Raw genomic sequence first — 57,671 nt, forward strand, 5'->3', positions numbered from 1 at the left:
TTGCCGACAGAGGCATCGTTGACCGAGTAGATGTAGTCCTGCCCATCACCCTTGCCAAACACGAAGGTGTTGTTGCCAAGACCACCATTCAAATTGTCCGCACCAGCGCCACCATCCAGGGTGTCGTGGCCGCCCTCACCGTACAAGGTATCGTTGCCGTTGTCGCCAAAAAGCAAGTCATCACCCTCGCCAGCGCTGAAAGAATTACCCGCTGCATTGCCGACGTAGATGTCTTGTGCTCCTGAGCCAGTTGCATCTGTGCCAGCAAATACTCTCAATTCGGTGAGCGTGGTCCTCAGGGGTGAGTCGGTTGCCAGGGCATTGACCCATTGTCCCAATTTCCCCAAGCCATCAAATCCCACAGAACCGAGTGTGTTGAATCCGTACCGGCTCAACTCCACCAAATCAATCAACGCATTCTTAGCATCAGTGGTTTTGTAGGCATCAAGCTTGGTGTCCAAAGCCGAGAAATCAAACCGAATCCCCGCGTCATCCACTACCAGCTTGACCGCATCAAAATACGGTTGCAGCCGCGTTTGCACGACCAGCGCGCTGTAAACAGACTCTTTCAAAGCCCCGTAGGCGTTGTTGAGCAAGGCCACCACCGGCGCGGCGATGTTGACCGACGTGGCGTTGGCCCACTGGGTCAAGGACATGGCGCCATTGAACTGCTCAAGGGCGATGATTTTCTTGTAGAGATCGGGCTGGCTGCTGGCGAAGGCCGCGATGCTGGAGGCGTTGGTCGTGGCCGACGCACTGGTCTGCATGAGGGACGTGGCCCCCCATTTCTGGATGAGCTGGTCGATCAAGGCCATCTGCGCATCGCGCGTCGTGGCTTGCTTGAATTGCGTCACGATGGTCGCGAGCGCGGCGCCTTGAGGCGTGTCCAGGCTCATGGCCTCTCGCAGATCCCGCACTTTGCCGCTGCCCCTCATCTCGGGCAGGCCTTTGGCCGTGGCCGTCACAGTGACGTCGTGGGGGAATTCGCGGTAGAAAGGGTTGTCGACCAGGTTCAGGTTATTGGCGGAACTGTCGCCGGCAATGCTGACGCTGTCGATCACCGTGGATTGAAGTCCGCCCGTGCGCGTCACCACGGCTTGGCCGGTGACGCTGTTGCCTGTGCTGCCCAAAGGGGTGGACGTGGTCGTTGGCGTCAGGCTGATGCTGGCGATGTTCTTGGCGGCCAGGGTGCTCAATTCGCCCGCTTGGCTGATGCCGTCCTGGTTCAAATCCTGCCACACACGCACTTGGCTGAATGCAGTGTCGCTCGCGTCGAACACGGTGTCGCCATTGGTGTTGAGCGCACTGAGGGCTTCAAAGCCCGACGTGGCCTTGCGGGTGACGCCGCCCACCGTGATGTTGGTGTCCACACCGAACAGTTCCAAGCCACTGTCGATGGTGCCGTTGCCGTTCAGGTCGCGCACCAACCAGGCATCGGTGGCTTGGAGCCAGCCCGTGCCGGTTTTGATGCCATCGCCGTTGTGGTCGAACAAAATGGGTGAGGCCGGGTTGATGCCGACGGTTTCGATGCCGTTTCCGGTCAGGTCGATGGCCAATGGGTCGCGGGGGCGGTAGGTTGTGGCGTCGCGGTAATTATTATTTGCGCCTGGAGAGACGTTTCTATGATATGCGCTTTTTTGGTAATCATCTATTATTTTTGGAATAAATGTCCAAGGTTGGTCTCCATTTTTGACGCCATCAATAAAGGTATCGAAAGCATCCTGAATAGCCACATCATTTCGGTTATAAAAAACCCACGCCCCAGCAGCAGCGATAGCAACTGCAGTCAATGGAATACTTGCACCTATCCCCCCTGCTAACAAACCTGCCTCTACAAGAGTGACACCTGCACCGAAAATAGCCCCTTCTATTGCAGCAGTGACCGCAATAACATCTGCGGATGTCGCGGTTCCGTCAGCCAAATTGTTATATAAATTGATCGCCTCCGCCTCTGCCATTACTACACCTACAGCAGCACCTGCAACTGCTGAGCCAACGGCTCCTCCCACGTAATTTCCAACAGTGGTAGCAACCTGCTTTATGATGAAATCAGACATATTTAACTCCCATGTAAGCTATTATAAATAACGCGAAACTAGCAAACCATGTGCGCACCAAAACAAAAAACATAAATTTACTAGCGTCAACCTTGCGCCAATCTATTCTTCCAGCGTGATAAACCATCCACTCATTACGTTGAGAGAATTCATTATTTGAAAAAATATAGCCCACGAAAATTAAAAATGAGCTAGCAATTAACAACAACGTCGCAATAAATAATAAATTATTCATATTAATTTTACATCCAAGATCAACAAGCAAAGCAATTTCTTACTCATCATCGAATGAGACACCAAACCAGCTTGCAAAGCTACCCCCAAAAGAGGGGTAATGGCGTTATGATCAAACCCCACCGTAAAACAGAAATTTAGTTACTCTCGCAACAAAAATATAGATTAACCACGACACCAAAGAATCTTCCATCAACCTAACAAACTTTGGGAATCGACATACATCACTAAAGAGTGCTTTCCAGCTTTAGCAACCAGGGCGCAACTCACAGTCCCGAGCAAAGCTTGACGTACTTTCTTGACCACCGGTCAACAAGAGCCGCTTGCAGTCAGACCAAATTCAGCGAATCAGTCGACTTACGATGTGCAACCAAGGCAGACGCAGCATCGCACGACCAAAAAGAAAACAATGCTTCCGTGGCAGCCAAGTTAACTCACCACTGGATGCTCACATCCGCGTCAACGCCGTCGTCCAAAGCGCCCTGACCGGCAACCCCGCCTGCCGCAGAAACACCCCATACGCCACCACAATCGCCACGATGTACCCCGTGCTGGACGCCACGCCCGCGCCCAGCGCCCCCATCTCCGGCACCAGCACCCACCCCAGCCCGAAACTCACCAGCAGCGACAGCCCAGCGATGCCGCCCGACAAATGCGGACGCCCCAGGTGGTTGGTGTAGAACGCCGACAGGCTGGACGCCGCCGCATAAGCCGCCACCCCGGGCAGCAGCGCCGCCAGCGGCATCACCGATTCGGCATAGGCCGGCCCCATCACCAGCGGCAAAGCCCACCAGGCCAACCCCAACAAGATGGGCGCGGCCAGCACGGTGGCCAACACATTGATGCGGATCGCCTGCACCGTCATGCTGGAGGCGATGCGCACGTCGGGGTGGCCAATGCGCGCATAAGCCGACACCGTGACGGACTGCGACAGCAGCCACAGCAACTCGGCCACCGTCACCGCCACGGAATAGGTGCCCACCGCACCCAGGCCTTGGAAGCGCTCGACCAGGAACAGCGAGGCCCGGTAGTTCAACAAACTGACGACATTGGTGACGCCGATGGTGGCCACGAAGCGCCAGTCTTGCCACCACACGGTCGGCGCCTGGTTGACGACGATGCCCTCGTCGCGCCGGTCGGCATCGTGCAAGGCGTAGATCGCCGTCAGCACCGCCACCAGCGACTTGCCACTGACCCAGGCCATCAGCACCACCAGCACGGTCGAGGTGTGGCGGCCTTCACCCTGGCTGAACCACCAGGCCACCGCCAGGCCGCTCAGCACCGAGGCCGGCGCGGCCACCTGCGCGGCGTTCAGCGGCCACATGCGGCCCTGGCCCAGCCACAGGCCGGTGGCCGTGGGCACCAGCAGCAAGAAGGGCGCGGCCAGGGCCAGCAGCCACAGTTGGGCATAAGGCATCTTGTCGGCCCACCAGGACACGGCCAGGAGCACCGCCGAGGCCACCAGCCCCAGCGCCAGCGCCGCCCGCAGCACGCTGCGCAACATGGGCCGCGCGTGCACCGCCTGGCCAGCCAGTTGACGCGACATCTGCCGGGCCAGCCACAGGCCCAGCCCCGAAAACAAGGTCAGCATGGCCGATTCGACCGCCACGAACAGGGCAAAAGCGCCTTGCACACGCGGCCCCTGGCGCGCCACCAGCACGGTGATGCCCAGGCCCAGGCCCACGATCAACAACTTGGCCAACAGGTTGCCCAGGGCGGCCCGAGGCACGCTGGCCCAGGCGTTCTTCAAAGCCCGCAAAACTTGAATCGACATGGCGGGCATTGTCGCCCAGCCCACCGGGCGGCCAGGGTTTCATACAATCGCCCATTCACCCAAGCCCAGACCCTATGACCACGCCCAACGCCCCCACCACCCCTGATGTCGCCCACGCCCAAGCCGCCGAGGCCCCCGTGGACACCAACAAGCTGGTGGCCGAACGCCGCGAAAAACTCGCCGCCATCCGGGCCCAGGGCATCGCCTTCCCCAACGACTACAAGCCCACGCACCACGCCGCGCCCCTGCATGCCGCGCACGGCGCCACCGAAGGCCCCGAACTGGAAGCGCAAGGCATCGCCGTCAAGCTGGCCGGCCGCCTGATGCTCAAGCGCGTCATGGGCAAGGCCTGTTTCGGCACTTTGCAGGATGGCAGTGGCCGCATGCAGGCCTACATCACGCTCGACGCCGTCGGCGCCGAGTTGCTGAACGCTTTCAAGCACTGGGACCTGGGCGACATCCTGGGCGTGGAAGGCACGCTGTTCAAGACCAAGACCGGCGAGCTGTCGGTCAAGGCCAGCAGCATTCGTTTGCTGACCAAATCGCTGCGCCCCCTGCCGGACAAGTTCCACGGCATGACCGACCAGGAGATGAAGTACCGCCAGCGCTACGTCGACCTGATCATGGACGAATCGTCGCGCGCCCGCTTCAAGGCCCGCAGCAACGCCATCTCGGCCATCCGCCAGTTCATGGTCGACCAGGGCTTCCTGGAGGTCGAGACGCCCATGCTGCACCCCATCCCTGGCGGTGCCAACGCCAAGCCTTTCACCACGCACCACAACGCGCTCGATCAAGAGATGTTCCTGCGCATCGCGCCCGAGCTGTACCTGAAGCGCCTGGTGGTGGGCGGCTTCGAGCGCGTGTTCGAAATCAATCGCAACTTCCGCAACGAAGGCGTGTCCGTGCGGCACAACCCCGAGTTCACGATGATGGAGTTCTACGCGGCCTATTGGGATCACCGCGACTTGATGGACTTCACCGAGCAGGTGCTGCGCCACGCCGCGCGCGCCGCCGCCGGGACCACGCAGCTGAGCTACGGCGGCCAACCGGTGGACCTGGAATCGCCCTTCGCCCGCCTGAGCGTGCGCGATTCGCTGGTGGCCCACGCCGGTTTGACCGCGCAAGAGGCCGATGACGAACAGGTGCTGCGCGCCAAGCTCAAGGCCCACGGCGAAGAAGCCCCGGCCCACCGCAGCCTGGCCGAACTGCAGTTCGCCATGTTCGAAGCCTTCGTCGAAGAAAAGCTCTGGCAGCCCACCTTCATCATCGACTACCCCGTGGAGGTGTCGCCCCTGGCGCGCGCCTCGGACACCAACCCGGCCATCACCGAACGCTTCGAGCTGTTCATCACTGGCCGCGAGTTCGGCAACGGCTTCAGCGAGCTGAACGACCCCGAAGAGCAGGCCGCCCGCTTCGCCGCGCAGGCCAGCGCCAAGGACGCCGGCGACGAAGAAGCCATGTACTTCGACGCCGACTACATTCGCGCGCTGGAACACGGCCTGCCGCCCACCGGCGGTTGCGGCATCGGCATCGACCGCCTGATCATGCTGCTGACCGACGCGGCCAACATCCGCGACATCATCCTGTTCCCGGCCCTGCGTCGCGAAATCTGACGCACGACACGGCGTGATCCCCGCACGCGCCATCCCCTTCCCCTGGCGCTTGCCGGCGCCGCTGCTCAATGGCGCGAGCGTGGGGGTGGGCCTGGCGGTGATCACGGCCGTGGTGGCCAGCCTTGGCGGCATGCCGGCTGCAGTGGCGGCCTCGTCGGGCGCGGCCGCGGCCAGCGTGGCCGACACCGTCTCTACCCCGCGCGCCAAAACGGCGCAAATGGTGCCAGCCGTGATCGGCAGCGTGCTGGTGGCCGCCCTGGTCGCCCTCACCCACGCGCAGCTCTGGGCCTTGACGGCCTGCGTGCTGCTGGTCAGCTTCACCGGCGTGATGTGGAACGCCTGGGGCAAACGCGGCGGTCCGCAAACCTTCGCGATGGTGCTCTCGCTCGTCTTCCAGATGGCGGCCTACGCCAGCCACCCGATGGATGCCCAAGCCACCTGGCAACACCTGGCCTGGGTGACGGTGGGGGCGCTCAGCCTGGCCCTGTGGTCCCACTTGAGCGCCATGGTGCTGGCCGGCCGCTACCGCACCCTGGCCCTGGTCGACAGCCTGAAAGCCCTGGCCCAACTGATGCGCACCCAGGCCGCCTGGACCACCAGCGTCGGACAGCAAATCGGGCCGAGTGCCGCGCCAGACGCGTCGCTGCTGCCCCTGGTGCGCCAGCAGGCCGCCATCGCCGACGTGTTCCAAAGCGCCCGCGACCTGCTTTACAGCCAGGCCGCCAAAGCCCCGCAAGGCAGCCGAACGCTGCGCCTCACCTCGGCGCTGTTCCACATCGTCAACCTGCGCGACGTGGTGCTGGCCTGCCAGCTGGACCTGGACAGCCTGCCCGCCAACATCCACGCGCAACGCAGCCTTCAGGCCCTTGCCCAGACCTTGGTCGACCAGGCCAACCACCTGGACGACCTCGCCCTGGCCCTGCGCAACCACACCCGCTTGCCCGAAGCACCGCCCTGGCCGGCCGCGCCCTGGCCTGACCACGACGCCCGCCTCATCTCATTGGGACGGCGCGCCCGGTACATGCTGCAACTCGGCCAGGACATCTCGGCCAGCCTGGCCAAGAACAGCCAACCCCCGCCCGTGGACCCGGCGGTGCTGGTCACGCTGGTGTCGCCCACCGACTGGACACTGGCGCCCCTGAGGGCGCAGTTGAACTGGCAATCGCCCGTGCTGCGGCATGCCCTGCGCGCCACCCTCGCCATGGGCTGCGCCGACGCCCTGGCCCACTGGCTGCCCTGGACCAGCCACCCACACTGGTTGCTGATGACGGTGGCCGTGGTCATGCGCGGCAACCTGGAGCAGACCCTGGCCCGGCGCGATGCCCGCATCCTCGGCACGCTGGTGGGCTGCGCGCTGGCCTCGGCGCTCTTGTGGCTGAACCCCGGGGCCGCGTGGCTGTTCGCCGTGCTGGCTTTGTCGCTCAGCTTGGCGCATGGCTATGTGCAACGCGACTACCGCATCACGGCGGCCTCCGGTGCCTTGCTGGCGCTGTTGCAGGCCCACCTGTTCACCCCCAGCCATCACCCGGCGCTGTTCGTCGCGGGGGAACGCCTGGCCGACACCTTGATTGGCGCGGGGCTGGCCTGGGGCTTCAGCTATGTGCTGCCTTCGTGGGAGAAGAACCGCCTGCCGGACCTGGTTCGCCGCCTGCTGAAGGCCCAGGCGCACTATGCCCACCATGTGCTGCGCTGGCACCAGAACCACCCGCAATCCACCCGGCGCAGCCACGCGCGGCGCGAGGTCTACGACGTGCTGTGGCTGCTGGCCCAAGCCCTGGAACGCGTGAAGAAAGAACCCCGGCGGGTGCGACCCCGCGACCTCGAGCTGGACACCGTGCTGATCCGCAGCCACCGGCTCATCAGCCACCTTGCCGGCATCAAGGGCTTGCTGACCACGCGCCAGGGCGAGCTTGACCAGGCTCAAATCCAGCCGGCCTTGCTGGCCACCGGCCAGCGGCTCGAAGCACTGCTGACCTTGCAGGAACAAGAAACCGCCGCTGGCGATGCGCCATCGCCGACATCCGATGCCAGCCCGGACATCCTCCTGGAGTTGCCGGCAGCCCACGCGGCGCCAGGCCCTTGGCTCTTGCACCGCCTCTCGCAAACCGTGGGCGAAGCGCGGGCCCTGTCGCTGGCCGCGAAGGCCGTGACTCGGGCCGGCGACTGAGTCAGCCGGGCTCGCTGAAAAGGGATAGCATCGTGCCCACCTTGGCTTCCCGCGGTCGGCATGATGCAAAAACCCCTTTCGACCTCTGCAGACGCTCCCCTTGAAACCCGCCAGGGGGTCTGCAACCTCTGCGAGGCCATCTGCGGCCTGAGCTTCCAGGTGCAGGGCGAGCACATCGTGTCCATCAAGGGCAACGATGCCGACCCGTTCTCACGCGGCCACGTCTGCCCCAAGGCCGTGGCCCTGAAAGACGTGCACGAAGACCCCGACCGCCTGCGCCGCCCCGTCAAACGCGTGGGCCAGGGCACGGATGCCCGCTGGGTCGAGATCTCCTGGGACGAAGCCTTTGACCTGGTCGCTCGCGAACTGGTGCAAGTGCGCCAGCAACATGGCGCCAACGCCGTGGGCGTCTACCAGGGCAACCCCACGGTGCACAACTGGGGCAACATCACGCACGGCCCCCTGTTCATGGGGCAGCTCAAGACGCGCAACCGCTTCTCGGCCACCTCGGTCGACCAGTTGCCCCACCACCTGACCTCGTACTGGCTGTACGGCCACCAGTTCCTGCTGCCCATCCCCGACATCGACCGCACGCAGTACATGCTGATGCTGGGCGGCAACCCGCTGGCGTCGAACGGCAGCATCATGACCGTGCCCGATGTGCGCAAGCGCCTCAAGGCCCTGCAGGCGCGCGGCGGCAAGCTGGTGGTGGTCGACCCGCGTCGCACCGAGACCGCCGCCATCGCCGACGAGCACCTGGCCATCAAGCCCAGTGGCGACGCGGCCTTCCTGCTGTCCATGGTCCACGTGCTGCTGAACGAGTCGCTGGCCAAGCCTGGCCACCTGCTGCCCCTGCTCAAAGACCTGGAGGCCTTGAAGGCCGCCGTGGCGCCTTTCAGCCCCGAAGCCACCGCCGCCCAATCGGGCATCGACTCGGCCACCACCCGCCGCCTGACGCGCGAACTGGCGCAGGCCGAATCGGGCGTCTGCTATGGCCGCATGGGTGTGTCCACCCAGGTCAATGGCGTGGTGTGCCAATGGGCCATCCAGGTCATCAACATCTTGACGGGCAACCTGGACCGGGAAGGCGGCGCCCTGGTCACGCACCCGGCGATCGACCTCGTCAAGACCGGCCTGATCGGCCCCGGCCACGTGGGCGTCTGGCACAGCCGCGTGCGCAAGGCGCCCGAGTTCGGCGGCGAGCTGCCCGTGTCGGTGCTGGCCGAAGAGATCCTCACGCCCGGCCGCGGCCAGATCCGCGCCATGGTCACCTCGTGTGGCAACCCGGTGCTGTCCACGCCCAACGGCCAGCAGTTGGACCAGGCCCTGGCCCAACTCGACTTCATGGTCTCGGTCGATTTCTACATCAACGAGACCACGCGCCATGCGCACGTCATCCTGCCGCCCACTTGTTTCGTCGAACACGACCACTACGACCTGGTTTTCATGCACTTCGCGGTGCGCAACGTGGCCCGCTACAGCCCGGCCATCCTGCCCAAACCCGAAGGTGCCCTGCACGACTGGGAAATCTACGCCGGCCTGGCCAAGCGCTATGCACAGCACGCTTGGGCGCTGGAGCGTGGCGGCACCACGCAGCGCCTGAAGGGCATGCTGACACGCTCGGCCATGAGCCGCCTTCGGCCCGACCAGCTGCTGGCCCTGGGCCTGCGCAAAGGCGCCTACCCTTTGCGCATGAAGCAATTGCGCGCCGCGCCGCAGGGCATCGACCTGGGGCCCTTGCGGCCCGGGCTGGTGCAAGGCCTGAGCAAGAAGGGCCGCGCGATCCCGCTGCTGCCCGCCGCCATCGCGGGCGAACTGCCGATGCTGGCCGCCACCCTGCCCGGCGCCGCGCCCGACGCCGACAGCCTGACCTTGATCGGCCGACGCGACGTGCGCAGCAACAACTCCTGGATGCACAACAGCGAACGCCTGGTGTCGGGCAAAGCCCGATGTGTGCTCTGGATGCACACCGAGGACGCCGCCCGGCGCGGCCTGGTCGATGGCCAGACCGTGCAGATCATCTCGCGGGTGGGCCAGGTCGCCGCCCCCGTGTTCATCACGCCCGACATCCGGCCTGGCGTGGTCAGCCTGCCGCACGGATGGGGGCATGGCCGCCAGGGCGTCAAGCTGGGCGTGGCCTCGCGGCACGCCGGCGTCAGCCTGAATGATCTCACCGACGACCAGTTGACCGACCGTTTGAGCGGAAACGCGGCCCTCAACAGCCTGACAGTGCGTGTGGCGGCGCTGGCGCAAGCCACCTGAGGCGCTGCCCGGTCTTTAGAATGCGCGGATGAACGCGCCCTTCCATGACCAGCCCTGCACCCGCGCCGACGAGATCGCGGCCACCGCCGCCCGCCTGGTGGTGGAAGAGGGCCTGGAATACGGCCCCGCCAAGCGCCGCGCCGCCAAGCAACTGGGCCTGAGTGGCAAGGGCGACCTGCCCGACAACGACCTCATGGAAGCGGCCGTCTTCGACTACCTGGCCGTGTTCTGCGCCGACACCCAACCGCAAGAGCTGGCGGCCCTGCGGCGCCTGGCAGCCTTGTGGATGGAACGCCTGCAGGAGTTCCGCCCCCACCTGAGTGGCGCCATCTGGCGCGGCACGGCCACCCGGCTGAACGATGTCCACCTGCAGCTCTACTGCGATGATTCCAAGTCCGCCGAGATCGCCTTGCTCAACAAGGGCATGGACTACGATGTCGGCAGCGTCCCCGGCCCCCGGGGCGACATGGTCGATTGCCTGAGCCTGACCGTGGACTGCCCCGAATTGAACGAACCCATCGGTCTGCACCTGACCATCCTGGACTACGACGACCTGCGCGGCGCCCTCAAAAGCGACGGCAAAGGCAAGACCGAGCGGGGCGACCTGAGCGCCCTGCGGGCCCTTTTGGACACCACACCGACACCATGACCGCTGATTCCCGACAAAACACCCGCCGTGCCCTTTTGGCCAGCGTCGGCCTGGCCGCCGCGGCCGGTGGCGGCTGGTGGGCCCTGAAACACCAGGCCGGCGCCCCTTCCAACAGCGCCAAATCGGTCGGCGAACCCTTGCCCTCCGCTTTCTGGACCAAGCAGTTCGACACCCTCGCCGGCCCGGCCCTGGCACTGTCCAGCCTGCAGGGCCGTCCTTTGCTGCTCAACTTCTGGGCCACCTGGTGCCCGCCCTGCGTCAAGGAAATGCCTGAACTGGACCGCTTCCACCGCGAATTCAGCGGACAAGGCTGGAACGTGCTGGGCCTGGCCATCGACAGCCCAACCCCGGTCAAGGGCTTCCTGACCAAGAAACCAGTCGGATTCCAGATCGGCCTGGCGGGTTTCGGGGGCACGGAACTGGCTGAAGAACTGGGCAACACCGCCGGCGGCCTCCCCTTCACGGTGGTGATCGACGCCCAGGGTGGCATCCGCCAGCGCAAGATGGGCCCGACCCATTTTGACGAACTGGCTGGCTGGGCCCAAAACCTCTCCGCTTGACGCTTTGGCGGACTCAACCCGCCCCAACCAAGGGGGATCCAGGGTTTTGAGGCCAATTGCGCGTAAAATACGTTTACTTTCATTTTCTTGACTGAAGGCTCACCCCCTAAGTCAACGACGCATGCAGATTCTTGTTCTCCATGGTCCCAATCTGAACCTGCTGGGCACCCGCGAGCCCCAGGTCTATGGCACCACCACCCTGGAGCAGATCAACACGGGCTTGACCCAGCACGCCGCCGCCCGCGGTGCCGTGCTGTCGGCCTTTCAAAGCAACCACGAAGGTGCGCTGATCGACCGCGTGCATGCTGCGCGCACCGATGGCACGCGCTTCATCGTCATCAACCCCGGCGCCTACACCCACACCAGCGTGGCCTTGCGCGATGCCTTCGCTGGCGTCGGCCTGCCGTTCATCGAAGTGCACCTGTCGAACGTGCACCGGCGCGAACCCTTCCGCCAACACTCCTATTTTTCCGACATCGCCGAAGGCGTGATCGTCGGATTGGGCGTGCTGGGCTACCAGTTGGCCGTCGATGCGGCCCTGGAACGCCTCGGCGCCCCACCTCGCGGCTGAGCCCCACCGGCCTCGCCCCTCCCCATTCCCTGAGCCTTTGCTCGACCGACTTCCTGGAGATCCCAGATCATGGACTTGCGCAAACTGAAAACCCTCATCGACCTCGTCTCGGAATCGAACGTTTCCGAACTGGAGATCACCGAGGCCGATGGCAAGGTTCGCATCGTGAAAGCCGGCGCCGCCCCCGTGGTGATGATGCAGCCCATGCAGGCGCAGCAGCAACCCATGGCCGCTGCCTCAGCGCCTGCCGCCGCAGCGGCACCAGTCGCGGCTGAAGTGCCCGAAGAAACCGGCCACGTGGTGAAGTCACCCATGGTCGGCACCTTCTACCGTTCGTCCAGCCCGGGCGCCAAGGCCTTTGCCGAAGTCGGCGACCAGGTCAAGGAAGGTGAACCCATCTGCATCATCGAAGCGATGAAGATCATGAACGAGATCGAGACCGACATGGCCGGCACGGTCACCAAGATCCTGGTCGAGAACGGCCAGCCGGTGGAATACGGCCAACCCTTGTTCGTCATCGAATAAGGCGCCTCCCATGTTCAAGAAAATACTGATCGCCAACCGGGGCGAGATCGCCCTGCGCATCCAGCGCGCCTGCCGCGAGATGGGCATCAAGTCGGTCGTGGTCTATTCCGAGGCCGACCGCGAAGCCAAGTACGTCAAGCTGGCCGACGAGGCCGTGTGCATCGGGCCTGCCGCCTCGGCGCAAAGCTACCTGCACATGCCCTCGATCATCTCGGCGGCCGAAGTGACCGACGCCGAAGCCATCCACCCCGGCTACGGCTTCCTGTCGGAGAACGCCGATTTTGCCGAGCGCGTCGAGCAAAGCGGCTTCGTCTTCATCGGCCCGACGCCTGAGTCGATCCGCGTGATGGGCGACAAGGTCTCGGCCAAGCAGGCGATGATCAAGTCGGGCGTGCCGTGCGTGCCCGGCTCCGAAGGCGCACTGCCCGACGACAACAAGGAAATCATCCGCATCGCGCGGGCCATCGGCTACCCCGTCATCATCAAGGCGTCAGGCGGTGGCGGTGGTCGCGGCATGCGCGTGGTCCACACCGAAGCCGCGCTGATCCACGCGGTGCAGACCACCAAGGCCGAAGCGGGGGCCGCCTTCGGCAACCCGGCGGTCTACATGGAAAAGTTCCTGGAGCACCCGCGCCACATCGAAATCCAGATCATGGCCGACCAGTTCAAGAACGCGGTCTGGCTGGGTGAACGCGATTGCTCGATGCAACGCCGCCACCAGAAGATCATTGAAGAAGCGCCGGCACCTGGCATCCCCCGCCGCAACATCGAGCGCATCGGCGACCGCTGCGCCGCCGCCTGCAAGAAGATCGGCTACCGCGGCGCGGGCACCTTCGAGTTCCTGTACGAGAACGGCGAGTTCTACTTCATCGAGATGAACACGCGCGTGCAGGTCGAGCACCCCGTCACCGAATGGGTCAGCGGCATCGACATCGTGCAAATGCAGATCCGTGTGGCCGCTGGCGAGAAACTGCCCTGGACGCAGAAGCAGATCACGCAGCGCGGCCACGCCATCGAGTGCCGCATCAACGCCGAAGACCCGGTGAAGTTCGTGCCCTCGCCCGGCCGCATCACCACCTGGCACCCCCCCGGCGGACCTGGCGTGCGCGTCGATTCGCACATCTACGCCGGCTACTTCGTGCCGCCCAATTACGACTCGATGATCGGCAAGATCATCGTGCACGGCGACACACGCGAGCAAGCCCTGGCCCGCATGCGCACGGCCCTGTCCGAGACCGTGATCGAAGGCATCCAGACCAACATCCCGCTGCACCGCGAGCTGATGGTCGACGCCAAGTTCGTCGAAGGCGGCACCGACATCCATTACCTCGAACACTGGATGGCGGCGCGCAAGCAGCGCTGATCCTGGTCCGCAGAAAAGCAGCACACCATGCATGAACTCACCCTGCTGGCCGCCGAGGCCCAGGTCGACATCCTCAGCGACGCCTTGATGGAGCTCGAAGCCCTGTCGGTGTCGGTGGAAGACTTCGATGCCGACACCGAGCGCGAAGAGGCCCTGTGGGGCGAGCCCGGCATGCCCGTGGAGCGCGAAGCTTGGGAGCGGTCGACCGTCAAGTCCCTGTTCCCCGACGAGGCGCAGGCGCTGGAAGCCGTGACCCTGATCCTGGCGCAAGATTGGGCCACCGACATCCACGTGCAAGGCATCCAGGAAGTCGAGGACCAGGACTGGGTGCGCCTGACGCAATCGCAGTTCGCGCCCGTGCCGGTCACCGACGATTTCTGGATCGTGCCCACCTGGCACGACGTGCCCGCCACGGCCAAGACCGTGATCCGCCTGGACCCGGGCCTGGCCTTTGGCACTGGCACACACCCGACCACGCGCATGTGCTTGAAGTGGATTGCCCGGCATCCCGAAGCCCTGCAAGGCCAGCGAGTGCTGGACTACGGTTGCGGCTCCGGCATCCTGGCCATTGGCGCGGCCCTGCATGGCGCGGCCGTGGTGGACGCGGTCGACATCGACCCCGCCGCCGTCGAGTCGACCCTGGCCAATGCCGAGGTCAACCTCAAGAACGTCGACACCAAGCTCAACACCGGCCTGCCCGACCTGGTGGGCGAAGCCCAGGCCGCCTACCCGGTGGTGCTGGCCAACATCCTGGCCACGCCGCTGAAGCTGCTGTCGCCGCTGCTGTCGGGCCACGTGGCACCGGGCGGCCACATCGTCATGGCTGGCATCCTGGCCCGGCAAGAGGCGGAGCTGAAAGAAGCGTATGCGGCCGTCGGCCTGCAACTGAGCGTGGCCGATGAAGACGATGGCTGGATCCTGATGACGGCCACCCGCGGCACGCAGACCCGCTGACCTTCCCCGCAAGCCTGGCCGCCAACGCCCCCGCGAATCCGGGGGCGCCCCGCGCCCAGATCAAGGGTCTTCAGGGATGCGGGGCATGCTCGGCTCCACGATGATTGTTATATTCAACAACAATCAAGCGAGCCCACATGCCCCAACGACTCCAACGCCTTGCCGCGCTGTCCCTGGCCGCCCTGGCCATCGCCTTCGCCGCCCCCATGGGCGCGCAAGCGGCCACCACCGTGGCCAGCAAAGAGGCGCAGACCCGCTACCCGATCGTGCTCGTGCATGGCCTGATGGGCTTTGACAGCATCCTGGGCGTCGATTACTGGTACCAGATCACCGATGCATTGCGCAAGTCGGGCGCGACCGTGCTGGTGGCGAAGGTGTCGGCCGTCAACGACAACGATGTGCGCGGAGAACAACTGCTGCAGCAACTCAAGTCCTGGCAGGCCGCCAAGGGCTACGGCAAGTTCAACCTGATCGGCCACAGCCAGGGTGGCCCGACCGCCCGCTATGCGGCCGGCGTGGCCCCCGGCCTGGTCGCCAGCGTCACCGCCGTGGGCGGCCCGCACGTGATCGACACCTCCCTGCCACCGGATGGCATCATGCAATTGCTGTCGACCCAGCCCGGCCTGTTCACCTCGGCGGGCGCGCTCATCGACTGGCTGTCGGGCTCGTCCAAGCTGCCACAAGACCCGGCCGCCCTGGCGGCCTGGGCCTCGGACACCGCCGCCTTCAACGCCCGGTTTCAGGCAGGTGCCCCCACCCAGCCCTGCGGCCAGGGCCCCGAACTCGCCAGCAATGGCATCTACTATTACTCGGCCACCGGCAACCAGGCCAAGACCAATGCCTGGGATCTGCTGGACGGCATCCTGAAGGAGGCCACCGTGCCCAGCGATGGCCTGGTCACCGTTTGTGCCGCGCATTGGGGCAAGGTCCTGCGCGACGACTACCCCTGGAACCACCTCGACGAGGTCAACCAGACCTTCGGCCTGATCGGCAAGGGCGCGCCAGACCCGGTGGCGTTCTACGTGCAGCAGGCCGGGCGCCTCAAGTCGAAGGGACTCTGAAAACGAGCCGCCGCATCGTCCAGGCACCGGACGCTCGGTCGCTTCCCCCACAAGGGCTAACCGGGGTCGGAACACCCCTCGGCTCGTGGCATCATCCAGCGCCATGAGCCTGGCCACCCGATGCACCCACTGCGGAACGATCTTCAAGGTCGTGCAAGACCAATTGAAGGTCTCCGAAGGTTGGGTGCGTTGCGGCCGCTGCACCGAGGTCTTCAACGCCCTGCCCGGTCTGTTCGACCTGGACCGCGATCCGCCGCCCCAGCGTCCCGCGACGGCGCCGCCCAGGCCAGATCCCACACCGCCTCCACCACCGCCGCCCGAACCCGCGCCGGAACCTGCGGCCGACTCCACCTGGCCGAACACCGCGCCCGCGCCTCACCCGGAACCCAACCGTTTCGGGCTGGAAGACAGCCTCCCGGACCACGCCCCGATCGACGACCTGCTGTCGGCCACGGACTTCGAGCTCGACACCTCGGTGGCCATGCCCGGCCAGCCCGAGCCGCCCCCACCGGCCTTCGAAAACGACGCACCCGAGCCCCAGGTCAGGTTCTACACAGAGCCCCACGCCGCGCCCAGCCCGCCGGAGTTTCTGCCCAGCAACCTGCCGGTCACCGACGAGTCCGACGCGCTCGATTCCCGCTACCTGATGCCTTCGGAGTCCGACCGGCCCCAAAGGCGCCGCCGTCGCCGGGGCCCGGACTTCGCCGACGCGCAGTTCCCCACCGACGCCGCGGGCGGGGTGCAGGACGATTGGGCCTCGGACTTCGGGCCGTCGTCCACGCCCTACATCGACGAGCCGCCTCCGGTGCCGGTGGCTGCCCCCGTGGCGCCGGCCAAGGCGCCGACGAGCCACGCGACGTCCACCGAGGATGCGGGGACCACCGAGGACGCCACCGCGTCCCGGTTCAGCGAAGACTTCGTGCCCGAACAGGCGCTCAAGCCGCCCAGCCAGCGCAAGGGCCGCCCGGGCACGCGTGGCCGCGACCCTGCCGCCAAGACCCCCGAGTTCTTGCGCCGAGCCCAGCGCCGCGCCTTCTGGCGCCACCCGGCCACCCGCACCGTGCTGTCGCTGATCGCCCTGAGCCTGCTGCTCACCTTGGCCCTGCAGGCGGCGCACCAGTGGCGCGACCTCATCGCCGCCCACTACCCTGAGACCCGCCCCTACCTGGCCCAATGGTGCGAGTCGGTCGGCTGCAAGATCCAGCCACCCTTGCGCATCGACCACCTTCAGGTCGACAGCGCCACGCTGGTCCGCACCAACTCCGAAGGGGCCGACACCTACCGCCTGGTCGTCGTCGTGCACAACCGCGCGCCCATCGGGCTGGCCTGGCCCGACGTCGACCTGACCCTGACCGACACCAATGGCGCCGTCGTGGCCCGCCGCGCTTTCTCGCCACGCGATGCCCAGTGGGTCGACAGCGCCGATGCCAAGGCCGACCCCGAGGTGGCGCCTGGCCCCGTGCCCGCCGCTGTCCCGGCCGACCGCAGCACCACCTTGCAATGGCGCCTGGAAGCGCCCAACCTGAAACTGGCGGGCTACACCGCCGAGCTCTTTTACCCTTGAGGAATCTTCACCATGTCCGTTCTGATCTGCGGCTCGCTGGCCTTTGACACCATCAGCACCTTCGACGGCCGTTTCGCGCAGCAGATCCTGCCCGACCAGCTGCACATCCTCAACGTGTCCTTCCTGGTGCCCACGCTCCGGCGCGAGTTCGGCGGCTGCGCCGGCAACATCGCCTACGGCCTGCACCAGCTCGGTGGCCAGCCCGTGGTCATGGCCGCGCTGGGCGTCGACGGCGACTCCTACCGCGAGCGCATGCAGCAATGGGGCGTCAGCCTCGAGCACGTGCTGACCGTGACCGAGAGCCACACCGCCCAGGCCATCATCATCACCGACCAGGACAACAACCAGATCACGGCCTTCCACCCCGGCGCCATGCAGCACGCCGACAAGCTGGTGATCAAGCCCGACGTGGGCGTGCAGCTGGCCATCATCGGCCCCGATGGCCGTGATGCCATGATCCAGCACGCCGCGCAGTTGGCCGACGCCAAGATCCCCTTCGTGTTCGACCCGGGGCAGGGCCTGCCCATGTTCGATGGCGACGACCTGAAGCGCTTCGTCTCGCAAGCCACCTGGGTGGCCGTGAACGACTACGAGGGCAAGATGCTGGCCGACCGCACCGGCCAAAGCCTGGCCGAAATTTCGAAGTCGCACCTGAAGGGCCTGATCGAGACCCTGGGCGCCGAAGGCTGCAACGTCTACATCCAGGGCGAGAAAACCCACGTGGCAGGCGTCAAGGCCGCTGCCGTGCTCGACCCCACCGGCTGCGGCGACGCCTTCCGTGGCGGCCTGCTCTATGGCCTGTCCAATGGCTGGGACCTGGTCAAGTCGGTGGCCCTGGCCAACCGCATGGGCGCGCTCAAGATCGCCGTGTCCGGCCCGCAGAACTACACGGTCGACCGCGCCGCGCTGCTGGCGGGCTGATCCTGCGCAAAGCGGCACACTGCCGCTTTGCCGCCGCATGCCCCAGAGGGCGCTCGCCAATGAAGCGCCCCTTCATCCAATCAGAGGAATCTCCCATGCTTTGTTTCTCCAAGCGCCGCGCGCTCAGCGTGCTGGCGGTGCTCGCGTCCGCCTGGGGTTTGCTCAGCGCCTGTTCGCAGACCCAGGCCGCCGGCCAAGGCGACGCCCTGCGCCTGGCCACCTGGAACCTGGAATGGCTGCTCACGCCCGCCGACCGCGCCGACCTGGGCAACCGCTGCACGCGCCAGCAGCCCCGCAGCGACGAACGCGCCCTGCCCTGCACGCCCGGCAAGGCCCAGGCCCCCACGCGCACCCGGGCCGACTTCGATGCCCTGGCCCGCACGGCCACGCAGTTGCACGACGTGGTGCAAGCCGATGCCGTGGCCCTGCAGGAAGTGGATGGGCCCGTGGCGGCCCGGCAGGTGTTTCGCCAGGGCTGGACGCTGGACTGCTTCGTCAAGCGCGCCCACCCGCAAAAGGTCGGCTTCGCCATCCGCGAAGGCACACCCTACCGCTGCAATGGCGACCTGGCCGCTCTGGACGTGGACGGCGGCACCCGCGCCGGCGCCGATGTAACGCTCCATCCCGGCACGCCGCGCGAGGTGCGTCTGCTGGCCGTGCACCTGAAAAGCGGCTGCTTCGACGGCAAGCTGGACCGCCAGTTCGCCCCCTGCCAGCGCCTGCGCCAGCAAGTGCCCGTGCTTGAGCGCTGGGTGGACGAACGCGTGCGCGACGGCAAGGCTTTTGCCATCCTGGGCGACTTCAACCGCCACCTGGACAAGGATTCGCACTACCCCGCCGGGCCCGACGAATCGCAGCCTTTGAACCTGTTCAACGCCTTGAGCGACAACGAGCCCGCCGGGGCCGTGCTGGTGCGCGCCACCGAAGGTGCGAGCAGCATTCCCTGCAGCGCGGACGACCGCCACACGCGCTACATCGACGACATCCTGGTCAGCGAGACGCTGGCCAGGCGCGCTGCCCGGCGACAGTTCACGCGGCTGCCTTTCGCCCCCGAGGACCAGGGGCGGCAACTGTCCGACCACTGTCCGGTGGTCTACAGCTTGATCGGCTTGGGCCGTTGAGGCGGTGACGTTCGCCGAAAAAGCCGAATCAAGCCTTGCCCTGGCTCGCCACCGCAGCCGCCGCCTTGGCGATCGACTCCGCATCGCCCAGGTAGTAGTGCCTGATCGGCTTCAGTTCGGCGTCCAGCTCGTACACCAGCGGGATGCCGTTGGGGATGTTCAGCCCCACGATCTCGTCATCACCGATGTTGTCCAGGTACTTGACCAGCGCGCGGATGCTGTTGCCGTGCGCGGCCACCACGATGCGCTTGCCCGCCTTGATGGCCGGGGCCATGGATTCGTTCCAGAAAGGCAGCACGCGGTCCACGGTGTCCTTCAGGCATTCGGTCAGCGGGATCTGCTCGGGCTTGAGCTTGCTGTAGCGGATGTCCTGGCGCTGGCCGCGCGGGTCGTTGGCGTCCAGTTCGGGCGGCGGCGTGTCATAGCTGCGGCGCCACACCAGCACCTGCTCGTCGCCATACTGCTTGGCGGTCTCGCCCTTGTTCAGGCCCTGCAGGCCGCCGTAGTGGCGTTCGTTCAGGCGCCAGCTGTTGACCACGGGCAGCCAGGGGCGGTCCATCTCGTCCAGCGCGTGCCACAGGGTGTGGATGGCGCGCTTGAGCACCGAGGTGTAGGCCACGTCGAATTCATAGCCTTCGGCCTTGAGCAGGCGGCCGGCCTGTTTGGCCTGTTCGACACCCGTGGGCGTCAGGTCCACATCGGTCCAGCCGGTGAATCGGTTTTCGAGGTTCCAGGTCGATTCGCCATGGCGAATCAGCACAAGCTTGTACATGGCTTCAAGTCCGGTCGCGTAAAGGGAGTCGGAGATTATAAAATCCCATGTTTGCCATTCACACGAAAGATTTCCCATGAGCTACCTGCTTGAGAACTGGTACTGGCTTGTCGCAGCCTTGGCCTCCGGGGGCCTGCTGTTGTGGCCCCAGATCAAGGGTGGCGCCAATGGCGGCTTGAGCCCCGCGGACGCGGTTCACCTCATCAACCGCGAAAAAGCCCAGGTGATCGACGTGAGCGACACCGGCGAATTCGCCGCCGGCCACGTGGTGGGGGCCAAAAACATCCCCCTGGACACCCTGGCCGACAAGGTCAAGGGCCTGCCGTCGAATAAAACGATTCCCTTGGTCGTGGTGTGCGCCACGGGCGCCCGCAGCGCCAAGGCTGTGGCCCAGCTCAAGACCATGGGCCACGAGAAGGCCCAGGTGCTGGCCGGCGGCCTGAAAGCCTGGCGCGAAGCCAACCTGCCGGTCGAAAAAACGGCCTGATGCCTCAAAAATGGCACCCGCGTGGTGCCCACACTCCCCAGACGGTCATGCACGGCGCAGGACAATGTCACCTGATTGATTTGATTTGTTGAACTGAATCGAGCCGCCATGCAAGCCGTCAAGATGTACACCACCCAGGTCTGCCCCTACTGCATCCGGGCCAAGATGCTGCTCAAGCAGCGCGGTGTCGACACGATTGAAGAAATCCGCGTTGACCAGGACCCCGCCCAACGCATGCACATGATGGAAATCACCGGCCAACGGACCGTGCCGCAAATTTTCATCGGAGGCACCCATGTGGGCGGCTGTGACGACCTGATCGCGCTGGACCAGCGCGGCGGCCTGATGCCCTTGCTGGGCGCCTGACGGCAGCCTGGGGCAAGGTGCTGCGCAACGACTACCCCTGGAACCACTTCGACGAGGTCAAGCAGGTCATGGGCTTGATGGGCATGGGCGCGCGCCCGATCCGGTGGCGTTCTACCGACAGCAGGCGGCCCGGCTGAAAGCCTTGGGGTATTGAGCCAAAGGGAGGCCTGGCCGGGATCAGTTACATTGATTCCAAACAAGCGAAGCCTCCATGGAAGACCCCAGCAGCAACCCCTTTTCACCGCCCAAGGCCGTGGTGGCCGACGTGCCCACGGCGCCCTACCAGCAGGGCACGCCCTTCTTCGCGGTGTCCACCCGCAAGCTGGCGGTGATGTTCCTGTGCACTTTCAGCCTCTACCAGTATTTCTGGTTCTACAAGAACTGGAAGATCCTGCGGGATCAGCAGCGCGAGAAGCTGTCGCCCGTGCTGCGCACCGTCTTCGCACCCGTTTTCTGCTATGCGCTGTTCTCGCGCATCCGCCGCCACGACGCCGCGCCCGCCGATGCCAAACTGGCCGCCGGGCCCTTGTCCGTGGTGTGGATCGTCTTGTCCCTGCTGGGCAACCTGCCCGAGCCTTATTTCTTCCTGGGCTTCTTCTCGCTGGTGCCGCTGCTGACCGTGCAGACCGTGGTCAACGACATCAACGCCGTCGCCGCCAAGGGGCACGACCCCAACAACGCCTTCTCGCCAATCAACTGGCTGGCGATCGTCATTGGGGTCCTGTTCACGCTGCTGGCCTTGGTGGGCACCCTCATCTCCTGAGGCTCACCCGCTTGTCCGTCACTTCAAGGCACTGACCGGCACCAAGGGCAGAACCAGGCTGGAAGGACGGCTGGGATCGCTGTAGATCGTGCTGACATTGCCATCGGCCTTCAACTGCTGCGGCGTGGGCCAGACACCTTGAGCCTGGTTGCTGGCACTGATGGCGATGCGCAGCTTGTGGCCCTTGCGCACCAGCACCGCGGCGGGGAAGACTTCCACCGGCACCAGCATGGGCTGACCGGGCACCACGGCCTGCTTGGCCGCCATGGTGAACGGGTGCCAAGGCTGGACCATCACGCCATGGATGTAGCGCGAACGGCTGGGATCGACCGCACGGTGGCTGGCCGACTGCAGGCCGGTCGAGATGGGCGTGGCATTGCCCCACACATCCACGTCGTCGATGCGCACCGCCAAGGCCGCCTCGGTGTTGGTGGCCGACATCCAGATGTCGGCTTGCATCGGGCCATTGATGTACATGTCGGCCGCGAGCGGTGCAGTTTGGTAGATCAACGCCTTCTGCGCTTTCTCGACCGTGTTGCTGTTGGTGAAGCACAGCTTGGGCAGTAAGCCGCCAATGCCCAGCGACCACTGCACATAACTGGAAGAGCAATCGCTGCCGTCGTTCAGCGTGACCTTGGCCTGCACCGTCTTGCCGGTGTCGCTCTTGTTGTAGGTCACCACGGGGGCCTGGGGCTCGGCGATGGTGTGGCTGGCCTCGGACGCCGTGGGCGCCGTGGTGGTCAGGCTCATGTTGCCGCGTAGGTAGTAGCGCTGCGGGGCGGCCTGGGGGTGCGGCCAGTCGGTCGTGCTGGCAAAGCTCTTGCCCAGCAGGCCGGAGCCGTCCACGTACTGCGTGACGTTGGGCAGGGCCGCGGCGCCTGTGTTCATGCCCATCAGGTACTGGTCAAACCATTGCAGCATCAGGTACTTGGTTTCGGGCGCGCCCTTGGCGATGGCGTCGTTGGAATCCTTCTGCGCGTTCAACACCGCCTGCACGTGGGCGCCGGGCACGATCAGCAATTTGGTGGTGACCTTGTTCTTCAACTGCTCGTACAGCAAGGGCTCGTCGCGCTGGAAGATGTCGTTGGTGCCGCCCACGATGAAGGTCGGCACATTGATCTTGGCGGCGTTTTCCAGCGGCGAGCGCACCGACCAGAAGTCACCATCGTCCGTGGCATAACCCGTCATGCCCCCCAGCGAACTGCCGACCGTGGGCAGGTACCAGCTGTCAATGGCGGCGATGTGCTCCTGGGTGACCCCATCGAGTTGCGACGCCAGTTCGGGATGCAGGCTCTTGGCGATGTCGTTCTGCACGCTCAACGCCTGCGTCAACGGCAACCACAGGCTGATGAACTGCGCGTTCAACAAGCCGCCCACCCCCACCGTGCCACGGTAGGCATCGCCCATCGGCACTTGCGCGAACACGGCCTTGACCGCCGGGTTCTGTTGCTGCGCGGTCAACAAGCTGGTGATGCCCAGGTAAGAAGTGCCCGCCAGGCCCAGGTTGCCGTTGAACCAGGCCTGCTTGGTCACCCACTCGACCGCCTCACCATAAGCCGCCTGCTCGGCGTTGCCCAACAAGGCGCCCTGGCCGTCGGACATGCCGGAACCCAGCACATCCACCGCGACCGAGATGTAGCCATGCTTGATCATGAACTCGTCCTTGCCACCGACCAGCAAGGTGTTGCCGGTGACGGCAAAGCCGCCCAGCAACTGGCCCAGGTCGATGCGGTAGGCGGTCTGCGTCAGGATGGCGGGAAAGGCGCCCGCCACAGGTTTGCCATTGCCATCGGCCGGCACGGACACCAGCACCGCCAGCTTCTGGCCGTTCTTCATCGTGATGAACTGCAGCGGCAAGGTCACGGCCTTGGGGTATTGCTCGGCGCGGCCATAGTCCTTCCAGGTCGCGCTGCCATTGCCCGTGATCGCGGGGTTGGCCTGGCTGAGGCTGCCGCGCGTGCCCAGGGTGGTGGTGCCGGGTGCGGCAAACGCGGCGGCGGTCAGGGCGGACAAGACCGCGGCGGACAAACTGCGGAGCGCGAACGCGCGCAAACCTGCTGAGGATGTGGACATGGTGAGAGGTCTCCGTTTGGTATGACGCAAGCCTAGGGATCCCCAGCGTGTCCGGCAGTGGCCTGGCCGGCCAGTTATTAACCATGGCTGCTTTCTCTAGGGAAAGCACTCAATACCCCGAATGGGCCAGCGCATGGAAAACCCGCAGACTACCGCCATCATGAAACTGTCCCCCACCAACCTGAAGATCCTGGCCTACACGCTCGATGTCGAGGGCTTCAACTCCGTCCGCGTCCTGAAGCAGTGCGGCATCGATTCGGCCGACGATCTGCAGGAGGACGGTGAATGGATGCCAGTGGCCTTGTTCGACCGCATGATGGCCGCCACCATCGAAGAGACGCAGGACCCGGTCTTTGGGCTGGTGGCGGGCCGCAGCATCGCCTTGATGAAATATGGAGCCATCACGCCCCTGATGCTGTCGGGCAGCACCATGCGCCAGATGCTGGACGACATCAACCGCTTTGCCCCGCTGGTGGTCGAACGCTGTGAGCTTGAACTGGTGGAAGACCGCCAGGGCGCCCGGATCGTCGTGAACCCCATCCTGCGCGATGGCCTGAGCGGACGCTTCCGGACCGAGCAGGTGGCGACCAGCGCCGTGCAGATGCTGCGCTTTGTGGGCGCCAACAGCGTCGACATCCGGCAGGTCGATTTTCCCTACGCCCGACCGCCCGGGCACGAGAAAAGCTACGAGGCGGCCTTCGGCCCCCGCCTCGAATTCGGCCGGAAGGAGTGCGCGATCTGGTTCAACCCGGCCCTGCTGGATGCCAAGCTCAGCACCCACGATCCCATCGCCTACGTGGCCGCCCGCACGCGGGTGGAGTCCCTGCTGGCCGCGATGAAGTCGGGCTCGGACATCGCCGACCAGGTGCGCCAGTGGTTGCTGCGCGCCTTGCCTCGCCTGCCCACCGTGGCGGAAACCGCCGAGCACCTGGGCATGAGCGAACGCACGGTTCGCCGCCACCTGTTCGCCCTGGGCATGACCCACGCCGACCTGAGCCAGGAATGCCAGCGCCTGATGGCCGAGCGCCTGCTGGCCGAAGGCAAGCTGCCGCTCAAGCAAGTGGCGGAGGCTCTGGGGTTCTCGTCGGTGCACAGTTTCCACCGTGCCTTTCGGCGCTGGAGCGGCCTGACGCCCTCGGCCTGGCGAGACAACCGCAGCGCCTGAGGGCAACACACCCCTAACTTGAAGTCGCGCCGCCTGCCCAGGGCCCTTGCGACAGATGAAACACTGCGTTACCTTCGCGTCAAACCATCGCAAGGGGGCGTCGCGTGGACCAGATCAACACCAGGACAGAAGGCGAGTTACTCAATGAGCGCCGCCAGGCCGCCGGCCTCGCGCAGGACGTGCCCACCCAAGGCGGAAAGCCCCGGTACAGGGCCTTGTCGTTCTCCGGGGGCGGCATCCGCAGCGCGACCTTCTCGCTGGGCGTGCTTGAAGCGATCGCCCGAGACCGCAACCCCACCGCCGAAAACCTGTCCAAGCCTGGCGACGTTTTCCGCGCTTCGCGCCTGTCCACCTTCGACTACCTGTCCACGGTGAGTGGCGGTGGCTACCTCGGTGGCTTTCTTTGCAGCCTGTTCCAACCCAACCGCTTGCGCGACCAGAACGGCGAGGCCACCAAAGCCGCCGACGATGCCGTGCGCGTGCTCACCTCGGGCCCACCAGGACGCATCCACTCCAACGGCCCCTTCGATGGCGACCAGGTGCTGGCGGCCCCTTTGGCCTGGCTGCGAGAGAACGGCCGCTACCTGATGCCCACTGGCGCGGGCGATGCCTTCTATGCCGCAGCACTCGGCATCCGCAACTGGCTGGCACTGCACTACGTCATCGGCACCGTGCTCATCATGCTGCTGGCGTTGGTGGGGGCGCTGCGCGCATTCGCCGCCTTCTATGTTCCCAAGGCCCAACAGTGGGAAGTGGAAGCACTGAACGCCGTCATCCCCGGAGGCGCGGTGGTCGACCACATCTGGTGGAGCCCCCTGTTTCCGGTGGCCCTGGCACCCGTGGCCTTGGTGGGCATCCCACTGGGCATTGCTTTCTGGCTCGTCAATGAACGCCGCAACGGGAAGAGCTGGCCCATCAACCTGGCCGTGCTGTTCTGCGTGCCCGTGGCGGCTGCCTTGATCCTCTTCGGGCAACGCCAGCCACTCATCCAAGCCGGTGGTGTGGCCGTGGTCGCCGCCATCGGCATCTACATCTTGCTGGCATTGTTCGTCTCCTCGGCCGCGGTTCAACGGGTGCACCTGACACGCTGGTTGGCCACGGTGCTGGTGGCCACCGCCTGCATCGTCGGCCTGGCCGTCGTCGACACCTTGGGCCAGACCTTGTATTTCCTCGCCACCATGGGCAAGGAAACCAGCGCCGTACCCGCTCTGACGCCCGCCGGGGTGGTGGCGGCACTGGTCTGGTTGTCCAGGCACTTCGCGGCGAAGGACTCCGATGGCGGCTTGCCGACCTGGCTCCAGAAGCTGCCATTGATGACCCTGGCCGGACTCGGTGGCGTGCTGATCTTCACCTTGGTGGGCGGCTTGTGGAGCATGTTCGTGCAGTGGATCGTCTGGGATGGAAAAGCGCCCGATGTGTCCACGCTGCATGACGCCGCGCAAAGGACCACGCTTTTGTACACCGCGGGTGTCGGCCTCCTGCTGGCCGCCGTGACCGGCTTGTTCCCCGGCTTCATCAACCTGTCGAGCTTGCAGGCTTTCTACAGCTCCCGCCTCACGCGCGCCTACCTCGGCGCGTCCAATGGCACGCGCTTCCAGCCCGGCGGCTCCGCGCTGAGCGCGGCCGAGCCCTTGCCCAACGACAACCTGGCCATGGAGAACTACTTTGCCGCCAAGCCGGACGACCCCAAGGGCGGCAAGCTCACGACATTGGCGCCCCTGCACATCATCAACATCACCGTCAACAAGACGGTGGACCCGGCGGAACAACTCGTGCAGCGGGACCGCAAGGGGCAACCCATGGCGGTGCTGCCCTCCGGCTTTTCCATCGATGGCCAATGGCGCGACGGCTACCCCAATCCCAAGCTTCCGACGGAAGTGAACCGGCCCATGTCCATCGGCCGCTGGATCGGCACCTCCGGCGCGGCCTTCTCGACCGGCATCGGGCGCGAAACCTCACTGGGCATGTCCTTGCTGATGGGCTCGGCCAATGTGCGGCTGGGCACCTGGTGGGAATCGGGCATGGGGGTCACGAACACCCGCGGCCTGTTCGACCTGCTCAGGCGCGCCATTGGCGCCGTGTTCCGCACCCAGTCCTACATTTCCTATGAACTGCGCGCGCGCTTTTTCGGCACCCACCGCCAATGGCAGTACCTCTCGGATGGCGGGCACTTCGAAAACACCGGCATCTATGAATTGCTGCGCAAGGACCGCCGGGTGTTCCAGGTCTTCGGTTGCGACAACGGCGCCGACCCGCTCTACCGATTCGAGGACCTGGCCAACCTGATCCGCCTGGCCCGCATCGACCTGAACGTGGACATCGAGGTCCAGACCGAGTTCACCGGGGCCTTGGCCGAGGTCTTCGCGGGCCCCGAAGCCTTCGCGCGCATGAGCAAGCGCCCCGATCCAGGCATGCCATCACCGGCCACCGCGCCTTGCGCCATGCTCTTGTGGGCCCGCCAGTTGGGTGACAAAGAGCCCAGCACGCAGATCATCCTGCTCAAACCAAACGTGGCCTGGGACGCCGCCGCCGACGTTCGGCAATACGCCCTCGAACACCCCGCCTTCCCCCAGGAGCCCACCGCCGACCAGTTCTTCGACGAGGCCCAGTGGGAAAGCTACCGGGCACTGGGCTACCACCTGGGTCGCAAGGTGTTCAACGCCAGGATCATGGCGGAGCTGGACCGCCTGGCCCACGACAGGATCCCCGGCGATCGCCCCGCGCCCCCGGTCCTGGCCCGTGCGTGAGCCACAGGGGCTGCCATTTCAGGGCGCTTGCTGCGCGCGCTGAAGCAGCTCGGCCGTGGGGTGGCCATCCGCCGGTTGTCCGAGGCTGCGCTGGAACTGTCGCAAGGCCTTGCGCGTGGCCGGGCCCACCTGACCATCGGGGCTCCCGCTGTCAAAGCCCAGCTTGTTCAAGGCCGCTTGCAGGCTCTTGATCTCGGCCCCGCTCAGGGCGCGAAGATCGCGGGGCCAGGCGGCCTGGACACCGGGGCCACCCGCAATGCGTTGCGACAACAGGCCCACAGTGAGCGCATAGCTGGTCGAGTTGTTGTACCGCAGGATGGCGCGGTAGTTGCGGCCCACCAGGAAGGCCGGGCCCCGCATGCCCGCCGGCTGGAGGATGGAAGCCTCGGCCACCGTGGGCAAGGGCGCGCCGTCGATGGCGAGCACGCCTTCGGCCGACCACTGCGTTGATGGCTGCCGCACAGTGGGGTCGGCACGGGCCGGGTCGAAGCCCGCGGGCAATTGCACTTCCAGGCCCCAGGGTTCGTCAGACTGCCAGCCGGAACGGGCCAGGAAGTTGGCAGTGGACGACAGCACATCGGCCATGCTGCCCCAGATGTCGCGGCGACCATCGCCATCGGCATCCACGGCATACGCCAGGTAGGACGAGGGCATGAACTGGGTCTGGCCCATGGCCCCGGCCCAAGAGCCGATCATGCGGTCGCGCTCGATGTCACCGCTTTGCAGGATCTTCAAGGCGGCCAGCAACTCACCACGCGCCCAGGCTTCGCGCCGCCCCTCGAAGCCCAAGGTGGCCAAGGCATCGATGACGGGCACGTCGCCGTGGTTGCCGCCGAAGTTGCTTTCGATGCCCCACACCGCCATCAGCACAGGGCCAGGCACACCGTGGCGCGCGGTGGCCGCCTCGGCCTCGGCCTGGAACTCCAGCAGCTTTTGCTGGCCCGTGGCGATGCGTTTGGGCGAGACCACGGCATCCAGGTAATCCCACAAGGTGCGCGTGAACTCGGGCTGGGCTCGGTCGGCCTGGACGGCCACGTGGCGCAATTGCACCTTGTCCAGCGCGGCGTGCAGCGTGGCGTCGTCGATGCCCGCGGCACGGGCCGATTCGCGAAAGCTGGCCACCCACTGCTTGAAGCGCTCTTGCTCATCAGGCGCTTCGAGGGTGGCGGGCGTGGTGACCTGTGACCCGGGCACATGGGTTGGCGTGGGCGCGGAGGCGCACCCTGACAGGGTCGCCAAGATGGCCATGGCCAAGGCGGTGGACCGGCGTCGAACCGGGCAAATTGGGAATGGGCTGTGCATGACCAAGGATACCAATGGCGCGCCGGGGGTGGCCATCCATCATGCTCACTCCGGTGAGGCTGAGCCCTGCGCGTAAAAGCGTTGAACCGCGGGGCTGCGCAGGATGAAAATGCCGACGCCCATGACAAGGAAGGCCCACACCAGGGCCGCGGCCAGGTGCACAGCCGGCACCTCGGCGAAGAACAACTGAATCAGCGCATCCAGGCCGAGGACAATGCACAACCAGGCCAAGGCCTGGGCGGCCCGGTGCTTTCCGAGCAGCGCGGCCAGGCTCAAGGCGGCGAGCAAGCCAGACCAGGCCAACGCCGTGGACCAAGGACTGTGGACCACGAAGACGATGGCGATCCTCGCGGCGACCACCGCGGCCAGGAGAACGACAAGCGTCCTGGGGGCATCCTTGATCATCCTGGCCTGGCCCATGGCCGATTCCTTCAAGAGAGATTACGCTGGGGCCTTCATGATATCCAGCACCATGGACACCACCCAACTCCCCCTCTTTCCCCTCCACACCGTGCTCTTCCCAGGAGGCCTGCTGTCCTTGCAGGTCTTCGAAGTCCGCTACCTCGACCTGGTGAAACGGTGCGAACAGAGCGGCGAGCCCTTTGGCGTGGTTTGCCTGCAAAGTGGCCACGAGGTGCGCCGCGCGCCGCGCCCAGGCGAGGCGCCAGGACAGGATGGCGGCCACACCGAGACCTTGGCCGACATCGGCACCCTGGCCACGCTGGAGCGCATCGAGCACCCGCAAGCCGGCCTGATGCTGGTGCAAGCCCGCGGCGGCCAGCGTTTCAAGATCGACCATGCCCACGTCCTGCCCCACGGCTTGTGGACGGCCACCGTTCGGCCGCTGCCCGATGATGCCCCGGCCGCCTTGCCCCTTGAACTGGCATCGCTGAGCCAACGATTGCAAAGCGCCCTGCATGCCATGGCTGGCCAGGAAGGTGCGCCTCCACCACCGGCTGCGCCCGGCGATCCGCGCTGGGACGACGCGGGCTGGCTGTCCAACCGCTGGGCCGAATGCCTGCCCTTGCCCGCCGCTGAACGCCAGCGCCTGATGAGCCTGGACAACCCGCTGTGGCGACTGGAGTTGGTCGCCGAATGGCTGGACCGCCTGGAACGCCTGAGCCAGAACCCGGCCAACTGAACCACCCCACATGCGCATCCGTTCCTATTTTTTCGTCATCGCCGCCGTGGCGCTGATCCCCGGTTTTCTGGCCGCAGCCATCGCCATCGACAAGGTCCGCGAAGGCGAACGCCTGGCCGCGCTCAGGGGCTTGAACGAAACGGTGCGGGCCACCTCCCTGATGGTGGATGGCGAGCTTCAGCGCGCGCTGGGCGCCTTGACCGCCCTGGGCACCTCTGCGCACCTCCAGACTGGCAACCTGAAGGCTTTCTACGACCAGGCCCTGGCCGTCAACCAGGCGCCCGATGTGTGGACCTTGCTGCTGGACGACACCGGCACGCAGGTGCTCAACACCGTGGTGCCCTTCGGCACGCCACCGCCTCCGCCAATGGCCCGAAATCGGGTGGCGCAGGTGCTGGCCACGCAGCGCCCGCTGGTCACCGACCTGATCATCGGGCCGGTCACGGGCAAGCTCGTCACCACCATCTACCTGCCCACCCGGCCCGTGAACGGCAAGCAGTACGTCGTGGCCCAGGCTTTCTCGGTCGAGCATTGGAAGAAGGCCGTGCTTCAAGCACAAGTGCAGTCCGACTGGGTGGTGGCGGTCATCGACCACTCAGGCAGATTCATTTCTCGCAGCAGGAATTCGGGCGAATTGCTGGGCAAGCAGGCCAGGCCTGAACTGGTGGCAGCCGCCGCCGCCTCGCACGATGGGCTCATCCGCCACAAGACCATCGAAGGCATCGAGTGCTACGACGCCTTCACCCACTCCAGCCTGACCGGTTGGACCATCGCTGTCGCAGCGCCGGTCCAATCCATCGAGGCCTCGGCCACGCAAGCCGTCGCTTTGCTGACGGTGGGGGCCCTGTTGGCCTTGGCCGGCGCCAGTGCCACCGCTTTGGTGTTGACACGCCGGTTCGTGCTGGCCGTGGACACGGCCTCCAGCACCGCCAGAAGCCTCGCGACCGAGCAACGGCCACCGAAAGCGGCCCCCACCTCGCTGCATGAGTTCAACGTGCTGAACGATGCCCTGGCCGAAGCCGGCCTGCTGCTGGAGGCCGACCGGAACGCCAAGGCCGCGTTGGAGCAGGAGCGCCAGCGTGTGCTCCACATGGAAACCGCGGCCCGCGAGGATGCGCAGGCACAGAACGCCTCGAAAGACCAGTTCCTGGCCTTGTTGGGGCACGAACTCAGGAATCCCCTCTCGGCCATCGCAGGGGCCACCGCCATCCTCTTGCAGGACAAGGCCCGGCCAAGCGCCGATGCCAGATACCTGGGCATGATCCAGCGCCAGAGCGGGCACCTGACGCACATCGTCAACGACCTGCTGGACATCAGCCGCATGCTCTCCGGCAAGATCGTGCTGGACCGAAAGCCCCTGAACCTGACCAGCTGCGTGCACCACTGCCTGGAAGCTGTGCTGGCCACGGACCGTGCCATGGGCAGGCCATGCACCGTGGAAGCCGACGAGGTGTGGATCGAGGGAGACCTCGTCAGGATCGAGCAGGTGCTGAACAACCTGCTGACCAACGCCCTGAAATACTCACCAGCCCCGGGTGAACTTCACGTCCGTGTGCGGGGCATCGGCGGGCAGGCGGTGGTCGATGTCAGGGATGCCGGCATCGGCATCGGCGCCGACTTGCTGCCACACGTCTTCGAACCTTTCTGGCAAGGCTCGACGGTCCCTGGCACGCTGCACAGCGGCCTGGGCATCGGGCTGGCGCTGGTCAAGCAACTGGTCGAACTGCATGGCGGCACGGTCCAGGCGCACAGCCCGGGCGAGGGTTTGGGCAGCACCTTCACCGTGCGCTTGCCTTTGATCACGCCACCGGGACCGGCCAAAGACGTTGAGCAGGCCAAGCCGACGAACAGCCCTTGCAAGGTGCTGCTGGTTGAAGACAATGTGGACACCCTGGAGGCCACGGCCGAGTTGCTTCGCCTCTTCGGCCACGAGGTAATGGAAGCCAGCGATGGTGGCCAGGCCCTGACCATCGCCGCCGCACAGCCGCCCGACGTCATCGTGATGGACATTGGGCTGCCAGGCCGGGACGGCCACGAAATCGCCGCGATCCTGAAGGCCGATGCCCGGCTTCGCCACATCCCATTGATCGCCTTGACCGGTTATGGCCAGCAACGCACCGAGGGCGGCACTTCGAACTTCCAGTTGTTCCTGATCAAGCCGGTGGACCCGGATCTGCTGGAACAGGCCATCGCTGACGCGCGGCGAAGCGGACCGCCTGGGTCATGATGGCGAACCTGTGGCAAGCCAAGGCCGACGACCATGCACCTGATCACCACGCTTGAACAACTGACCGCCCTTTTTGGCGAAGTCGGCGAGGCCTCCTTGAAAAAGGAAGTCGCGCACATCCATCCCCACTACCAGGCGCTGATCAAAGCCTCGCCCTTCGCCATCCTGGCCACCTGCGGACCGGACGGCCTGGACGCCTCGCCACGAGGCGACCCACCCGGCTTCGTCATGGTGCAAGACCCGCACACGCTGCTGATGCCCGAGCGCCGGGGCAACAACCGGATCGACAGCCTGCGCAACCTCTTGCTCGATGACCGCGTGGCCTTGCTGTTCCTGATCCCCGGCCTGGGCGAAACCCTGAGGGTCATGGGCCGGGCCACGATCAGCGTGGACCCGGCGCTGTTGCGACGCTTTGAGGTGCAAGGCCAGCGGCCGAAGTGCGTGCTCATCATCCGGGTTGAATCGGCCTTCTTCCAATGCGCCAGGGCGATCAAGCGCTCCCGCCTTTGGGCCCCGGCAACGACAGGCCAGGCCACCCCAGTGCCCAGCGCCGGCACGATGCTGGCCGCCTTGAGCGATTCGGAGATCGATGGCGAGCAGTACGACCGGGACTTGCCCGCCAGGCAAGACTCAACGCTGTACTGAGCGGCTCGCGTCCCTCAAGGTTGCGCGGGCACGGCCTTGGCGATGGTCAGCGAAGCCTCGGGCGACCAGCCTCCGCCCAACGCGCGCGCCAGGTTCACTGCGGCCAGCAAACGCTGCGTGCGGATCTGCGCGGCCGCGCGGTCGGCGGCCAGGCTGCTGCGCTGCGCATCGGTGACGTCGAGGTAGCTGGACACCCCACGCTCGTAGCGGGCACGCGCGACCTCATAGGCCCGCGCGGCGGCCTGCTGGGCCTGGGCCTGGGCATCGGCCTGCAACTGGCGTTGCTGCGTGTCGGACAGCGCGTCCTCGACCTCGCGCAAGGCCGTCAGCAACTTGCCGCGGTGGGTGGCCAAGGCCTGGGCATAGCGTGCCTGCGACGCGGCCAGATTGGCCTGGTTGTGGCCGCCATCGAAAATGGGCAGGGACAAGGCCAGCGGGCCGACGCTGAACTGCTGCGAACCGTCATTGGTCAGTTCGCGCAGCTTTTGGGACGCGAAGCCGAAATTGCCGGTCAGGCTCAACGAGGGGTAGAAGGCACTTTCGGCCACCCCCACCTGGGCATTGAGCGAGCGCAGGCCCGCCACGCTCGACGACAGGTCGGGCCGCTGCGCCAGCAGGCTGGCGGGCAGGCCCACGGGGATCGCGGGTGGCAGGGGCAAAGCAGACTTGGCCGCGCTGCCCAGCGTGGCGATCAGCGGCTCGCTGGGCGAGGCACCGACCAACACCGCCAGGCCATGCTCCAGCGTCTGGCGCTGGCGGCGGGCTTCATGCAGGTCGGCCTCGGCGTTGGCGCGCTCGATGCGGGCGCGTGACAGGTCCAACTCGTTCGACAGGCCAGTGTCGAAACGGGCGCTCACCAGTTGCTCGGACTCGCGCCGGGTGTCCAGCGCGCTTTCCAGGATCGCGATCTCGGCATCCGCGCCGCGCAGTTGGAAGTAACCCATCGCGACCTGATGGGTCAGCATCAGCAGCACGCCATCGCGGTCATAGCGGGCGGCCAGGGCCTGGGCATCGGCCGATTCCACCGCGCGGTGCACACGGCCCCACAGGTCGAGCTCATAGGACAGCGAAGCGCCCAGCGTGAAGTTGCTGCCCTTGATCGCATGGCGGCCCAGCATGATGGCCTGTGAGGTGTTCTCGGACGAACGCGAGTAGGCGCTCGAGGCGTTGACCCCCAGCTTCACACCATCATCGGCCTGGGCCACGCCCAGCAAGGCTTGGGCTTCCAACATGCGCTGGCCGGCGGCTTGCACGTTGGGGCTGTCGCGCAAGGCCCGGCGCTCCAGCGCGTCCAGCGTCGCGTCGCCGAACAGGGTCCAGCTGTCGAGCGGCATCTGCGCGGCATCGGCGCCCTGGCTCGCGGCATGGCGGTAGTTGGCGACTGGCTCGAACCTGGGCGCGGCGAAGTCGGGGCCGACCGTGGTGCAGGCGCTGAGCAAGGCCACGGCGGACAAGGTGCCGGCGGCGATCGCGCCACGGCTCAAGGGCTTGATGAACAACATGTTTTCTCCAGCGTCTTTCATCATCAATGGGCACCGGCGCCGCCACCCGAAGGCGACTTCACCTTGTCGGCGAACCACAGCACGGCGATGCAGGCGAACAGCACGCCGGCCATCATCAGGAAGCCATCGTTGTAGGCCATCACATAGGACTCTCGGCGCACGATGCGGTCGATCATCGCGATGGCCTGGTCGGCCGCGCGGGCGGGGTCGATGCCGCTGGCGATGAAGCCCTGCGTCAGCTGGTCCAGGCGCGACTGCGTGGCGTCGGACATCAGCGACACCGACTCACCAACCACCGCCGAATGGAAATGCTGGCGGTTGGTCAGCATGGTGGCCAGCATGGCGATGCCGATGGAGCCGCCCAGGTTGCGCGTCATGTTGAACAGGCTGGACGCCGAAGGCATGTCCTTGGGCGAGATCCCGGCCATGGCGAAATTCGACAAGGTCAGCATGATGAACGGCTGGCCCAGCGCGCGCACCACTTGAGACGCCAGCAACTGGTCGTAGCCCACCGAGGCGTCCATGTAGCCATTCATCAGGCAGGACGTGCCGAACAGCCCGAGTCCGATCGAACACATCACGCGGTTGTCCACCTTCGAGGACATGGCCGCGGCGATGGGCATCACGAACAGTTGCGGCAGGCCAGCCCACATGATGACTTCGCCGATCTGCATGGGCGTGTAGCCAGCGATCTGCCCCAGGTACAAGGGCAGCAGGAAAGACGAGCCGTACAAGGCCATGCCCGTGACCGCGGCCAGCAAGGCCGACACGAAGAAGTTGCGGCGCAGGTAGAGGCGCAGGTTGACGAAAGGCTCGTCACGCAACAGGCTGGTGGCCACCCAACCGACCAGCCCCACGGCAGCCAGTGTCGCGAAGATGCGGATGAAATTGGAGTCGAACCAGTCTTTCGAATTGCCTTCTTCCAGGAAGATGGTCAGGCTGCCCAGGCCCATGGCCATGAAGGCAATGCCCACCCAGTCGGCGGTGGCCAGCAGCGACCAGTCGCGGCCTTCCTTGTCCAGGCCCCAGAGGATGCCGAAGATCAGCAGCACACCCGGCACCCAGTTGATGTAGAAGATCGAGGGCCAGCCGTACAGCTCGGACAGGTAGCCGCCCAGGGTCGGACCCAGCGTGGGCGCCAGCGTGGCGGTCAGGCCGAACATGGCCATGCCCACGGCGCGCTTGGAGGCCGGCAACTTGGTCATCACCAAAGTCAGGGCCATGGGGATCAGCGCGCCCCCGGTGAAGCCCTGCATCATGCGGAACACAATCATGCTGGGCAGGTTCCAGGCCGCACCGCACAGGGTCGAGCACACCAGGAACAAGGCCGTGGTGCCGACCATGTAAGTGCGCAGGCCCAGCACGCGCGCCATCAAGCCGGTCAAGGGGATGACGACGATCTCGGCGCACAGGTAGGCGGTCGAGATCCAGGATCCTTCTTCTTGCGTGGCGGACAGCGTGCCGAGGATGTCCTTCAAGGATGAGTTGGTGATCTGGATGTCCAGCACCGCCATGAAGGCGCCCAACAGGCCGGCCGCGACCGCGAACCAGGTGCGCAGATCGATGCCTTGGTTGGGGTCCGCCATGGCGGGCACGAAGGGCGCGGGAGGTGAAGCGGTGCGCGAGGACATGGCGCGTGGCTCAGCGTTGTTCGTGGGACTGGCGCAGGTCCACTTCGGCCAGGGCCGACATGCCGGGTGCCAAGCGACCCGCCAGGCGTTGCAGGTCCGCATCGGCGAAGGTCAGCTTGACCGGCACGCGCTGCACGATCTTGGTGAAGTTGCCGGTGGCGTTGTCGGCGGGCAGCAGCGCGAACTGGTTGCCCGAGGCCGGCGAGAAGCTGTCCAGACGGGCCTTCAAATGCTCGCCGGGCAGCGCGTCAATCGCCACGTCCACTTCCTGGCCGGGCTTCAAGCCCGCCAGTTGGGTTTCCTTGAAGTTGGCCGTGACCCAGACCTTGTCCTCGACGATGGCGGCCAGTTGCTGGCCAGGCTGCACGCGCGCGCCCACCTCGATGTTGCGCTTGCCCAGTCGGCCGCCAACGGGCGCCACGATGGTGTTGTAGCCCAGTTGCAGCTGGGCATCCTTGGCCTGCGCCTGCAGCACCTTGACCTGCGCCTTGAGCACCTCGCGCGCCGACTGGGCCGCGCCCACTTGAGCCTGCGCGGCCAGGGCCGCGTCCTTGCGCGCGGCCACGTCGGCCAGGGCGCCGGTGCGGGCCGCGGTGGCGGCGTCCAGCTCGGACTTGGCCACGGCCTTCATCTGCGTGTTGTAGAGCTGACCATAGCGCTCGGCGTCCTGCTGGGCGCGCAGCGATTGGGCCTGGGCTTGCGCCACCTGGGCCTGCGCGGCACTGGCCGAGGCACGCGCCTGCGCGGTTTGCGCATCGGCTTGCAGCATCTGCTGTTCGACCGAGGCGATCTGCGCCTGGATCTGCTCCAGCTTCACGTGCTGGTCGGCCGGGTCGAGTTCGGCGATCACCTGGCCCGCTTTCACGACCTGGTTGTCATCGACCAGCACCTTGGTGACCACGCCTGAAATCCGCGCCGAGATGGGGTGCACATGGCCGGCCACGTAGGCGTTCTCGGTTTCGACGAAGTTCTGGCTGCGCCAGTACATGCGGCCACCAAAGCCCAGGCCGGCCAGGATCAGCACGCCCAGCACGCCAAACACACGGACCTTGGAGGGCGGCTTGGCCGCGGGTTGGGCGGCAGCTGGGGCTGGGGCTGGGGCGACGAGGGTGACGGGGTCGGTCTTGGCCTGGTTTTGCATGGCGCGCACTCTCTGGCAAATGAAAAGGACTCAGCGCATTATTTGCCTCCGCCTGGCACGTGTCAAGAAATGAAACGCTTTCATTTCATTAAATTGTTGGTTAAAGTTCGGTTCCATGTCCAGAACGACCGATTCCCCCAACCCTCGGCCTGCCTCCGCCGCCAAAAAGCCCGTGCCCAAGGGCGCCGGGCGCCCGCGCGCTGCCGAAGTCGAGGCTCGGCTGCAAGACCTCAAGTACACGGCAGGCCGCCTCTTCCTCGACAAAGGCTATGGCAATGTGAGCCTGGAGATGATTGCCCGCGAGGCCCGCGTGGCCGTGCGCACCATCTACATCAAGTTTGGTGGCAAGAACGGTCTGCTGAGCGCGCTGCTCCAGGACAAGCGCGCCAGGTTCTTCTCCGACATCGACCTGGACAATGACCAGCGCCCGCTCCGCGAGGTGCTCGAGGACTTCTCGACCCGGCTCTACAACCTGTTGACCTCGCCCGAGGCCATGGCCATGCAGCGCATGCTCGCCGCCGAGGCCCGCGACAATCCCCAACTGGTCGACACCTTCTTCACCATGGGGCCGAACATCACGCGCGATGCCATCGCGCGCTTCCTGCAGCGCCCGGACGTGCGCGCGCAGTTGCGCGATGACCTGCCGGAAGACCAGTTGCCCGTGCACCTGATCAACTGCGTGCTGGGCGACCAACTCTCGCGCGTGCTGCGCGGTCAGCAGGAGGGCACACCCGAGCAATGCACCGCGGCCCGGCGCCGGCGCATGGAGCTGTTCTACCGCAGCGTGCTGCGCTGAATCAGGCGCCTGGCCCACAGTCTTGGCAAGCCGCACCATGCGCGTGGCCAACCGAGGCCACGGCCAGGTGGGCGCCTTGCCGGCCAGCGACCTGGGTCCAGGCTTGGTCACCTTGCTCGGCCAGCCTGGACCTCAAGGCCTTGGCCGCCTTCACCATGTTGGACAGGGCCGCTTCGGTCTCAGGCCAGCCACGGGTCTTCAAGCCGCAGTCAGGGTTCACCCACAAGCGCTGCGGCGGGATGACCTCGCAAGCGCGTTCGAGCAGCTTGAGCATGGCCTCGACGCCCGGCACGCGCGGCGAATGGATGTCGTACACGCCCGGCCCGATCTCGTTGGGGTAGTCGAAGGCACCAAAGCCATCCAGCAACTCCATGGCCGAGCGCGAGGTCTCGATCGTGATCACGTCGGCGTCCATGGCCGCGATGGACGGCAGGATGTCGTTGAACTCGGCGTAGCACATGTGGGTGTGGATCTGCGTTTCGTCGGCCACGCTGGCGGCCGAGATCTTGAAGGCGCGCACCGCCCACTCCAGGTAGGCCGCCCAGTCGCCACGGCGCAAGGGCAGTCCTTCGCGGATCGCGGGCTCGTCGATCTGGATGACGCGGATGCCGGCCTTTTCAAGGTCGCTCACTTCTTCGCGGATGGCCAGGGCCAGTTGCAGGGCGGTGGTCTCGCGTGGCTGGTCATCGCGCACGAAGGACCATTGCAACATGGTGACGGGACCGGTGAGCATGCCCTTCATGAGCCGATCGGTGAGCGACTGCGCGTAGCGCGTGGTCTCCACCGTCATGGGTTCGGGGCGGAAGACATCGCCGTAGATGATGGGCGGCTTCACGCAACGTGAGCCATAGCTTTGCACCCAGCCGTTCTCCGAGAAGGCATAGCCCCAGAGCAGTTCGCCGAAGTATTCGACCATGTCGTTGCGCTCGGCCTCACCGTGCACCAACACGTCCAGGCCGAGCGCCTCCTGCTTGCGCACGGCCAACTCGATCTCGCTGCGGATGCGTTGCAGGTAGTCCAGCGCGTTCATGTCGCCGCGCTTGAAAGCTGCCCGGGTCTGGCGGATCGCAGCCGTCTGGGGAAAGGAGCCGATGGTGGTGGTGGGCAGCGGAGGCAGCTGCAGGGCCTGCCGCTGTTTCTCGATGCGTTGGGCGAAGGGGCTCGCCCGGTGGGCCATGGCCGTCGTGACGGCGGCCAGGCGCTTTTGCACCAGATCGTTGACCACGCGCCTGGAACCCCGGCGTGAAGCCTGGACCGCATCGGACGCGGCCAGCTCGGCACTCACCGAGGCCTCGCCCTGGTTCAAGGCTTTGCCCAGCACCTGGAGCTCATCGAGCTTCTCGAAGGCGAAGGCCAGCCAGGACTTGATCTCGGCATCCAGCTGGTGCTCATGGTCCAGCGACACCGGGGTGTGCAGCAAGGAACACGATGGCGCCACCCAGAGTCGATCGCCCAGCTCGGCCTGCAAAGGCTGCAGAAGGCCCAGCACCTTGCGCAGATCGGTGCGCCAGATGTTGCGGCCATCGATGACCCCGACCGACAGCACCGCTTCCGCCGGCAGAACTTGGCACCAGGCCTTGAGCTGCTGCGGCGCCCGCACCAGGTCGATGTGGAAGCCCTGCACCGGCAATTGCGTGGCCAGCACAGCGTGGTCGGCGGCGGTGTCGAAGTAGGTGGCCAGCAAGAGCTTGACACCGGTTCCCGCCAGGTCGGCGTAAGCAGGGGCATAGGCCGCGCGCCAGTTGGGGTCCAGGTCCAGGCACAGGGCAGGCTCGTCCATCTGCACCCAGCCGATGCCACGGTCGGCCAGGCGGGCGAGGATGCGCTGATAGGCCGCCACGATCTTGGGCAGCAGGCTCAAGCGGTCGAAGCCAGGCGCGTGGGACTTGGACAGCCACAAGTAGGTGATGGGCCCCACCAGCACAGGTTTGACGGCCAGGCCTTGTGCCAAGGCTTCGTCGATGTCTTCGAAGAGCCAATCGACGCCTCCGTCGAAGGTGGTCTGCGCATCCAGCTCGGGCACCAGGTAGTGGTAGTTGGTGTCGAACCATTTGGTCATCTCCATCGCGGGCTGGGCCTGGTTGCCACGCGCCAGCTCGAAATACTGGGACAAGCTCAGTTGCCTGGGATCGAAGCCGAAGCGCTGCGGCAAGGCTCCCAACAGGGCACTGGTGTTGAGCATCTGGTCGTACCAGGCGAAGTCACCCACCGCCACGGTCCCCAGGCCCGCATCGCGCTGGGCCTGCCAATGGCGCTGGCGCAGTTCCCGCCCCACACCGCGCAGCGTGGCCTCGTCGGATTCACCGCGCCAGAACGACTCTTGCGCGAATTTCAGTTCCCGGTGGGCGCCGATGCGCGGGAAGCCAAGGAGGTGGGTGCGGGCCATGATGTGATCTCTCTCTGCGGTGTCGGTTGCGAATGCCAGGCAGTCTCTGCAAAAGAACTCCATGAATCAAGCGACATGTTTTCACACCAAGTTGAATTTGATTCATACCCGATTCCACGCCGAACAGGCATCGTGCAAAATCAAATTTCTGATCAAACAGGCGAGCACTTATGACAAAAAAGTTGATGCAAATGCGCTTTGCGATCGTGGCGCTGGCCTGGGTGGGCGGGGCGGTGGGCGCCCACGCCGAAGACGTCGCACAGGCCACACCAGCCTCGCGCCAATACACTTTTTCGTGGAGGTTTCTGGACGAATCCTCCCTGGCACCCCGCGGCGGCTCCACCACTGGGGCCGAGGTCAAGCTGGTGACCGAACCCACGCCCGAATGGCAAGCGATGCAAGCGCCTGGGCTGAGCAAGTTCGAGCGCGACCGCCGCGCCATCCTGGCCATGGCGGGCGGCTACCGCACCAGCTTCGACTTCCTCGAAGTGGCGGGCTTCAAAGGCGCCTACAAGCCCAGCCGACCGTACCAAAGCTGGGGCACCGAAAAGGTGTATGTGCTGGAAGACAAAGGCCGGTCGATCGTGCTGCAGCATTTGCTGGTCATGTCCATCGTGGGCGAGGACGGCAAGGTCGAAGGTCCCTTTGTGACCAAGCATTGGCGCCAAGACTGGCACTACGAACCGGCGGATCAACTGGTCTACCGTGGCCACAACACCTGGGAACGTGTGAAAGTGCCCAAGGAGCAACGCACCGGCCAGTGGCGGCAAACCGTCTACCAGGTGGACGACTCGCCGCGCTATTCGGGCGTGGCGAAGTGGCAGCACCTGGGCAATTATTCCAGCTGGGGCGAGGAAGACGGCTGGCGCCCCCTGCCCCGCCGCGAGTACAGCGTGCGCAAAGATTACCAGGTGCTGATCGGCAGCAACCTCCACACCATCACGCCCACGGGCTGGGTGCACGAACAGCAGAACCTCAAGGTGGTCCTGGATGACCAAGGCAAGCTGGCGCCGTCCCACCCCGTGTTGGCCCGTGAACTGGGTTTCAACCGCTATGAACGCATCAGCGACCAAGACTGGAGCGCTGGCGACCGCTATGTCAAAGGCAGCGAGCCCGTGTGGTCAGCCGTGCGGCAAAAATGGGATGAAGTCATGGCACGCCCCGGACTCCTGCGCATGAGAGGCGCCCCGGACAAGGACAACCTTTTCATCCCCGTGTACGAGTACGCCGACACGGTCGCAGAAGCCAAAGAGCCCCCGCCACCCGCCGAGATCAAGGCGAAAGTGAACCGCCTGGTGGAGGCCTATCTGGCACCTTGAGGGTCGCACAAAACGCTGGCAGGTACGCTCATTGCCCCGAAGGAGTGGCCAGGACATTCATTGTTCAAAGGCTTTTCAAGGGCTTCGGCCCTCTAACTACTTTGAGGAACAGACCATGAACCAACTGACCAGAACTTTGACCCTCTCGGCCCTGACCGCTGCCCTGGTGGGCGGTGTCGGCTTCGCCCATGCCCAGTCCGCCTCCACCGGCAATGGCTCCACGGGCAATCCGGATCCCAACGCGACCCTGGGCGTCTCCAGCCCAACGGACAATTCGAACCGCAATGTGGACAACATGGACAGCCGAGCCAACAGCCGCGTCGACAGGGCCACCCCGGGCGCCTTGAATGGCGAAGCCAGCGATTCCGACGTGAACCACGGCAGCCCCCAGGTCGAACCGGGCAATGCTGAATTCACGCACACGCCCAGCGAACCGCCCACCCGCGGCGAAAGCGCCAGGTCCAACAACAGCTACGGCAACAGCCGCACCACCCCGCAAGGCGAAGACCGCTGAGCCAAGCGAACCATGAGTTCCCTTGCCAACACCGGGCCACGCGCCCGGTTTTTTCATGGCTGAAGCGGTTCGGGAACACCGTTTGCTCCTCGAGTGTCATGCACGAACACCACGACGCGCCCCCCAGTGCCTTGAGCGGACAAGACCTTTACCTGTTTGGCGAAGGCACCCATGCCCGGCTGTATGACAAGCTGGGCTGCCACTTGCGCCCCGAGCAGGAAGGGGCCCACTTCCGGGTATGGGCACCCAACGCCATCAGCGTGTCGGTGATTGGCGACTGGAACCACTGGAACCCCGAAGCCGATCCCCTGCACATCCGCCCCGACCACAGTGGCCTGTGGGAAGGCCAGGTCCTGAACGCCCGGCACGGTAATGCCTACAAGTACCGCATCCATGGCCGGGGGGGCGACTACGTGGTCGACAAGGCCGATCCATTTGCCGTGCACGCCGAACTCTCACCCGCCAAGGGCTCGCGCATCTGGTCACTGGAACACGGTTGGCAAGATGGCGAATGGATGCAAGCCCGGGCCGCCCGCAATGCGCTGGACGCGCCCATGTCGATCTACGAATTCCACGTGGGATCGTGGCGGCGCGGCGAAGGCCCGGTGAACTACCGCGACCTGGCCCACGAGCTGGCCGACTACGTCAAGCACCTGGGCTTCACTCATGTGGAGTTGATGCCGATCACGGAGCACCCTTTCTATGGGTCCTGGGGCTACCAGACCACGGGCTACTTCGCGCCCACCTCGCGCTACGGTACGCCGCAGGACTTCATGTACTTCGTGGACCACCTGCACCAGCAGGGCATCGGCGTGATCCTGGATTGGGTGCCCTCCCACTTCCCCACCGACGAGCATGGCCTGCAGTATTTCGATGGCACTCACCTGTTCGAACACGCCGATCCACGGCAGGGCTTCCACCCCGAATGGAGCTCCAGCATCTTCAACTACGGCCGTGGCGAGGTGCGCAGCTTCTTGATCTCGTCGGCCTTGTTCTGGCTGGAGAAATACCACATCGATGGTCTGCGCGTGGACGCCGTGGCATCGATGCTCTACCTGGACTACGCCCGCAAGGATGGTGAGTGGATCCCGAACAAGCACGGCGGGAAGGAGAACCTGGAAGCGGTCGATTTCCTGCGCAAACTGAATGAGGCCGTCTACCGTGAGCACCCCGACGTGGTCACCATCGCGGAAGAATCCACCGCCTGGCCCATGGTCTCGCGCCCCACCTCGATGGGTGGACTGGGCTTCGGCATGAAATGGAACATGGGCTGGATGCACGACACGCTGGCCTTCATGAAGGAAGACCCCATCCACCGCAAGTACCACCTGGGCAAGCTCACCTTCTCGCTGGTCTACGCCTTCAACGAGAATTTCGTGCTGCCCCTGTCGCACGACGAGGTGGTCTACGGCAAGGGCTCCCTGCTGGGCAAAATGCCAGGCGACCAATGGCAGCGATTCGCCAACCTGCGCGCCCTCTACGGCCTGATGTGGACGCACCCTGGCAAGAAGCTGATGTTCATGGGCGGCGAGTTCGCCCAGGAGCGCGAGTGGACCCACGAAGGCCAACTGGATTGGGGCCTGACCCACCAGCCCGAGCACCAGGGCATCCAGCGCTTGATCACCGAACTCAACCGGGTCTACCGCGGCGAGCCAGCCTTGCACCAGGTCGATTTCAGCGATGCGGGCTTCGAATGGATCGAAGGCAATGATGTGAGTGCCACGGTGGTGGTCTTCTTGCGCAAGGGCCGCGATGGCGCCGCCCCACTGTTGGTGGCCGTCAACCTCACGCCCCTGCCGCGCGAGCACTACCAGGTGGGCGTGCCCGCGGCGGGCCGTTGGCGCGAGATCTTCAACAGCGACGCCAAGGAGTTCGGCGGATCGGGCTGGGGCAACCTGGGCGGGGCCGACACGGACGACGAACCCTCCCATGGCCGCCCCCATTCGCTGCGTTTGATTCTGCCGCCCCTGTCCACCATCATCCTCAAGCTGGAGCCCCATGGCCACTAGGACACCTTCGAGACCAGGCGGCAAAACGGCAGACGCCATCCCTGATGAAGATGGCCGCCAGCGCGCGGTCATCGACGCCGTGATGCCCGTGGTCGACGCGGGGCGCTTCGCGGTCAAGGCCATCGCGGGCGAGCCGGTGCGGGTGCAGGCCAACTGCTTCACCGATGGCCACGACGTGCTGCGCGTGGTGCTGCGCTGGCGGGCCGAAGCCGCCATCGGCCACCAGGAAGTGGAGATGGCCCTGGCCTACAACGACGAATGGTTCGCCAGTTTCACGCCCGAGGCCCCAGGGCGCTACCACTACACCGTGACGGCCTGGGTCGACCACTTCGAATCTTGGCGCCATGAGCTGAGCCGCCGCGTGGACGACGAGGACATCCGCATCGCGGCCCTGGTCGGCGCCGAGCTGGTCGAAGACGCCGCCAAACGCGCCAAGGGCGATGACAAGATCGCTTTGAAAAACTGGGCCAAGCAGTTGCGCAAGAACGGCGGCGATGCGCAAGCACTCAAGGCCCTGGCGCTCGACCCGCTCCAGGCCGAGTTGGCCCGGCGCCACCCCGACCGCCAAGGGGCCACGCACTTCCCCATCGAACTGCCGCTGGTGGCCGACCGCCCCCGCGCGCGCTACAGCAGTTGGTACGAACTCTTCCCGCGTTCAACCTCGCCCGAGCCCGGCCAGCACGGCACCTTCAAGGACGTGGAAGCCCGCCTGCCCTATGTGGCCGAAATGGGATTCGACGTGCTGTACTTCCCGCCCATCCACCCCATCGGACGTGAGAAGCGCAAAGGCCGCAACAACGCGCTGACCACCGAAGCTGGCGACGTGGGCAGCCCCTGGGCCATCGGCGCCTCGGAAGGTGGGCACAAGAGCATCCTGCCCGAACTGGGCTCGCCCGAGGACTTCCGATCCCTGGTGGGCAAGGCCAAGGCGCTGGGCCTGGACATCGCCATGGACATCGCCTTCCAGTGCGCCCCCGACCATCCTTACGTCCAGGCCCACCCGGAATGGTTTCGATGGCGCCCGGACGGCACGGTGCAATATGCCGAGAACCCGCCCAAGAAGTACCAGGACATCTACCCCTTCAACTTCGAGACGGACGACTGGCGCGCGCTGTGGCAGGAACTGAAGAGCGTGTTCGACCACTGGATCGGCGAAGGCGTGACCATCTTCCGCGTCGACAACCCGCACACCAAGGCCTTCCCCTTCTGGGAATGGGCCATCACGGCCATCAAGCGCGAACACCCCGAAGTGCTCTTCCTGGCCGAGGCCTTCACGCGGCCCAAGGTCATGCACCGCCTGGCCAAGCTAGGCTACTCGCAGTCCTACACCTACTTCACCTGGCGCAACACCAAGCAGGAGTTGACCGACTACTTCACCGAGCTGTCGCAAGGCCCAGGCAAGGATTACTTCCGCCCCAATGTCTGGCCCAACACGCCCGACATCCTCAACGAACACCTGCACGCGGGTGGCCGCCCCATCTTCGCCTTGCGCCTGGTGCTGGCCGCCACGCTGTCGTCCAGCTACGGCATCTACGGGCCCGCTTACGAACTGCTGGACAACGTGCCCCGCAGTCCTGGCAGCGAGGAATACCTCAACTCCGAGAAATACCAGCTGCGCCACTGGGGCGACTGGGACGTGGCCCGACCCGACAGCCTGGCGCAGCTCATCGCCAAGGTCAATGGCATCCGCCGAGACAACCCAGCGTTGCAGTCGAACGAGAGCCTGCGCTTCTTTCACACCGACAACGACCAGCTCATCGCCTATGCCAAGCAGACGGCGGATGGCGACAACCTCATCCTGACCATCGCCAACCTGGACCCGCACAACCCCCAGTCTGGCTGGATCACCCTGGAGGGCGATGTGTTGAACCTCGACCACTCCTCTCAATACGAAGTGCACGACCTGCTCAATGAACAACGCTTCACTTGGCAAGGCCTGCGCAACTTCGTCATACTGGACCCTCGCCAAGCTCCGGCCCACGTCTTCCGCTTGCGAAAACGAGTGCAGGACGAACGCCACTTCGACAATTTCGCCTGAGAGCGCATTGATGAACGCACCGCGAACACCGCACCTGGAAGAAGCCGAACAAGGCGCCACCACCCCGGTGACGGACGCCGCCCTCTGGTACAAGGACGCGGTCATCTACCAGCTCAACGTCAAGGCCTTCTTCGACACCAACGACGATGGCATGGGCGACTTCAAGGGCGTGGCCGCCAAGCTGGACTACGTGAAGGACCTGGGCGTCAACACCATCTGGCTGATGCCCTTCTACCCTTCGCCCCTGCGCGACGATGGCTACGACATCTCCGGCTACGAGGACGTGCATCCGCAGTACGGCACGCTGGACGACTTCAAGCTGATGCTCGATGAAGCCCACAAGCGCGACCTGAAGGTCATCACCGAACTGGTCATCAACCACACTTCCGACCTGCACCCCTGGTTCCAGGCCGCGCGCACGGCACCGCCCGGTTCGCCCGAGCGCGACTTCTACGTCTGGAGCGACACGGACCAGAAATACCAGGGCACGCGCATCATCTTCACCGACACCGAGACGTCGAACTGGACATGGGACCCCGTTGCCAAGGCCTATTACTGGCACCGCTTCTTCAGCCACCAACCCGACCTGAACTTCGACAACCCGCTGGTGCTCGAGGCCATCTTCAAGACCATGCGCTTCTGGCTGGACATGGGCGTCGATGGCTTCCGCCTGGACGCCATCCCCTACCTCATCGAACGTGACGGCACCAACAACGAGAACCTGCCCGAGACGCACAACATCATCAAGCAGCTGCGCGCCGCCATCGACGCCAGCTACCAAAACCGCTTTCTGCTGGCCGAGGCCAACCAGTGGCCCGAAGACGTGCGCGAGTACTTCGGCGATGGCGACGAATGCCACGCGGCTTACCACTTCCCCTTGATGCCGCGCATCTACATGTCCATCGCCCAGGAAGACCGCTTCCCGGTGACCGAGATCATGCAGCAGACGCCGGACATTCCCGACAGCTGCCAGTGGGCGATCTTCCTGCGCAACCACGACGAGCTCACGCTGGAGATGGTGACCAGCAAAGAGCGCGACTACATGTACAACACCTACGCGGCCGACCCGCGTGCGCGCATCAACCTGGGCATCCGCCGGCGCCTGGCGCCGCTCATGGAAAACAACATCGACACCATCAAGCTGATGAACAGCCTGCTGCTGTCGATGCGCGGCTCGCCCATCATCTATTACGGCGATGAACTGGGCATGGGCGACAACGTCTTCATCGGCGACCGCAATGGCGTGCGCACGCCCATGCAGTGGAGCCCCGACCGCAACGCTGGCTTTTCGCGCGCCGACCCGCAGCGCCTCTACCTGCCGCCCATCATGGATGCCGTCTACGGCTACCAGGCCGTCAATGTCGAATCGCAGATGCGCGACCCGTCGTCGCTCCTCAACTGGATGCGCCGCATGCTGGCCGTGCGCCAGACCAGCCAGGCCTTTGGCCGCGGTGAACTCAACTTCCTGCACCCTGGCAACCGCAAAGTGCTGGCCTACCTTCGAGAGCATGGCGACGACGCCATCCTCTGCGTGGCCAACCTCAGCCGCTCGGCCCAGCCGGTCGAACTCGACCTGTCGCGCTTCAAAGGCCGCGTGCCCGTCGAGATGATGGGCCGCACCGCCTTCCCGCCCATCGGCGAGTTGCCTTACCTGCTCACCATCGCGGCGCATGGCTTCTACTGGTTCAAGCTGAGCACCGACGTCAGCGTGCCCAGTTGGCACCAGGAGCGCCTGCCCGCCGAAGAGCTGCCCGTGCTGGTGCTCTTCGACGGCTGGCTCAGCCTCTTCCGCGAGCACGTGGTGCCCTGGCGCATCGGTCTCGCCATCAAGACCCGCGCGCAGTTTGAGACGCAGACGCTGCCGCGCTACATCGAAACACAGCGCTGGTACGCCGCCAAGGGCGCGGCCATCAAGACCGTGGGCCTCACCGACTCGGCCGTGTGGGAGGAAGGCCGCCACAGCTGGCTGCTGCCCCTGGTCGATGTCGAGAACCAAGGCCAGGACGGTTCCACCTACTTCCTGCCACTGGCCATGGCCTGGGAGGACAAGGACGAAGAGCGCATGCGCGGCCTGGCCAACGCCGCCGTGGCGCGCGTGCGCCAGCAGGCCAGCGTGGGCCTGATGGCCGATGCCTTCGCCGACGAAGCTTTCTGCCGCGCCTTGCTCAAAGGCATGGCCACCAACCAGACGCTGGACACCGACAAGGGCGCCTTGACCTTCAAGTCGACGCCTGCTTTCAACAAGCTGGTGGGCGATGACCTGGCCGCGCTGCCCATCAACAAGCCACAAGGACAAAGCAGCAACACCATCGTCACCATCGACGATCGCCTTTTCCTCAAGGGCTACCGCCGGGTCCGCGCGGGGGTGAACCCGGAGGTCGAAATCGGCCGCTACCTGACCGAGGTGGTCCAGTTCCCGCACTGCGTGCCCGTGGCCGGCACCCTCGAATACACCGGCAAGGATGGCGGCACCATGACCCTGGCCGTCGTGCAAGGTTATGTGCCCAACCAGGGCGACGGCTGGACCTACACCACCGGCTACCTGCAGCGTTACCTGGAACTGCGCCGCACCAGCCTTGAATCGGTGCCCGAAGGCGTGCATGGTGCTTACCTGGCCGTGATCGAGACCTTGGGACTGCGCACCGCGCAACTGCACCTGGCTTTCGCCCAACGCACTGGCAACCCGGCTTTCGACCCAGAGCCCCTGACCGCCACCGACCTGCAGGGCTACCGCAGCCGCATCAGCGCCGATGCCCGTGATGCGCTGACGCTGCTGCAGTCCAGCCTGCCCCAGCTCAGCCCCGAGGCGCAGGAGGAAGCCCGGCGCGTGCTGGCCGCGCGTGAACTGATCAACGACCGCATCGCGCACTTCACCACGGGCACGCCCCGAGCGCTCAAGACACGTTTCCATGGCGATTACCACCTGGCGCAGGTGCTGCTCACCAAGAACGATTTCGTCATCACCGACTTCGAAGGCGAACCGGGCCGCAGCTTCGCCGAGCGCCGCGTCAAGCAATCGCCCTTGAAAGACGTGGCCGGGATGCTTCGATCCTTCAGCTATGCACGCCTGAGCGCCTTGCGCGGCTCGGCCGTCAACGACGAAGAGCTGGGCACCCTGGCGCCGTTCGCCGCCGAATGGGAAGAACAGACGCGCCACGCCTTCCTGGACGCCTACGCCCGGGCCACCAAGGACAGCGGTCTCCACGACACGCAGGAAGCCGGCCAGGGTTTGTCAGCTTTGTTCGAACTTGAAAAAGCGCTGTACGAACTGCGCTATGAACTGAACAATCGCCCCGACTGGGTGCGCATCCCGCTGCAGGGCATCCTCGGCATTCTCCGGGCGCCCTTGTAGGAGCAACGATCCATGGACAGAGTCGACGTGTACCTCGAGCCCGTGCGGGCCTTCATGTACGAGCTGGGCGCCTTCCTGCCGCGCCTGGGCGTGGCCATCCTGGTCATGCTGGCCGGCATCCTGCTGGCCAAAGCCGCCCGGTTCGCCATCCAGCGGGGCCTGCGCGCCATCAACTTCCACATCCTGAGCAAACGCTCAGGCCTGGACAGCTTCCTGAAAAAAGGCGGCACCCTGATCGACACGGTCGACCTGTTCGGCATCCTGGCCTATTGGCTGGTGATCCTGATCGCGCTGGTGGTGGCCTTCAATGGCCTGGGCCTCACGCACGTGACCGAACTGCTCGGCCGCGTGATGTGGTTCGTGCCCAAGGTCATCGTCGCCCTGTTGATATTGGCCTTCGGGGCCTACTTTGCGCGCTTCGTGGCCAACGCGGTCTTCACCTACTGCGAGAACGCCGGCATCCGCGATGGCGACTCGCTGGGCAAGCTGGCCCGCTATGCCATCATGGCCTTCGTCATCATGATCGCGCTCGACCAGATGGAGGTCGGCGGCACCATCATCCGCGACGCCTTCCTGATCGTGTTGGGCGGCATCGTGCTGGCCATTGCCCTGGCCTTCGGACTGGGCGGGCGGGAATGGGCGGCGGCCCGGCTCGAAGAATGGTGGCCCACCTCCAAGCGCGACAAAATCCCCTGATTGACAGGGTGTTTCTCGGGACCAGCCTCGCGCGATTGCTGTCACCATGTCCCAGATGTTGCGATGGAGACCGCCATGACCAGCCACGCCGCCCTTGTCGAAGAATCCTTGGTTCAGCTTTGCGCGAGCGAGTCCCTGGAATTGCTGCGCCGCAACCTGACGCCACGCGGCATCCTGGCGGCCAGCCGTACCGAGGCCGCCGAGGCCCGCAGCTACACCCGCGTTTTCGGGCGCGATGCCGCCATCTGCGTGCTGGCCATGGCCGGCAGCGGTGACGAGGCGCTGGAGCAAGGCGCGGTCGCCAGCCTCGATTCCTTGGCCGAACTGCAGGCCCGCAACGGCCAGATCCCCAAATACGTGGACCCCGAAGGCCAGGACGCGGACTTCTGGTACCTGGGCTGCATCGATGCCACCCTGTGGTGGCTGATCGCCGTGGACCACGTTCGCCGCCACGGCAAGTTGCCCGGCATGGCCGATCGCTGGCAGAAAGAGGTCGATCTGGCCCTTCAGTGGCTGCTGGCGCAGGAGCACCAGAAGTTCTTTTTGCTGCAGCAGAACGAAGCCAGCGACTGGGCCGACATCATGCCCCGCTCGGGCTTCGTGCTCTACACCAATGCCCTGTGGTACCGCGTCAAGCTGCTGTTCGAGCTGCCTTTCCTGGAAGAAACGCATTACCACTTCAACCACCTGTTCCACCCCTTCAAGCGCGACCTGCCCGAGTACCGCCGTGGTCGCTTGCTGGGCCACTACGCTCGCCGGGGGCAGCGCAACCCGGGCCTGTACCTGAGCTTCGTCAACCTGTCCTTCGTGGGCGACGAGGGCGATGTGTTTGGCAATGTGCTGGCCGTGCTCTACGGCCTGGCGGGCGATTCAATGGCCCACGAGATCATCAAGACCCTGCAGACGGCCGAGGTGACGAACCCCTACCCCGCACGCGCCGTGACCACGCCCATCGACACCGACCACGAGTTGTGGCGCGCCTACATGGGCCGCCACAAGCAAAATCACCCGCACCAGTACCACAATGGCGGCATCTGGCCTTTCATCGGCGGCTTCTGGGCCCTGGCCCTGGCCAACCGTGGCAAGAAGGCCGCCGCCGAAGACGAGGTGGCGAAACTGGCCCATGTGAACAGCCTGGACGATTGGCGTTTCACCGAGTGGTTCCACGGCCAGACGCTCAAACCCATGGGCATGGCAGGGCAAAGCTGGAACGCGGCCGCCTATTTGATGGCGCAAAAAGCGCTGGCGCGGCCGCCCGGCCGCTGACTTCCAAACTAGGGGTTTTCAGACATCCCCTCGACTCCTAGAGTGCGTGACCCCTGCTGGGTCTGTGGCGACCAGCAGGCCACAACCACTTGCTTCTAGGAGTCCTCCATGCGATTCAAGCTTGTCTCCCTGGCAGTTGCCCCCTTGTTGTGCCTCACCGCCGTCACCCCGGCCATGGCCGGGGGCGGCACCACCGCCCTGGCCGTCATCGGCTTGCTGGCCGATGTCCACAGCCTGACCACCGGACTCACCCTGAACCAGACCGCCGCCGACAGCTACTGCGGCGTGACCGTCCTGGGACTGTTGACCAAGGATGATCCCCCGGCGAGCACCGGCCTGTTTTCCGCCAGCTCGCAGTGCGATCTGACCGTGGGGCCCGCGTCCGCCAAGGGCAATGCCGAGGCCACCATCGGCGCTTGGGAGCCCTTCTCGTCGGCGGGCACGGTGCTGACCGCCAAACCCACCAAGGCGACGGCGGCCTTGATCAACAACAACCCCGCTTCCGCCGAAGCCCAGGCCGCGGCCTCCATCAATGGGCGCGTGACCTCCACCCGAGACATCCAGCCCGCCCCGGTGCCCGGGGCTGCGGCCCCTCTGGCCGCCGGCGACACCACCACGCTCATCTTCACCGTCGAATTCAAGGACGTGGAGGCGCGGATCGGCGGTGCATCGCTCTCTTTCGAGTATGGGATCGACTTCCAGGACGGTTCGGCCTTCGAGGACATCACCTTTGCCAGGGGAAGGATCGGCGGCGCGGACACGGAAATCTTCTTTCCCCTGCTGGACGCCACCGACCCCACGCTGGCCGCCCTGCTCCGAAGCCAGTTCCTGGACGCTTTCGCGCCCACCGGGCAGGACATCCAGGTCGGCCACTACCTCCTTGGGCATGACCTCCTGACCGCCGGACCCGAGGGTTCATTCGGGTTCTCGTTCGACGTGACCTTGGGCGAGGAATACACCGTGAAAGCCGACCTGAGCAGCATCGACAGCGCCAGCGTCGTGCCCGAGCCCGCGTCCTGGGCCCTGCTGCTCGCGGGTGCGTTGGCCGCGCTGGCCTGGCGCCGACGGGCGGACCGGGGATGAGGGAATGTCCCTGACATTCCTGGTGACAGGGAGCGTCATCGGGCTGGGCCATAATCCAGCCCGATCACCTCTTCTGTCTGGCGCAGCTCGAATGACAGCTGCGCTTCATCCCAAGGATTCACCATGACCGACCAAGCCAACAACGGCCAACCTTCTTTCAACATCCAGCGCATCTACCTGAAGGACCTGTCGCTGGAGCAGCCCAACGCGCCTGCGATCCTGCTGGAACAAGGCCAGCCCCAGGTCGACGTGCAGCTCAACCTGAACGCCGAAGAAGTCAAGGACGGCCTGTTCGAGATCACCGTCACCGCCACCGTGACCACCAAGGTCAACGACAAGGTGCTGTTCCTGGTCGAAGCCAAGCAGGCCGGCCTGTTCGAGATCCGCAACGTGCCCCAAGAGCAGATGCAGCCCATCGTGGCCATCGCCTGCCCGCAGATCGTGTACCCCTACCTGCGCGCCACCGTGGCCGACATCATCAACCGCACCGGCTTCCCGCCTGTGCACCTGACCGAAGTCAATTTCCAGGCCATGTACGAAGCCCAGCTGCAGCAAGCCCAAGCCGCCAACGGTGGCCAAGCCCTGAACTCCTGATCCCTTGCGCATGAACCTCACGGGGTCATGACGATGAATCTGACGGTTCTGGGCGCGGGGGCCTGGGGCACGGCGCTGGCCATCAGCGCCGCACGCCACAATCCCCAAGTGCTGCTCTGGGCGCGCGATGCGGCCCAGGCCAGTGAAATGCAGGCTGCGCGGCGCAATGTGCGCTACCTGCCCGACACCCCCTTCCCCGACGCCCTGCGGGTGACCCACGACCTGAACGAGGCCGTGTCGCACTCGCGCGCTCAGGGCGCCCATGGCGGCCTGGTCATCATCGGCACACCGATGGCGGCACTCGATGGCATGCTGCGCGCCCTGCCCGACGACGTGGCCGCGCTGTGGCTGTGCAAGGGCTTTGAAAAAGGCACGGGCCGGCTGGGCCACGAGATCGCCATGGCACTTCGCCCCCACGCGCGCTGTGGCGTGCTGTCCGGCCCCAGCTTCGCGCACGAAGTGGCGCTGAACCAACCCACGGCCCTGGTGGCCGCCAGCTTCGACACCACCCTGGGCGACCAGGCCGTGTCGGCCTTCCACAGCGACACCCTGCGGGTCTACACCTCGGCCGACCCGATCGGGGTGGAGGTGGGGGGTGCCGTCAAGAACGTGCTCGCCATTGCCACGGGCATCGCCGATGGCATGAACCTGGGCCTGAATGCCCGCGCCGCGCTCATCACCCGCGGTTTGGCCGAAATGACGCGCCTGGGCGTGGCCTTGGGCGCCCAGCCCGACACCTTCATGGGCCTGTCGGGCCTGGGAGACCTGGTGCTGACCGCCACCGGCAGCCTGTCGCGCAACCGCACCGTGGGCTTGAAATTGGCCGAGGGCCTGCCCTTGGCCCGGATCCTGACCGAGCTGGGCCATGTGGCCGAAGGCGTCTACAGCGCCGCCACGGTGCTGCAGCGCGCCAAGGCGCTGGACGTCGCCATGCCCATCACCGAAGCCGTGGTGGCCGTGCTGGATGGCCGCATCACGCCCGCCAAGGCCGTGGAGGCGCTGATGAGCCGCGAGGCCAAGGCCGAAACCGACGCCGCCCGCGTTCAGACGCCGTTCGAATAACCGTTCTGGCGCCAGGCCTCGAACACAGCCACGGCGACCGCGTTGCTCAAATTGAGGCTGCGTTGCCCAGGCAGCATGGGCAGGCGCACGCGCTGCGCCACCGGGAAGAACTGGTCCCGCAAGGCCGGGTCCAGGCCGCGCGTCTCGCAACCAAACACGAGCCAGTCGCCGGGCTGCCACTGGAAATCGCCCAGCAAACGGCTGCCCCGCGTGGTGAAGGCGAACATGCGCGAGTGATCGGGCTGCACGGCATCGATGAAGGCCTGCCAGTTGGCATGGCGGCGCACCGGGGCGTGTTCGTGGTAATCGAGGCCGGCGCGGCGCAGCAGCTTGTCGTCCATCGAGAAACCCAGGGGCTCGACCAAATGCAGCTCGCAGCCAGTGTTGGCCGCCAAGCGGATCACATTGCCCGTGTTGGGCGGAATTTCAGGCTCGACGAGGACGATGCGGAACATGCCCGCGATTATCCCCCGGTCGTCTGCTTGAAAGCCATGACGGCCTGGTTGCGCAGTGTGCGCAGCAAGGACAGGTCTTTCTCGCTGATCTGCAGGCTGCCGGCCTGGGCCTTGTCGGCGTAGATCAGGCCCAGCACCATGTCCTTGCCCTGGTGCTTCATGACCATGGGCAGCAGCAAGAAGGTGGGCGCCTGGACGCGGTCGCGGAACCACACGGGCAGGCGGTTCAGGATGGCCTCGGCACTGGCGTCCGAGATCAAGGTGTCGGCGCCCTTCAGGCTCACGGCGGTGAACAGGTCGGCGGGCGCGCCAGGGGCCAGCCTCAGGGGAATCTGGAAGGCCGCCTTCATGCCATCGGCGCCATGGCCCAGGCCGATGCGGCCGATGAGTTGCATGGTCTTGGCATCGCGCATGCAGAAGATCACGCGGCGGCAATCGAGCGCGCGGTAGATCGTCTCCAGGATCATGCGCAAAATGTCGTTGAGCTTGAAGGAGTCGACCATGGTGTTGGTGATGTCCTGGATGCCGCTGGTGAGCACATCGGCCGAGTTCTGCGGCACGGCGACCTTGCCGGCCGCCAGTTCGCCCTCGTCCAGCCCCAGGGCTTCCGGGCCCGGGCCTTCAGTCTGGCCGGCATTGGGCGCGTCCACGTAGAAGTGGTCCAGCAAGCGCTCGGCTTGGGAGTTCTTGGGAAACTCCATCTTCAGGGCCTTGGTCAGCTCGGTCAGGCGCTTGCGGGCGCGTGCGGCGGCATCCTGCACGGCGCTGGGCTTGAGCTCCAGCGACGAGGCGTATTGCTGGTTCAGGATGGTCAGGCGCTTGCCCAACTCTTCGGGCTGCGAAAACAGCATGGCGTCGGCCGCCGCGTTGGCCAGGGTGGCCAGCCAGGATTGGTGCTCGGGTTTGCCCAGCTGCGAGCGGGTGGGCACGGTGCCGGTGGGGGCCTTCATGGCGGTCAGCAGGCGGTCTGGCAAAGCCCAGGTCTGGCCCACGGCCTGGCCCAGGTCCTCGAAAGGCATGCCCAGCACCTGGGCGGAAGCGGCGGCTTCACTCAGGCTGGCGGGGGTGCCATCGGCAGCCGGGCGCGCCAGTTCGCGCACTTCCTGGGCCTCGTCGGGCAGGTAGAACTCGGCCAGCAGGCGGCCCAGGTTGCGGAACAGCGAGCCGATGAAGGCGTCTTCGGCATCGCGCGAGTTGGTGCACAGCTCGCTGGCGAGGGTGCCGGCCATCACCGTGCGCAGGAATTCTTCCTTCAACTGCTGGGCGTGCTTCTTGTCCTCCATGTGCTCGACGAGCATCAGGGACAAGGCCAGGTTGCGCACACCGGCCAGGCCGATCAGGGACACGGCCCGCGACACGGTGCTGATCGAATCGCCCCCGCCCCGGCGGTAGTGGGGCGTGTTGATCAGGCGCAGCAGCTTCTGGGTGAGCGCGACGTCCTTGAGGATTTCATCGCACAGGCCACCCAGGCTCTCGTTTTCAGCCTCCGACAGGGCCTGGATGCGCGACACCGAAGACGACAGCGTCGGGAAGTCGCTCTTGTGGCGCATGCGCCGCAGCAGGTACTCCAGGGTCACGGCGGGGTTGTCGCCGGAAACCGGGAGTGGGGGCAGTGAGTCCGACATGGGGCGCAATCTTCAGGAGTTTGGGAGCATGAGGGCAGTTTTCATGCCCCCATCCTATTGGACTCCCGGCGCCCATGCTCCGAAACCTTGAAATATCGGACAGGCAAGGGCTTTATTCGAGCCTACGCCGCGGCGGTCAGGTGGGCACCGTGGTGTTCCTGCGCGCGCAGGCCCAGCAATTGGCGGGCTTCTTGCGGCGATGCGATCTCGCGGCCGGCGTTGCGAGCGCATTGGGCAAGCGCTTCGATCAACGGACCATTGCCGGTGGTGCGCTGGCCGCCGGGCAGGTAGAAGGTGTCTTCCACGCCGGTGCGCAGCATGCCACCCAGGTCGGCCGTGGCCTGGTGCACGGGCCAGATCTCTTCGCGGCCGATCAGGGTGGTCTGCCACACGGTGCCGGGCTCGCGGTACTTGACCAGCAGGGCCAGCAAATCAGCGTCGACCGGCATGCCCGAGGCCACGCCCATCACGAAGTTGTATTCCAGGTGCTCGGTCATGCCAGCCTTGCGGAACATGCCCACTGACCGCACGATGCCCACGTCGAAGCATTCGAACTCGGGGCGGGTGTCGGTCTCGTGCATCACGTCGAGCATGCCCTTGACCTTGTCGACCGTGTTGTCGAAGAGCATGGGCGGCCAGGCCCACTGCCCGTTTTCCTTGATCTTGAGGTAGTTCAGGCTGCCGGCGTTGCAGGCGGCGATCTCCGGGCGCACACGGCGGATGCAGGCCACGGGGCCGGAGATGTCCTTGCCCACGACGCCCGTGGTCAGGTTGATGATGACGCCGGGGCAGGCTTCGCGGATGGCGGTGTCGATCTCGGCGGCGACTTCGGGGTCCCACGAGGGGAAGCGGCCCATGCCGGGCGTCTGCTGGCGCAGGTGCACGTGCATGATCGAGGCACCAGCGTCGTAGGCCTCGCGAGCGGCAGCGGCCATCTCAAAGGCGGTGACGGGCACGGGGTGTTGCGCGGGGTCGGTCAGCACGCCGGTCAGCGCGCAGGTGAGGATGGCTTTTTCCATCATGGTTCCTTTGAGTCGGTAGCGGTCAGGTCCAGCTCGAGGAGCAGGGCCTGGGATTGCACTTGCTCGCCCACGGCAACGTGGACGGCCTTGACCACG

General features: G+C 65.5%; 46 protein-coding genes (1 of these 46 running past the window's edge). 32 read left to right on the forward strand and 14 right to left on the reverse strand.

Annotated features, from left to right (window positions below; all coding sequences use genetic code 11):
- Together ACREB4_RS08465 and ACREB4_RS08470 are read right to left on the reverse strand one after the other, a co-directional pair.
- The coding region (locus tag ACREB4_RS08465) for a calcium-binding protein (protein ID WP_431587779.1) at nucleotides 1-2,057 on the reverse strand (2,057 nt) is incomplete at its 3' end.
- 682 nt (nucleotides 2,058-2,739) lie between these two features.
- Complete coding sequence (locus ACREB4_RS08470) at nucleotides 2,740-4,065, reverse strand: polysaccharide biosynthesis C-terminal domain-containing protein (protein ID WP_431587780.1); 1,326 nt, start codon at nucleotides 4,063-4,065, stop codon at nucleotides 2,740-2,742.
- 74 nt (nucleotides 4,066-4,139) lie between these two features.
- On the opposite strand from ACREB4_RS08470, the gene lysS reads away from it, so the two are divergent.
- The 13 genes from lysS (at nucleotide 4,140) to ACREB4_RS08535 (ending at nucleotide 19,396) form a co-directional block, all read left to right on the forward strand.
- Nucleotides 4,140-5,678 carry a lysine--tRNA ligase gene (lysS, locus tag ACREB4_RS08475; RefSeq protein ID WP_431587781.1) on the forward strand — a complete coding sequence of 513 codons (1,539 nt, stop codon included), beginning with the start codon at nucleotides 4,140-4,142 and terminating at the stop codon, nucleotides 5,676-5,678.
- A 13-nt stretch (nucleotides 5,679-5,691) separates the two neighbouring features.
- Complete coding sequence (locus ACREB4_RS08480; RefSeq protein ID WP_431587782.1) at nucleotides 5,692-7,845, forward strand: FUSC family protein; 2,154 nt, start codon at nucleotides 5,692-5,694, stop codon at nucleotides 7,843-7,845.
- A 63-nt stretch (nucleotides 7,846-7,908) separates the two neighbouring features.
- Nucleotides 7,909-10,107 (forward strand): molybdopterin-dependent oxidoreductase, encoded by a 2,199-nt coding sequence (locus tag ACREB4_RS08485; RefSeq protein ID WP_431587783.1) that lies wholly within the window; start codon nucleotides 7,909-7,911, stop codon nucleotides 10,105-10,107.
- A 28-nt stretch (nucleotides 10,108-10,135) separates the two neighbouring features.
- The gene (locus ACREB4_RS08490) at nucleotides 10,136-10,756 is read left to right on the forward strand and encodes a hypothetical protein (RefSeq protein WP_431587784.1); all 621 of its coding nucleotides are present in this window, start codon (nucleotides 10,136-10,138) and stop codon (nucleotides 10,754-10,756) included.
- Entirely contained in the window at nucleotides 10,753-11,316 is a 564-nt protein-coding gene (locus tag ACREB4_RS08495) for a TlpA family protein disulfide reductase (protein WP_431587785.1), read from the forward strand. The genes ACREB4_RS08490 and ACREB4_RS08495 overlap by 4 nt, the downstream gene beginning before the upstream one ends.
- A gap of 121 nt (nucleotides 11,317-11,437) precedes the next feature.
- Nucleotides 11,438-11,887 carry a type II 3-dehydroquinate dehydratase gene (gene aroQ, locus ACREB4_RS08500; protein WP_431587786.1) on the forward strand — a complete coding sequence of 150 codons (450 nt, stop codon included), beginning with the start codon at nucleotides 11,438-11,440 and terminating at the stop codon, nucleotides 11,885-11,887.
- Between the two features lie 69 nt (nucleotides 11,888-11,956).
- The gene (accB, locus tag ACREB4_RS08505; protein ID WP_431587787.1) at nucleotides 11,957-12,412 is read left to right on the forward strand and encodes an acetyl-CoA carboxylase biotin carboxyl carrier protein; all 456 of its coding nucleotides are present in this window, start codon (nucleotides 11,957-11,959) and stop codon (nucleotides 12,410-12,412) included.
- 10 nt (nucleotides 12,413-12,422) lie between these two features.
- Entirely contained in the window at nucleotides 12,423-13,775 is a 1,353-nt protein-coding gene (gene accC / locus ACREB4_RS08510) for an acetyl-CoA carboxylase biotin carboxylase subunit (protein WP_431587788.1), read from the forward strand.
- Nucleotides 13,776-13,802: 27 nt separating this feature from the next.
- A complete protein-coding gene (prmA, locus tag ACREB4_RS08515; protein ID WP_431587789.1) occupies nucleotides 13,803-14,729 on the forward strand; it encodes a 50S ribosomal protein L11 methyltransferase in 927 nt (308 codons plus the stop codon).
- A 137-nt stretch (nucleotides 14,730-14,866) separates the two neighbouring features.
- Nucleotides 14,867-15,790 (forward strand): esterase/lipase family protein, encoded by a 924-nt coding sequence (locus ACREB4_RS08520; protein WP_431587790.1) that lies wholly within the window; start codon nucleotides 14,867-14,869, stop codon nucleotides 15,788-15,790.
- A 103-nt stretch (nucleotides 15,791-15,893) separates the two neighbouring features.
- Nucleotides 15,894-17,354: a zinc-ribbon and DUF3426 domain-containing protein gene (locus ACREB4_RS08525; RefSeq protein WP_431587791.1), complete on the forward strand. Its 1,461-nt coding sequence runs from the start codon at nucleotides 15,894-15,896 to the stop codon at nucleotides 17,352-17,354.
- 12 nt (nucleotides 17,355-17,366) lie between these two features.
- Nucleotides 17,367-18,275 (forward strand): carbohydrate kinase family protein, encoded by a 909-nt coding sequence (locus ACREB4_RS08530; protein WP_431587792.1) that lies wholly within the window; start codon nucleotides 17,367-17,369, stop codon nucleotides 18,273-18,275.
- 95 nt (nucleotides 18,276-18,370) lie between these two features.
- Nucleotides 18,371-19,396 carry an endonuclease/exonuclease/phosphatase family protein gene (locus ACREB4_RS08535; protein ID WP_431587793.1) on the forward strand — a complete coding sequence of 342 codons (1,026 nt, stop codon included), beginning with the start codon at nucleotides 18,371-18,373 and terminating at the stop codon, nucleotides 19,394-19,396.
- A gap of 28 nt (nucleotides 19,397-19,424) precedes the next feature.
- Here ACREB4_RS08535 and gpmA read toward each other — a convergent pair whose 3' ends face one another.
- Nucleotides 19,425-20,168 carry a 2,3-diphosphoglycerate-dependent phosphoglycerate mutase gene (gene gpmA / locus ACREB4_RS08540; RefSeq protein ID WP_431587794.1) on the reverse strand — a complete coding sequence of 248 codons (744 nt, stop codon included), beginning with the start codon at nucleotides 20,166-20,168 and terminating at the stop codon, nucleotides 19,425-19,427.
- A 76-nt stretch (nucleotides 20,169-20,244) separates the two neighbouring features.
- On the opposite strand from gpmA, the gene ACREB4_RS08545 reads away from it, so the two are divergent.
- The 3 genes from ACREB4_RS08545 (at nucleotide 20,245) to ACREB4_RS08555 (ending at nucleotide 21,784) form a co-directional block, all read left to right on the forward strand.
- On the forward strand, nucleotides 20,245-20,655 hold the full coding sequence (locus ACREB4_RS08545; protein ID WP_431587795.1) for a rhodanese-like domain-containing protein: 411 nt from the start codon (nucleotides 20,245-20,247) through the stop codon (nucleotides 20,653-20,655).
- Between the two features lie 108 nt (nucleotides 20,656-20,763).
- Nucleotides 20,764-21,021, forward strand: coding sequence for a glutaredoxin 3 (gene grxC / locus ACREB4_RS08550; protein WP_431587796.1), 258 nt, complete (start codon nucleotides 20,764-20,766; stop codon nucleotides 21,019-21,021).
- Between the two features lie 211 nt (nucleotides 21,022-21,232).
- Complete coding sequence (locus ACREB4_RS08555) at nucleotides 21,233-21,784, forward strand: hypothetical protein (protein ID WP_431587797.1); 552 nt, start codon at nucleotides 21,233-21,235, stop codon at nucleotides 21,782-21,784.
- 18 nt (nucleotides 21,785-21,802) lie between these two features.
- Here ACREB4_RS08555 and ACREB4_RS08560 read toward each other — a convergent pair whose 3' ends face one another.
- Nucleotides 21,803-23,857 carry a CocE/NonD family hydrolase gene (locus ACREB4_RS08560; RefSeq protein ID WP_431587798.1) on the reverse strand — a complete coding sequence of 685 codons (2,055 nt, stop codon included), beginning with the start codon at nucleotides 23,855-23,857 and terminating at the stop codon, nucleotides 21,803-21,805.
- A gap of 160 nt (nucleotides 23,858-24,017) precedes the next feature.
- Here ACREB4_RS08560 and ACREB4_RS08565 point away from each other — a divergent pair, with 160 nt between their 5' ends.
- Both ACREB4_RS08565 and ACREB4_RS08570 read left to right on the forward strand, forming a co-directional pair.
- A complete protein-coding gene (locus ACREB4_RS08565; RefSeq protein ID WP_431587799.1) occupies nucleotides 24,018-25,022 on the forward strand; it encodes an AraC family transcriptional regulator in 1,005 nt (334 codons plus the stop codon).
- 104 nt (nucleotides 25,023-25,126) lie between these two features.
- Entirely contained in the window at nucleotides 25,127-27,769 is a 2,643-nt protein-coding gene (locus tag ACREB4_RS08570; protein WP_431587800.1) for a patatin-like phospholipase family protein, read from the forward strand.
- 18 nt (nucleotides 27,770-27,787) lie between these two features.
- On the opposite strand, the gene ACREB4_RS08575 is transcribed toward ACREB4_RS08570, so the two are convergent.
- The gene (locus ACREB4_RS08575) at nucleotides 27,788-29,071 is read right to left on the reverse strand and encodes a lytic murein transglycosylase (RefSeq protein ID WP_431587801.1); all 1,284 of its coding nucleotides are present in this window, start codon (nucleotides 29,069-29,071) and stop codon (nucleotides 27,788-27,790) included.
- Between the two features lie 45 nt (nucleotides 29,072-29,116).
- On the reverse strand, nucleotides 29,117-29,491 hold the full coding sequence (locus ACREB4_RS08580; RefSeq protein ID WP_431587802.1) for a hypothetical protein: 375 nt from the start codon (nucleotides 29,489-29,491) through the stop codon (nucleotides 29,117-29,119).
- A gap of 37 nt (nucleotides 29,492-29,528) precedes the next feature.
- Between ACREB4_RS08580 and ACREB4_RS08585 the strand changes: the two genes are divergently transcribed.
- From ACREB4_RS08585 to ACREB4_RS08595, 3 genes are read left to right on the forward strand one after another with little or no spacing between them, the layout of a single operon-like run.
- On the forward strand, nucleotides 29,529-30,212 hold the full coding sequence (locus ACREB4_RS08585; RefSeq protein ID WP_431587803.1) for an LON peptidase substrate-binding domain-containing protein: 684 nt from the start codon (nucleotides 29,529-29,531) through the stop codon (nucleotides 30,210-30,212).
- A 10-nt stretch (nucleotides 30,213-30,222) separates the two neighbouring features.
- Nucleotides 30,223-32,439, forward strand: a complete 2,217-nt coding sequence (locus ACREB4_RS08590; RefSeq protein WP_431587804.1) for a hybrid sensor histidine kinase/response regulator — start codon at nucleotides 30,223-30,225, stop codon at nucleotides 32,437-32,439.
- 33 nt (nucleotides 32,440-32,472) lie between these two features.
- Nucleotides 32,473-33,084: a pyridoxamine 5'-phosphate oxidase family protein gene (locus ACREB4_RS08595; protein WP_431587805.1), complete on the forward strand. Its 612-nt coding sequence runs from the start codon at nucleotides 32,473-32,475 to the stop codon at nucleotides 33,082-33,084.
- 14 nt (nucleotides 33,085-33,098) lie between these two features.
- Here the strand turns inward: ACREB4_RS08595 and ACREB4_RS08600 are convergent, their stop codons facing one another.
- From ACREB4_RS08600 to ACREB4_RS08610, 3 genes are read right to left on the reverse strand one after another with little or no spacing between them, the layout of a single operon-like run.
- Nucleotides 33,099-34,586 (reverse strand): efflux transporter outer membrane subunit, encoded by a 1,488-nt coding sequence (locus ACREB4_RS08600; RefSeq protein ID WP_431587806.1) that lies wholly within the window; start codon nucleotides 34,584-34,586, stop codon nucleotides 33,099-33,101.
- A gap of 23 nt (nucleotides 34,587-34,609) precedes the next feature.
- A complete protein-coding gene (locus tag ACREB4_RS08605; protein WP_431587807.1) occupies nucleotides 34,610-36,217 on the reverse strand; it encodes a DHA2 family efflux MFS transporter permease subunit in 1,608 nt (535 codons plus the stop codon).
- A 10-nt stretch (nucleotides 36,218-36,227) separates the two neighbouring features.
- Nucleotides 36,228-37,358 carry an HlyD family secretion protein gene (locus tag ACREB4_RS08610; protein WP_431587808.1) on the reverse strand — a complete coding sequence of 377 codons (1,131 nt, stop codon included), beginning with the start codon at nucleotides 37,356-37,358 and terminating at the stop codon, nucleotides 36,228-36,230.
- A 115-nt stretch (nucleotides 37,359-37,473) separates the two neighbouring features.
- On the opposite strand from ACREB4_RS08610, the gene ACREB4_RS08615 reads away from it, so the two are divergent.
- The gene (locus ACREB4_RS08615) at nucleotides 37,474-38,154 is read left to right on the forward strand and encodes a TetR/AcrR family transcriptional regulator (protein ID WP_431587809.1); all 681 of its coding nucleotides are present in this window, start codon (nucleotides 37,474-37,476) and stop codon (nucleotides 38,152-38,154) included.
- A gap of 1 nt (nucleotide 38,155) precedes the next feature.
- Here the strand turns inward: ACREB4_RS08615 and metE are convergent, their stop codons facing one another.
- Nucleotides 38,156-40,540 carry a 5-methyltetrahydropteroyltriglutamate--homocysteine S-methyltransferase gene (metE, locus tag ACREB4_RS08620; protein ID WP_431587810.1) on the reverse strand — a complete coding sequence of 795 codons (2,385 nt, stop codon included), beginning with the start codon at nucleotides 40,538-40,540 and terminating at the stop codon, nucleotides 38,156-38,158.
- Between the two features lie 170 nt (nucleotides 40,541-40,710).
- Here metE and ACREB4_RS08625 point away from each other — a divergent pair, with 170 nt between their 5' ends.
- The 10 genes from ACREB4_RS08625 to ACREB4_RS08670 all read left to right on the forward strand — a co-directional run bounded on the left by ACREB4_RS08625 (nucleotide 40,711) and on the right by ACREB4_RS08670 (nucleotide 54,473).
- Nucleotides 40,711-41,859 (forward strand): DUF6607 family protein, encoded by a 1,149-nt coding sequence (locus ACREB4_RS08625; RefSeq protein WP_431587811.1) that lies wholly within the window; start codon nucleotides 40,711-40,713, stop codon nucleotides 41,857-41,859.
- A gap of 115 nt (nucleotides 41,860-41,974) precedes the next feature.
- On the forward strand, nucleotides 41,975-42,373 hold the full coding sequence (locus ACREB4_RS08630) for a hypothetical protein (protein WP_431587812.1): 399 nt from the start codon (nucleotides 41,975-41,977) through the stop codon (nucleotides 42,371-42,373).
- 98 nt (nucleotides 42,374-42,471) lie between these two features.
- Entirely contained in the window at nucleotides 42,472-44,382 is a 1,911-nt protein-coding gene (gene glgB, locus ACREB4_RS08635; protein WP_431587813.1) for a 1,4-alpha-glucan branching protein GlgB, read from the forward strand.
- Nucleotides 44,372-46,420, forward strand: a complete 2,049-nt coding sequence (locus ACREB4_RS08640) for an alpha-1,4-glucan--maltose-1-phosphate maltosyltransferase (RefSeq protein WP_431587814.1) — start codon at nucleotides 44,372-44,374, stop codon at nucleotides 46,418-46,420. Before glgB ends, ACREB4_RS08640 begins: the two co-directional genes overlap by 11 nt.
- A 10-nt stretch (nucleotides 46,421-46,430) precedes the next feature.
- Nucleotides 46,431-49,772 (forward strand): maltose alpha-D-glucosyltransferase, encoded by a 3,342-nt coding sequence (treS, locus tag ACREB4_RS08645; protein WP_431587815.1) that lies wholly within the window; start codon nucleotides 46,431-46,433, stop codon nucleotides 49,770-49,772.
- A gap of 12 nt (nucleotides 49,773-49,784) precedes the next feature.
- The gene (locus tag ACREB4_RS08650) at nucleotides 49,785-50,468 is read left to right on the forward strand and encodes a mechanosensitive ion channel family protein (protein WP_431587816.1); all 684 of its coding nucleotides are present in this window, start codon (nucleotides 49,785-49,787) and stop codon (nucleotides 50,466-50,468) included.
- 75 nt (nucleotides 50,469-50,543) lie between these two features.
- Nucleotides 50,544-51,734: an amylo-alpha-1,6-glucosidase gene (locus tag ACREB4_RS08655; RefSeq protein ID WP_431587817.1), complete on the forward strand. Its 1,191-nt coding sequence runs from the start codon at nucleotides 50,544-50,546 to the stop codon at nucleotides 51,732-51,734.
- Nucleotides 51,735-51,842: 108 nt separating this feature from the next.
- The gene (locus tag ACREB4_RS08660; RefSeq protein WP_431587818.1) at nucleotides 51,843-52,817 is read left to right on the forward strand and encodes a PEP-CTERM sorting domain-containing protein; all 975 of its coding nucleotides are present in this window, start codon (nucleotides 51,843-51,845) and stop codon (nucleotides 52,815-52,817) included.
- A 123-nt stretch (nucleotides 52,818-52,940) separates the two neighbouring features.
- Nucleotides 52,941-53,411 carry a protein-export chaperone SecB gene (secB, locus tag ACREB4_RS08665; protein ID WP_431587819.1) on the forward strand — a complete coding sequence of 157 codons (471 nt, stop codon included), beginning with the start codon at nucleotides 52,941-52,943 and terminating at the stop codon, nucleotides 53,409-53,411.
- A 33-nt stretch (nucleotides 53,412-53,444) separates the two neighbouring features.
- Complete coding sequence (locus tag ACREB4_RS08670) at nucleotides 53,445-54,473, forward strand: NAD(P)H-dependent glycerol-3-phosphate dehydrogenase (protein WP_431587890.1); 1,029 nt, start codon at nucleotides 53,445-53,447, stop codon at nucleotides 54,471-54,473.
- Here ACREB4_RS08670 and ACREB4_RS08675 read toward each other — a convergent pair.
- The 4 genes from ACREB4_RS08675 to ACREB4_RS08690 form a co-directional block, all read right to left on the reverse strand.
- On the reverse strand, nucleotides 54,455-54,928 hold the full coding sequence (locus tag ACREB4_RS08675; RefSeq protein ID WP_431587820.1) for a tRNA (cytidine(34)-2'-O)-methyltransferase: 474 nt from the start codon (nucleotides 54,926-54,928) through the stop codon (nucleotides 54,455-54,457). The genes ACREB4_RS08670 and ACREB4_RS08675 overlap by 19 nt on opposite strands.
- 8 nt (nucleotides 54,929-54,936) lie before the next feature.
- Entirely contained in the window at nucleotides 54,937-56,553 is a 1,617-nt protein-coding gene (locus ACREB4_RS08680; protein ID WP_431587821.1) for an HDOD domain-containing protein, read from the reverse strand.
- Between the two features lie 122 nt (nucleotides 56,554-56,675).
- Nucleotides 56,676-57,575, reverse strand: coding sequence for a 3-keto-5-aminohexanoate cleavage protein (locus tag ACREB4_RS08685; RefSeq protein WP_431587822.1), 900 nt, complete (start codon nucleotides 57,573-57,575; stop codon nucleotides 56,676-56,678).
- Nucleotides 57,572-57,671 carry the 3' portion of a biotin carboxylase N-terminal domain-containing protein gene (locus tag ACREB4_RS08690; RefSeq protein WP_431587823.1) on the reverse strand. It continues 1,901 nt past the right edge of the window, so the window shows 100 of its 2,001 coding nt (coding positions 1,902-2,001); the start codon falls outside the window, past its right edge; its stop codon occupies nucleotides 57,572-57,574. Before ACREB4_RS08690 ends, ACREB4_RS08685 begins: the two co-directional genes overlap by 4 nt.

It is taken from the genome of Aquabacterium sp. (assembly GCF_050725395.1).
Classification (GTDB): domain Bacteria; phylum Pseudomonadota; class Gammaproteobacteria; order Burkholderiales; family Burkholderiaceae_C; genus Aquabacterium.

Excerpts from the sequence above, each read along its gene's own strand:
- ACREB4_RS08560 (WP_431587798.1), bottom strand. The coding sequence starts at position 23,857 with ATGTCCACATCCTCAGCAGGTTTGCGCGCGTTCGCGCTCCGCAGTTTG.
- ACREB4_RS08545 (WP_431587795.1), top strand. The coding sequence starts at position 20,245 with ATGAGCTACCTGCTTGAGAACTGGTACTGGCTTGTCGCAGCCTTGGCC.
- ACREB4_RS08535 (WP_431587793.1), top strand. The coding sequence starts at position 18,371 with ATGCTTTGTTTCTCCAAGCGCCGCGCGCTCAGCGTGCTGGCGGTGCTC.
- glgB (WP_431587813.1), top strand. The coding sequence starts at position 42,472 with ATGCACGAACACCACGACGCGCCCCCCAGTGCCTTGAGCGGACAAGAC.
- ACREB4_RS08520 (WP_431587790.1), top strand. The coding sequence starts at position 14,867 with ATGCCCCAACGACTCCAACGCCTTGCCGCGCTGTCCCTGGCCGCCCTG.
- ACREB4_RS08630 (WP_431587812.1), top strand. The coding sequence starts at position 41,975 with ATGAACCAACTGACCAGAACTTTGACCCTCTCGGCCCTGACCGCTGCC.
- ACREB4_RS08640 (WP_431587814.1), top strand. The coding sequence starts at position 44,372 with ATGGCCACTAGGACACCTTCGAGACCAGGCGGCAAAACGGCAGACGCC.
- ACREB4_RS08590 (WP_431587804.1), top strand. The coding sequence starts at position 30,223 with ATGCGCATCCGTTCCTATTTTTTCGTCATCGCCGCCGTGGCGCTGATC.
- ACREB4_RS08610 (WP_431587808.1), bottom strand. The coding sequence starts at position 37,358 with ATGCAAAACCAGGCCAAGACCGACCCCGTCACCCTCGTCGCCCCAGCC.
- ACREB4_RS08490 (WP_431587784.1), top strand. The coding sequence starts at position 10,136 with ATGAACGCGCCCTTCCATGACCAGCCCTGCACCCGCGCCGACGAGATC.
- ACREB4_RS08600 (WP_431587806.1), bottom strand. The coding sequence starts at position 34,586 with ATGTTGTTCATCAAGCCCTTGAGCCGTGGCGCGATCGCCGCCGGCACC.
- ACREB4_RS08655 (WP_431587817.1), top strand. The coding sequence starts at position 50,544 with ATGACCAGCCACGCCGCCCTTGTCGAAGAATCCTTGGTTCAGCTTTGC.
- ACREB4_RS08660 (WP_431587818.1), top strand. The coding sequence starts at position 51,843 with ATGCGATTCAAGCTTGTCTCCCTGGCAGTTGCCCCCTTGTTGTGCCTC.
- ACREB4_RS08595 (WP_431587805.1), top strand. The coding sequence starts at position 32,473 with ATGCACCTGATCACCACGCTTGAACAACTGACCGCCCTTTTTGGCGAA.
- ACREB4_RS08580 (WP_431587802.1), bottom strand. The coding sequence starts at position 29,491 with ATGGGCCAGGCCAGGATGATCAAGGATGCCCCCAGGACGCTTGTCGTT.
- ACREB4_RS08675 (WP_431587820.1), bottom strand. The coding sequence starts at position 54,928 with ATGTTCCGCATCGTCCTCGTCGAGCCTGAAATTCCGCCCAACACGGGC.
- accC (WP_431587788.1), top strand. The coding sequence starts at position 12,423 with ATGTTCAAGAAAATACTGATCGCCAACCGGGGCGAGATCGCCCTGCGC.
- ACREB4_RS08525 (WP_431587791.1), top strand. The coding sequence starts at position 15,894 with ATGAGCCTGGCCACCCGATGCACCCACTGCGGAACGATCTTCAAGGTC.
- ACREB4_RS08575 (WP_431587801.1), bottom strand. The coding sequence starts at position 29,071 with ATGCACAGCCCATTCCCAATTTGCCCGGTTCGACGCCGGTCCACCGCC.
- ACREB4_RS08470 (WP_431587780.1), bottom strand. The coding sequence starts at position 4,065 with ATGTCGATTCAAGTTTTGCGGGCTTTGAAGAACGCCTGGGCCAGCGTG.
- ACREB4_RS08530 (WP_431587792.1), top strand. The coding sequence starts at position 17,367 with ATGTCCGTTCTGATCTGCGGCTCGCTGGCCTTTGACACCATCAGCACC.
- ACREB4_RS08485 (WP_431587783.1), top strand. The coding sequence starts at position 7,909 with ATGCAAAAACCCCTTTCGACCTCTGCAGACGCTCCCCTTGAAACCCGC.
- grxC (WP_431587796.1), top strand. The coding sequence starts at position 20,764 with ATGCAAGCCGTCAAGATGTACACCACCCAGGTCTGCCCCTACTGCATC.
- secB (WP_431587819.1), top strand. The coding sequence starts at position 52,941 with ATGACCGACCAAGCCAACAACGGCCAACCTTCTTTCAACATCCAGCGC.
- ACREB4_RS08615 (WP_431587809.1), top strand. The coding sequence starts at position 37,474 with ATGTCCAGAACGACCGATTCCCCCAACCCTCGGCCTGCCTCCGCCGCC.
- ACREB4_RS08625 (WP_431587811.1), top strand. The coding sequence starts at position 40,711 with ATGACAAAAAAGTTGATGCAAATGCGCTTTGCGATCGTGGCGCTGGCC.
- ACREB4_RS08685 (WP_431587822.1), bottom strand. The coding sequence starts at position 57,575 with ATGATGGAAAAAGCCATCCTCACCTGCGCGCTGACCGGCGTGCTGACC.
- lysS (WP_431587781.1), top strand. The coding sequence starts at position 4,140 with ATGACCACGCCCAACGCCCCCACCACCCCTGATGTCGCCCACGCCCAA.
- prmA (WP_431587789.1), top strand. The coding sequence starts at position 13,803 with ATGCATGAACTCACCCTGCTGGCCGCCGAGGCCCAGGTCGACATCCTC.
- aroQ (WP_431587786.1), top strand. The coding sequence starts at position 11,438 with ATGCAGATTCTTGTTCTCCATGGTCCCAATCTGAACCTGCTGGGCACC.
- ACREB4_RS08680 (WP_431587821.1), bottom strand. The coding sequence starts at position 56,553 with ATGTCGGACTCACTGCCCCCACTCCCGGTTTCCGGCGACAACCCCGCC.
- ACREB4_RS08565 (WP_431587799.1), top strand. The coding sequence starts at position 24,018 with ATGAAACTGTCCCCCACCAACCTGAAGATCCTGGCCTACACGCTCGAT.
- accB (WP_431587787.1), top strand. The coding sequence starts at position 11,957 with ATGGACTTGCGCAAACTGAAAACCCTCATCGACCTCGTCTCGGAATCG.
- gpmA (WP_431587794.1), bottom strand. The coding sequence starts at position 20,168 with ATGTACAAGCTTGTGCTGATTCGCCATGGCGAATCGACCTGGAACCTC.
- ACREB4_RS08585 (WP_431587803.1), top strand. The coding sequence starts at position 29,529 with ATGATATCCAGCACCATGGACACCACCCAACTCCCCCTCTTTCCCCTC.
- ACREB4_RS08555 (WP_431587797.1), top strand. The coding sequence starts at position 21,233 with ATGGAAGACCCCAGCAGCAACCCCTTTTCACCGCCCAAGGCCGTGGTG.
- ACREB4_RS08670 (WP_431587890.1), top strand. The coding sequence starts at position 53,445 with ATGAATCTGACGGTTCTGGGCGCGGGGGCCTGGGGCACGGCGCTGGCC.
- ACREB4_RS08650 (WP_431587816.1), top strand. The coding sequence starts at position 49,785 with ATGGACAGAGTCGACGTGTACCTCGAGCCCGTGCGGGCCTTCATGTAC.
- ACREB4_RS08605 (WP_431587807.1), bottom strand. The coding sequence starts at position 36,217 with ATGTCCTCGCGCACCGCTTCACCTCCCGCGCCCTTCGTGCCCGCCATG.
- metE (WP_431587810.1), bottom strand. The coding sequence starts at position 40,540 with ATGGCCCGCACCCACCTCCTTGGCTTCCCGCGCATCGGCGCCCACCGG.
- ACREB4_RS08495 (WP_431587785.1), top strand. The coding sequence starts at position 10,753 with ATGACCGCTGATTCCCGACAAAACACCCGCCGTGCCCTTTTGGCCAGC.
- treS (WP_431587815.1), top strand. The coding sequence starts at position 46,431 with ATGAACGCACCGCGAACACCGCACCTGGAAGAAGCCGAACAAGGCGCC.